We start from the raw sequence: 57,671 nt of genomic DNA, 5'->3' as shown, positions 1-57,671 counted from the left end.
TTCAGGGCGAGGTCAGCGGTCGTCAGAAACACCTCTACGGCATCTACAAGAAAATGCGCGGCAAGCGTCGGGCCTTCAACGAGATCATGGACGTGTATGCGTTCAGGATCATCGTCGACAAGGTCGATACCTGCTACCGCGTGCTGGGTGCCGTGCACAATTTGTACAAACCGTTGCCGGGTCGCTTCAAGGATTACATCGCGATCCCCAAGGCCAACGGCTATCAGTCGCTGCACACCACACTGTTCGGCATGCACGGTGTACCGATCGAAATCCAGATCCGCACCCGTGAAATGGAAGAGATGGCCAACAACGGCATCGCTGCCCATTGGCTGTACAAATCCAGCGGTGACGAGCAGCCCAAAGGCACTCACGCCCGCGCCCGCCAGTGGGTCAAAGGCGTGCTGGAAATGCAGCAACGGGCCGGCAACTCGCTGGAATTCATCGAGAGCGTGAAGATCGACCTGTTCCCGGACGAGGTCTACGTGTTCACGCCCAAAGGCCGGATCATGGAGCTGCCCAAAGGCTCCACGGCGGTCGACTTCGCTTACGCGGTGCACACCGACGTGGGCAACAGCTGCATTGCCTGTCGGATCAATCGTCGTCTTGCGCCGCTGTCCGAACCGCTGCAAAGCGGCTCCACGGTCGAGATTGTCAGCGCCCCGGGCGCGCGACCAAACCCGGCATGGCTCAACTTCGTGGTCACCGGCAAGGCGCGGACGCACATCCGCCATGCGCTGAAACTGCAACGCCGTTCCGAATCCATCAGCCTCGGCGAACGCCTGCTGAACAAGGTGCTCAACGGCTTCGACAGCTCCCTGGAAAAAGTCCCGGCCGAGCGCGTCCAGTTGATGCTCCACGAATACCGCCTCGAACTGATCGAAGACCTGCTCGAAGACATCGGCCTGGGCAATCGCATGGCTTACGTGGTCGCCCGTCGCCTGCTTGGCGAAGGCGAACAGCTGCCGAGCCCGGAAGGTCCGCTGGCGATTCGTGGCACCGAAGGTCTGGTGCTCAGTTACGCCAAGTGCTGCACGCCGATCCCGGGCGACCCGATTGTCGGGCACCTGTCCGCCGGCAAAGGGATGGTGGTGCACCTGGACAACTGCCGCAACATCAGCGAAATCCGCCACAACCCGGAAAAATGCATCCAGCTCTCATGGGCCAAGGATGTCACCGGCGAATTCAATGTCGAGCTGCGCGTCGAACTGGAACACCAGCGCGGCCTGATCGCCCTGCTGGCCAGCAGCGTCAACGCGGCCGACGGCAATATCGAAAAAATCAGCATGGACGAACGCGACGGTCGTATCAGCGTGGTCCAACTGGTGGTCAGCGTGCACGACCGCGTGCACCTGGCCCGCGTGATCAAGAAACTGCGCGCCCTGACCGGGGTCATTCGCATCACCCGCATGCGCGCGTAGCCCATCCATTACAAGGAGTCATACATGACCAAGACTGTTATCACCAGCGACAAGGCCCCGGCCGCCATCGGTACTTATTCCCAGGCGATCAAGGCCGGCAACACCGTTTACATGTCGGGTCAGATTCCTCTGGACCCAAAAACCATGGAACTGGTTGAAGGCTTCGAAGCCCAGACCGTCCAGGTGTTCGAGAACCTCAAAGCCGTGGCTGAAGCGGCCGGTGGTTCGTTCAAGGACATCGTCAAACTGAACATCTTCCTCACCGACCTGAGCCACTTCGCCAAGGTCAACGAGATCATGGGCAAGTACTTCGACCAGCCTTACCCAGCCCGCGCCGCCATCGGCGTAGCGGCCCTGCCAAAGGGTTCGCAGGTTGAGATGGATGCCATTCTGGTCATCGAGTAATACGTCCGGCGCAGCCCACTAAAGGCTGCGCCGCTGCCGTATGTATAAAAGCGTTCTGAAAGGATTCCACCATGCGCAAAGCGCTTGTTCTCTCGCTGCTCGCCCTACTTTTGGGCGGTTGTGCCAGCAACCCTGCCGACCGTGATATCAGCGGCACCTGGATCAATCAGTCGGCGATCGATGCTGCTTCCAAAGGCGGCCCCCTGCGGGAAGCGCTCCAGGCCTATGGTCCGAACCTGGAATGGGACGTCAACACCAGAGCCGGTCAGGCCCGCTACACCAACGGCTTTGAAAATGTCGAAGGCAAGCTGCTGGGCGAAGAGTCCGGCGCCTGGAAAGTCGACTTTTATGGCAGCTCCGCCAGCGAGCTGAAGCGTGATGGCAAGCGACTGAGCCAGGCCGCCAATGACAACGAACCGGAGCAAGTCTTCGACCGTGCATTGGCCCCGGCACCGGAAGGCGCACCGATTGGTGCAAGTTTCGAGCGAGCGCTGTATTCGGCTTATATGGGTGGCAGCTGGAAAATTCTCAGCGGCCCGGGCGAAGGCAATACCGTGCAATTCCAGGCCGACGGCCAAGTTGCCGGCCTGCCCGGTGCGGATCGTTATGCCCTCTGCCTGGCGGGCGATTGCGCGTCGATGAGCGGTGGCAACGACAACATCTGGCTGCAAGCGAACGGCCAGGGCAATACCTGGATCTTTGCGCGCAAGGGCAAAGAACTGGAGATTTTCCAGACCGTGAACACCGCACTGGCGGACGAAATGCCTTCGTTTACGCCGGGTGATCGCAAGTGGTTGCTGAAAAAGCAGTAACCCGGTTCTGAAACCACCAAAGACCCCATGTGGGAGCGAGCCTGCTCGCGATGAGGCCATAATATTCAACATCATCGCTGACTGTTAAGCCGCCATCGCGAGCAGGCTCGCTCCCACAGCTGTTTTGGAGTGTAGTCAGCAGCGACCTTCTAGGATCGCAGCGTAGCCTTCGCGGAAACTCGGATAGTTCGGCACCCAACCCAACGCCTTCGCCCGGGCATTGCTGCAGCGCTTGCTGCCGGCACGACGCACGCTCGCATCCTCGGCCCATTCGGTCACGCCCAGATACTCACGCAACCAGCCCACCACCTCCGCCAATGCCGCGGGCGCATCGTCGACGCCTATATAAACATCATCCAGCGTCACACCACGCCGATCCGCCTCAAGCAGAAACGCCAGCAACCCCGCCGCGTCATCGACATGAATGCGGTTGGCGTACAACGGTGGATCGATTGCCACGCGATAGCCGCGACGGACCTGAGTCAACAGCCACTCTCGACCCGGACCATAAATACCGGTCAAGCGCACGATGCTGGCCGGGATGCCGCTGTCACGCGCCACTTGTTCAGCCTCCAGCATCAAACGACCTGAGTAACCACCCGCCACCGTCGGCGACGTTTCATCAATCCACTCGCCGTTCTGCTGACCGTAAACACTGCTGCTGGACACAAACAGAATGCGCTTGGGCTGCTGACCGTGCTGCTTCAACCATCCCAGCACATGCTGCATACCCTCGATATAAGCAGCGCGATAGCCCGCCTCGTCGTGGTCGGTGGCGGCGGCGCTGTACACCAGATAATCCAGCGGCGCGGTCGGCCAGTCAGCCGGGCATTGCGCACTGAACAAGTCACCTGCAACGCCCACCACACCGGTAGGCAAGCGCGACACATTGCGGCGCAGACCATATACCTGCCAGTGCCCGGCCAACAATTGCGTGGCCAGACGACTGCCAACATCGCCGCAACCGGCGATCAGAACAGAAGGCGCGGACATCAGAAAACTCCCTCAAGAAAGGTACAGACTAGCGCCCGAAATGGATGAGCAGCTAGCAATGGAAGAAAAAAAGAGACGCTATTACTTTTGTTAACAAGAATTAATTGCAATAATGCCAGCCACTTTTGTTCTCGGCCTCACGAGGCCTGGAAGAGCATCTACTGTTTTTCTTTCTCAGGTCCGGCCAGCATGACACCCAATCAATTCCCCGCTTCGCCTACCAAACGACCTCGCGCCTGGAGTGCTCTGGCCGCCCTGCTGCTTACCCTGATGCTCGCACCGGTCGCCGCCTTCGCTGATGAAGCCCCGGTACCCGCCGCCCATGAGCCTTCGGCCCAGGCAACACCGAACGTACCGAGAAATCCTGACGGCAGTGTCGATACTTCGTCCCTGCCTCCGGAAGTACAAAAAGCATTAGCCGAGTTCGGTGAAGCGGCGAAGAAGATGAACGAGCCGCAGGAAGAAGACAACTCGCTGGGCATGGCCCACGACCTGTCGCCATGGGGCATGTACCAGAACGCCGACATCATCGTGAAAATCGTGATGATCGGCCTGGCCATCGCCTCGATCATCACCTGGACCATCTGGATCGCCAAGGGCTTCGAGCTGATGGGCGCCAAACGTCGTCTGCGCACTGAAATCGTCCACCTGAAAAAAGCCGCCACCCTTAAAGAAGCCAGCGCGACAGCGGCCAAGGAAGGCACCCTCGCCAACCTGCTGGTCCATGACGCGCTGGAAGAAATGCGCCTGTCGGCCAACAGCCGCGAGAAGGAAGGCATCAAGGAGCGCGTGAGCTTCCGCCTCGAGCGCCTCGTCGCAGCCTGCGGTCGCAACATGAGCAGCGGCACCGGCGTGCTCGCCACCATCGGTTCTACCGCGCCGTTCGTCGGCCTGTTCGGCACCGTGTGGGGCATCATGAACAGCTTCATCGGCATCGCCAAAACCCAGACCACCAACCTCGCCGTCGTAGCCCCCGGCATCGCCGAAGCCCTGCTGGCGACCGCGCTGGGCCTGGTTGCGGCGATTCCTGCGGTGGTCATCTACAACGTCTTCGCCCGCTCCATCGCCGGTTACAAGGCACAAGTGTCCGACGCCTCGGCAGAAGTCCTGCTGCTGGTCAGCCGTGACCTCGACCACCAGCCGACCGAGCGCAGCTCGCAACCGCACATGGTGAAAGTGGGGTAATCGGCCATGGGCCTGCATTTGAAAGAAGGCGCAGACGACGATCTGGCCGAGAACCACGAAATCAACGTCACGCCGTTCATCGACGTGATGCTGGTGCTGTTGATCATCTTCATGGTGGCGGCGCCACTGGCCACCGTGGACATCAAGGTCGACCTCCCCGCCTCCACCGCCAAACCGGCGCCGCGGCCAGAGAAGCCGGTGTTCCTCAGCGTCAAAGCCGATCAGCGCCTGTTCCTCGGCGAAGACGAAGTGACGGCCGCAGCACTCGGCGCCACACTCGACGCCAAGACCCAGGGCAAGAAAGACACGACGATCTTCTTCCAGGCCGACAAAGGCGTGGACTACGGCGACCTGATGAGCGTGATGGACGCCCTGCGCGCCGCCGGTTACCTGAAGGTAGGCCTGGTCGGACTCGAGACGGCAGTCAAGAAATGATCAACACGCGCCAAAAGCTGACGCGTTACAGCGCGAGCCTGGCCGTGGTGCTGGGCGTCCATGCGCTGGCCATTGCGCTGGCGCTGAACTGGACGTCGCGCCCGCCGATCGAACTGCCGCCGCAAGCGATGATGGTCGAGTTGGCGCCGCTTCCGGCCCCGCCACCGCCCGCCCCACCGAAAGTGATCACGCCGCCGCAGCCACCGGCGCCAGTGGAAGAGCTGCCGCTGCCGAAACTCGCTGAAGCGCCGAAGGCCGAGATTGCCGTGCCGAAACCGGTCAAACCCAAGCCCAAGCCTCAACCGCCCAAGCCTGTGGAGAAAAAGCCGGAGCCGCCGAAGGAGAAACCCTCCGAGGAAAAACCGAGCGACGCGCAACCGACCCAGGCACCGACGGAGAAATCCGCTCAGCCGGCACCGGGGCCATCACCGGCGCAGCAAGCGGCCAAGGCCAGCTGGCAAAGCGAATTGCTCGCTCATCTGGCCAAACACAAGAAATATCCGGCCGCTGCACGGATGCGCAACAAGGAAGGTTTAAACCGCCTGCGCTTCGTGGTGGATGCTGAAGGTAATGTGTTGTCATTCGAACTGGTGGACCGCTCCGGCAACGCCGATCTGGACCGGGCCACCTTGCAAATGATCCGTGATGCCCGACCGCTGCCCAAGCCACCGGCTGATATGCTGACCAACGGCTCCATCGAGATTACTGCACCGTTTGTTTACTCGCTGGAACGTCGCCGTTAAAACACCGCCGAACCAATGTGGGAGCGAGCCTGCTCGCGATGAGGCCATAATATTCAACATCTCCATTGACTGTTAAACCGCCATCGCGAGCAGGCTCGCTCCCACAGGGTTATGTAACAACCATAAAAGGCACCAAAAGGTGCCTTTTTGCATATCTGGAAACGCCAAACACGCATTGCCCTGTGTCACTCAGCACATTCAGTCTGATAACGTGCGTCTATCGATTGCAGCCGGTATGCTTGGCTCGCAACTTCATGGACGCTTGCTATGACTCTCACAGAATTACGCTACATCGTTACCCTCGCCCAAGAGCAGCACTTCGGTCACGCGGCCGAGCGTTGCCACGTCAGTCAGCCGACCCTGTCGGTGGGCGTGAAAAAGCTTGAAGACGAACTCGGTGTGCTGATTTTCGAGCGCAGCAAGAGCGCCGTGCGCCTGACCCCGGTCGGCGAAGGCATTGTCGCCCAGGCGCAGAAAGTCCTGGAACAGGCCCAAGGCATCCGCGAACTGGCCCAGGCCGGCAAGAACCAGCTGACCGCCCCGCTGAAAGTCGGCGCGATCTATACCGTCGGCCCCTACCTGTTCCCGCACCTGATTCCACAACTGCACCGGGTCGCCCCGCAGATGCCGTTGTACATCGAAGAAAACTTCACCCACGTGCTGCGCGACAAACTGCGCAACGGCGAGCTCGACGCGATCATCATCGCCCTGCCGTTCAACGAAGCCGACGTGCTGACCTTGCAGCTCTACGACGAGCCGTTCTACGTCTTGATGCCGGCCCAGCACCCGTGGACGCAAAAAGAAACCATCGACGCCGCCCTGCTCAACGACAAGAGCCTGCTGCTGCTCGGCGAAGGCCACTGCTTCCGCGATCAAGTGCTGGAAGCCTGCCCGACCCTGGCCAAAGGCAACGACGGCGCCAAACACACCACGGTGGAATCCAGCTCACTGGAAACCATTCGCCACATGGTCGCCTCCGGCCTGGGCATTTCGATCCTGCCGCTGTCGGCGGTGGACAGCCATCACTACGCGCCCGGCGTGATCGAAGTGCGACCACTGAGCGCGCCCGTGCCGTTCCGCACCGTGGCCATCGCCTGGCGCGCGAGCTTCCCGCGGCCGAAAGCGATTGAAATCCTCGCCGACTCCATTCGCCTGTGCTCGGTGGCCAAGCCGCCCGCGCCGGTGGTGGCCGGTTAAGTCGCTGTCATGACCGAGTTGTCGCAAGTGTCGGTGACGGCACTCAAGGGTGTCGGCGAAGCCATGGCCGAGAAACTGGCCAAGGTCGGCCTGGAGAATCTCCAGGACGTGCTGTTCCACCTGCCGCTGCGTTATCAGGATCGCACCCGTGTGGTCCCGATCGGCCATTTGCGACCGGGCCAGGACGCCGTGATCGAAGGCACCGTCAGCGGCGCCGACGTGGTCATGGGCCGGCGCCGCAGTCTGGTTGTTCGTCTGCAGGACGGCACCGGCGGGCTCAGCCTGCGTTTCTACCATTTCAGCAACGCCCAGAAAGAAGGCCTCAAACGCGGCACGCGCATTCGCTGCTACGGCGAGGCGCGGCCCGGTGCGTCGGGGCTGGAGATCTACCACCCGGAATACCGCGCCATCACCGGCGACGAGCCGCCGCCGGTGGATGAAACCCTGACCCCGGTCTACCCGCTCACCGAAGGCCTGACCCAGCAGCGTTTGCGCCAACTGTGCATGCAAACCCTGACCCTGCTCGGCCCCAGCAGCCTGCCCGACTGGCTGCCGACCGAACTGGCCCGGGACTATCAACTGGCGCCGCTGGCCGATGCGATCCGCTACCTGCATCACCCGCCCGCCGATGCCGATGTCGACGAACTCGCCCTCGGTCATCACTGGGCCCAACACCGTTTGGCCTTCGAAGAACTGCTGACCCATCAACTGTCTCAGCAGCGCCTGCGCGAGAGCATGCGTGCCCTGCGCGCGCCGGCCATGCCGAAAGCCACCAAGCTGCCCGCTCAGTATTTGGCCAACCTCGGCTTCACGCCGACCGGCGCCCAGCAACGGGTCGGCAACGAAATCGCTTACGACCTCAGTCAGCACGAGCCGATGCTGCGGTTGATTCAAGGCGACGTTGGCGCCGGCAAAACCGTGGTCGCCGCCCTCGCCGCGCTTCAGGCGCTGGAGGCCGGTTACCAAGTCGCATTGATGGCGCCCACTGAAATTCTCGCCGAGCAGCACTTCATCACCTTCAAGCGCTGGCTCGAACCGCTGGGCATTGAAGTCGCGTGGCTGGCCGGCAAGCTCAAGGGCAAAAACCGCGTCGCCGCGCTGGAGCAAATCGCCAACGGTACGCCCATGGTGGTCGGCACCCACGCGCTGTTCCAGGACGAAGTGCAGTTCAAGAACCTGGCGCTGGCGATCATCGACGAACAACACCGCTTCGGCGTGCAGCAGCGCCTGGCATTGCGGCAGAAAGGCGTCGGCGGGCGGATGTGTCCGCACCAGTTGATCATGACCGCCACGCCGATTCCCCGGACGCTGGCCATGAGCGCCTACGCCGACCTCGACACCTCGATCCTCGACGAGCTGCCGCCCGGCCGTACGCCTGTAAACACGGTGCTGGTCACCGACACCCGGCGCGTTGAAGTGATCGAACGGGTGCGCGGCGCTTGTGCCGAAGGGCGACAGGCCTATTGGGTGTGCACGCTGATCGAAGAGTCTGAAGAGCTGACCTGTCAGGCCGCCGAAACCACGTATGAAGACCTCACCGCCGCCCTCGGCGAGTTGAAAGTCGGCTTGATCCACGGCCGCATGAAGCCCGCCGAGAAAGCTGCGGTGATGGCCGAATTCAAGGCCGGCAACCTGCAACTACTGGTCGCCACCACGGTGATCGAAGTCGGCGTCGACGTGCCCAACGCCAGCCTGATGATCATCGAAAACCCCGAGCGCCTCGGGCTCGCGCAGCTGCACCAACTGCGTGGCCGTGTCGGTCGGGGCAGCGCCGTCAGCCATTGCGTGCTGCTTTACCATCCGCCGCTGTCGCAGATCGGCCGTCAGCGGCTGGGCATCATGCGCGAAACCAACGACGGTTTTGTCATCGCTGAAAAAGACCTCGAACTGCGCGGCCCCGGCGAAATGCTCGGCACGCGCCAGACCGGTCTGCTGCAATTCAAGGTCGCGGACCTGATGCGCGACGCCGATTTGCTGCCCGCCGTGCGCGATGCCGCCCAGGCGTTGCTCGAGCGCTGGCCGGATCACGTCAGCCCGCTGCTCGATCGCTGGCTACGCCATGGGCAGCAATACGGCCAAGTGTGAGCACTGTCGCAGTTTCTGGACCCTGCCTTTAAACAAGCTGGTTATACTCCTGCAATTGTTTGAAAACGGATACAGACCATGACAGAAGCTGCCCTCGCCCCCGAAACCCCGCACGCTCCGTCTGTTATTCGACTGCTGCTCGGCAAGCTGGGCATCGCCTATGAAGAAGTCCTCGACCATCACGGCCTGAACGCCGCGCGCAAAGTGCAGGCCGTTTTGCTGGACGATGCCGTCGGCGCACTCATGGTGCTGTTTCCCCAGAACCAATTGCTGGACCTCAACCGCCTCGCCGAACTCACTGGCCGCCGGTTGACGGCTGTACCCACCGAACGCCAGGTAAAGATGCTCGGCAAACACAGCCTGAGCCTGCTGCCCGGCCTGCCGGCACTCACCAGCTCACCGTGCCTGTATGAAGAAAGCCTGCTGCGCGAACCGAAGTTGCTGATCAACTCGGGCGAGCCGGGCGTGCTGCTGGAAATCACCAGCGACGATTTCAAAACCATGCTCACCAAGGCCAGCGCCGGCAATTTCGGCGAAGCCGTGACCCGCATCCGCCCGAACCTCGACCGCCCTCACGATGACCGCGAGGAAATCACCCAGGCCGTGCAAGCGTTCACCGCGCGGCGCATTCAGCAGCGCCTGGAAGAGACCATCGAGATTCCGCCGCTGGCCGAGACCGCGCAGAAAATCATCAAACTGCGGGTCGACCCCAACGCCACCATCGACGACATCACCGGCGTGGTCGAAACCGACCCGGCCCTGGCCGCACAAGTCGTCAGCTGGGCAGCGTCGCCGTACTACGCCTCGCCGGGCAAGATTCGTTCAGTGGAAGACGCGATCGTCCGGGTGCTGGGTTTCGACCTGGTGATCAACCTGGCGCTGGGCCTGGCCCTGGGCAAAACCCTGAGCCTGCCCAAAGACCACCCGCAACACACCACGCCGTACTGGCAGCAATCGATCTACACCGCCGCCGTCATCGAAGGCCTGACCCGCGCCATGCCCCGCGCCCAGCGCCCGGAAGCCGGCCTGACCTACCTCGCCGGCCTGCTGCACAACTTCGGCTACTTGTTGCTGGCCCACGTCTTCCCGCCGCACTTCTCGCTGATCTGCCGCCACCTGGAGGTCAACCCGCACCTGTGCCACAGCTACGTGGAACAACACCTGCTAGGCATCAGCCGCGAACAGATCGGCTCATGGCTGATGCGCTACTGGGACATGCCCGAAGAACTGGCCACCGCCCTGCGCTTCCAGCACGACCCGAGCTACGACGGCGACTACGCCGAGTATCCGAATCTTGTATGCCTGGCGGTGCGTTTGCTACGTAGTCGCGGGATTGGGTCTGGGCCGGATGAAGACATTCCGGATGCGTTGCTGGAGCGTGTTGGCTTGACTCGCGACAAAGCTAACGACGTCGTCAGCAAAGTGCTTGAAGCGGAAGTTCTGCTGCGCGAACTGGCTTCGCAATTCAGCCAACCCTGAAAAGCTTCGCGGGCAAGCCTCGCTCCCACAGGATTTAGTCGATCCCTGTGGGAGCGGGCTCGCCCGCGAAGAATCCACCTCGGTATAACTGACGACCTCAAGCCAGGTAGCGCACCACATACCCCGGAGGAGGCATAGGACCAAAGGCGACATAACCGCTAACAACCACCCGATTATCCGCCATAGCTGTGCCCCCCCTGAACAAATCGATACCGCTTTCATCGTTGATGACTGCCCATCCTTTACCCGCAAACTCCACATCCAGAGAGCCATCGGGAGCATAACGCGCAGTCACGACCGAACTATTTTCGTCAACATACACGCCTCCACCTTGGCCACTGACAACCAGCTTTCCATCAGTTTGCAGAACACAACACTGCCAGGAAACACCGTGCTCCGTGAGATTGGAGAACAGTGGTTTGCCGTTGTTAAAAACAAGATTGAAACTTCCGCTGGGGTTTAGCGAGGCAATCAGTCCCTCGCGGCGGCGATCGCTTTCTGCGCTCCCCATTGCTACAACCCCACCGTCAGACTTCAAGGCCATTGAGCCAAGATTAAGCCATCGACTGCTGTCAATGATGGTCACAACGCCGTTCTTATTGTCGCCATAACCCGCATCGACGTAACCGTCCTGGTCATAGCGAATTACATAAGCACCAGGCCGTTCACCTGAGCGCTCTCTGCTGAAATCACCACATACCAGAACTTTGCCGTCCTGCTGGACGGCCACACCGGAAGCTTGGTTCCAAACATGCTCGATGCCCGGTAACTTAACCAGTAAGAAGCCTTTGAGGTTGAAGCTCGTGTCCAGCGAGCCATCCTTGTTCAGTCGAATCACAATCCCTTTCAGATTGTTGAACTCAAAAAGAACGGTACTGACCAGAACAATCTTTCCGTCCTGTTTAGCGATGGCGGTCGCACCGACACCACCTGCGCTTTCAGCTAACTTGTCGTCACCTTTTTTGTCATGGCGGTGGGTCAGGATACGCGCACCAGAAGACGGGCCGATAAGGTCATTGATGTTGAGGGTGACTTTACCGTCCTTACCGAAGGTGGTGTCCAGCGTGCCGTCCTTGAGCTGGCGCACGACCGCCATATCCACACGGTCTGGCTCCGTTTCGCGCTCGGCAGTACCCGTGATCAGCCATCCTTCATTCGTCAGCGGATGCAGGTGACGGGGCGAAAACCACGTTCCGTTATCAAAAGGGATTTCAACGATGCCCTGAATACCGAACGTATGGTCGAGGCTGCCGTCTTCTTCCAGCCGTGCAATCTTGGCGGGGGCGTTCTGTGGCTTAGTGGTGGCTACCGCGACGAGTAATTTGTTATCGGGCAGGGCGAGAACGGCAGCGGGAATGCTGCCAACTACGTCGCCGAACGGCAGTGTGACCACGCCATTCATATCAAAGGCCGGATCAAGAGTGCCCGCTGCTTGCTGTGCCTGAGTCATGACCGCGCTCCATCGTGTTGAGAAAATTGTCCATCAAGGACCATCAACCACAGTGAAGCACGGCGACTAAACGGATATCACCTGACATAAATGACAGTTTAATAGTCATCCTGAGCCACATTACCGACTAATCGAGCCACGAACTTCTAACCCTCACCAGATCACCAACGCCGGATTACCCTTGATCTAAATCGACTTGTCCTGAATCCCCCGACCGAAGGACAAGCTGAAAATCGGGTCAGGTGGTGCCAAGAGAAACGGCTTCATCACGACTATAAACAGACTTCAAACATCGCCGGGGTGGGTCAGTTTTCAACCGGTGTTGACACCTCACAATTCAGCCAAGCCTAAAAGCTTCGCGGGCAAGCCTCGCTCCTACGGGCCACCAAAACCCTGTAGGAGCGAGGCTTGCCCGCGAAGAATTCACCTCAGCCTACCTGAAGAAGCTCAAGCCTTAGACTTGGCCTTCCCGCCGATGCTATCGAACTGACTCTCCTCCCAGATAACGTGCCACATACCCCGAAGCAGCACCCATAAAAAAACCGCACACAACCAAGCGCTCATCCGGCATCAGCGCAGAATCCCGGTATATAGCATGGCTGAGCTCCTTATCGATCAAAGTCCAGCCTTGCCCCGCAAAGGTTTCATCCAGCTTGCCGTGAGCATCAAAACGCGCAGTAACCGTTGCAGCATTGGTGGGGAACTGTGCCGAATTACTTACCCCAACGGTTATGATTTTTCCGTCTTGCTGCAAGATGGACCGAAACCAAGAAAGGTTCCTCAAAAAGCCAGAGAACAAAGGCTGCCCCTGATTGAACGCAAGATTGAAGCTACCGTTGGCGTCAAGGGCGATAATTAACGCCTTATCCATGGCAGAGTGACCTGCAGCGACGACTCCGCCATCTGGCTTGAGTGCTATCGAATAAAGTTCAAGCCATTTTTTGCTATCGGAGATAATCACCACTCCATTCTTAGCGGCCCCAAACGTAGTGTCGACAGTACCGTCTCGGTTATAGCGCATTAAATAAGCGTCTGGATACTCGCCTTCGCTCCTGAAAACATTGCCACAAACCAGTACTTTGAGATCAGGCTGAACTTTCACGCCGTGAGCATAATTAGTAGCAGCGGGATGATCAGGGACTTCGATGAACACAAAACCAGTCTTGTTGAAACTCGTATCGAACTTGCCATTTGAATGAAGACGTAGCACCAGCCCTCTCAAATTGTCGAATCCAAAAAAAACAGTACTGACCAATACAATCTTGTCGTCTTGCAACCGAATATCAGCCCCACCGATAGTACCTGCCACCATAGCGTCGTCACTCGCTTTCTCGGCATCCCTACGAGGCTTAAATTTGACGCCACTTGCTGCTTCAAGTCCGAGATCAGCAATAGTGATGATGAGCCTACCTCTTGTTCCGAAGGCGTCATCTAATTGACCATCATCCTTGAGCTTTATAACAGCCAGATCGGGATTATCCTCTCCCTCTTCCGTTGCGCGAATGGCAGTGCCAGTAATGATCCACCCACCGCTTTGCGCCGGATACAGCGCGCTCGGTACTAACCATAAGTCATCCTCTAAAGGCACGTTAGCCGCACCCTCGATGCCGAACGTTGTATCTATTGTTCCATTCTCATTCACCCGAACTACTTTGGCTGGAACCTTCTCTGAAACGTTTGCTCGCAACGCAATAAGTAATTTCTTATCAGGCGAAGCATGAAAAGCGCTTGGTATGTAGCCGCTGATTCCTGGTAGCGGCAGGAGCACCATTCCGTTATCCCCGAAAGTAGGATCCAACGTACCCGCTTCTTTTGTTGATTGTGCATAATCCATGTTCTTGCTCCATCAAGGCGATTGACAGTCCGTTAGAGACTATGAACACCCAGTGGAGCATGCATAGACGCCGCAAAGCACCTATCAGTAATGACAGTTCTATTGTCCTCACTGGACATATCCATGGCTTACCGAGCCAACTCTACGATGACCCGCGTTTGAATCAACGGATGGCGACAGGCTTCTTTCTCGGTTTCAAATACTTGGTCAACCCCTGAAACCACATCACCAACGCCGCGTTGCCCTTGATCTGAATCGACTTGTCCTGAATCCCCGTCATAAACGCCAACTGCTTGTTCTTCGCCTGCATCGTGGCAAAACCATACGCCGCGTCTTTAAAGGCAATCGCAAACGCCGGCTCGGCATACACGCCCGACTTGCTGGTAATGCGCTGATCCTTCACAAAGAAATGCCGCGCCACTTTCCCGTCCAGGGTCTGTAGTTGGAATACAAGCGCCTTGTCACCCAACTGCTGCTGAAACGCAGGATTAGTCCGACTGGCCTTACCCATCAACAAACCCAGCATCCACAAAAGAAAACGAAATTTCATACGCATAGCCTCAAAAGAAAAATGAACGGCTGGCGCAGTGTAGCCGCTTCAAGCCGGAACGCCACCATGGGGTTGCGTTAGAAGAAGATGAACCGCTTTTCCCGCATGATGACCGCCAAGTCACGCTTTCCCCGCCTCCACCTTGATCGTACCCACGCTCCCGTGTGGTAATACATCCCATGACGCTCCGCGTCACACCCCAACACCCGCCCTACACCTGAAGAAACACATTTCTGTAGGAGCTGCCGAAGGCTGCGATCTTTTGATCTTGATGCCCTCAAACCTCTGGGAAATTTCCTTCAAAACGCCGGGCTGTTCATGAACTAGGCAGCCATCACCTTCACCGATAACCTCTGTTCGTCACCGCAAAATCGGTGACTCGGACGTGCAAGTCCGGCGGGATACACAATGGTTATGGCAATTCATCGAGCATTTTCCTATGCTCGCGAACCGTTATGGCAGTTGTGTATGGGAGACCTTCGGGTCTGCCGGGTAATCCCGCCGGTCTTGCACACCTATGCACAGCTGCCACCTCTTTCGAAGTGCAAGCGAAATGGTGTCGGCTCCATAATTACGGGATAACACCTATGATCAAGCCAACACCCAATCCACCAGAAAACGAAGCCACATCCCCCTACGAATCCCTCGATTCGAAGAAACTCCACGAAGCCGCCGAACGCGCCCTCGACCACCATTTCGCCCCACCACCCAACGAAAAACCCAAACGCAAAGGCAAACTCTTCACCGTCTCCCCCGACATCGACACCGAAGCCCTCCTGGCCAACGCCTCGGAAGACCTGCTGTCCATCAGCGCCATCGCTGCCAACCTGGCCAACGATGTTGATGGAGAACGGCGCTCCTTAGCCTTGGCGCTAAGCAGATTGGCAGATGGGGTTCGGTTGTTGGTGGAGCGAGCGCTGGATCACATTGATTCGCCGAATCCGGCGGAGTATCGGGCTAAGGCGTAGCAAAAATACGAAGGGGACTTAACGTCCCCTTCTTTCATTCAAATGCATTGGTCACGTCTGCACTCGAAGCTTTAAATGCAGTGACTGGCCTTGATCGATTCTGTGCCTTGCGATCCCAAGCGCCCCACGTTGTTGATACCCACCTGATTACCTTTGTTAGCTGACAATTGATAACAGGCCAACGCCCGGGACATATCCTTCGTTCCTAAGTCGCCACTCTCAAAATAGGAAGCCAGAGAGTTCATCGCATCTGTAGACCCCATGGAAACCGCACGAATGATCTCCCTTTCTGCCTGCTCGGGGTGCTGGCAGGGGCCGTCATAGTCGGTGGAGTTACCGTTACAATAAAAAAGGGAGAGACCCAATGCCCCAGTCGGCAATGTCGTCGCCGCCGCTTTAAACAGAGCCTCAAGCTTGCTCGTTTCCAACTGAGGTGCCATCTGCGAAAGACTCAAGCTTGCCGCCGACAGACTCGCCTGTGGATCACCCGACTCTGCAGCACATACATAATTTTCCAAGGACGCTTCATGCAATTCTTTAGTCAGCCGGTATTGTTCAAGCGCACCTAAACCACCCAAACCCTCTGCACGTTGATAACAGAAGTTCTCAGTACGGCTCATTCCGGGCTTACTGGATACTACAAGCTCTTTCTCGCTGATCGACCAGTCTTCAACACCCACAAGCGCCCAGCACGCCTTTCGAGAAAAGTTAAAAATCTTGATGTTGCTGTTGCCTGCCCGTTTATCCACAACGTTAACGTGACGGTTGTCGACTGGTTCGATCTCAACCCCTTCAGCCTTACCTTCCCCCATCGCAGCCATCAACGGAAACGCTAAACCGGAGCCCGTCTCCGCAGTAATAAGAGGTTCAAATCGGCCCGGGTCTTCTGTTCGCTTCAACACCAGTATCTTCACCGCCAGCGCAGTGAGGCGCTTCTGAGACTCAGCACTGGCGGAGAACGCCGGCAGAAACTGAGCAAAGTTCTGGGATGGACACGAGACGTCTGCCCCTCGCCCAACAGCTGAACCACTCAAGATGTCGGGCGCAATATTGTCCAGAAAGACTGTGCGCTCGCGGCTCATTCTTGCGATGCAATTGTTCACCGTCGCTACATAGGCGGACGTGCCAGGCTTAATCTCAAACGCTTCGAGCGGACAATTCGCATCGCGCAGTTTTATCCACACACGCTGTGCTTCTTTGACCTTCGCCGTATACGCCGTCCCTGTGTCGGGCTCGACTCGAAACTGTGTTTCGAGTCGAGCCATCAGCTGGTGGTAACTCGTATTCAACTGTGAATCGGCAGCGTTCTTCGCGACATCAGAACATCTATCAATTTGCTCGCTTACGGTGATCTCGTTGCAATCATCCTGCGCAAACGCAGTGGGCAAACCTAGCAGGCCACTAAACACTGCTCCAACAATGAGCCTGACAAACTGATTCATCCCAATCATCCTTGTAGTTTTTTAATACACCCTTCGTAAGGGGTTATGGCGTATTAAGGTGCTTCTTTACATATGCCTTTATTGAGGCCGCATCTTTATAAGCAAACGTTTGTGGCACACCCTCACTAAAGCCATCGATTCCGCTCAAGTACCTATTAGCCTGAATCAATTGATTTGAGATCAACCTACCATTACTACTTCGTGCATAAGCATAGACCTGATACAGAGTACCGTAGGTACCAATGCCTCTGTGGTTAAGTTCCCAAGAAACCAAAACAAAGACATTATTTACATCCTGAACCGGATAAAAAAATATCGATTCGACCTTAGGTGGCGAACCAGCAATATCATATTTATCAACTAACCGCCTATCAGATACTCCATTGTTGTTTTTCACATCGAGGACTAAAGACACGGGATACTCCGCATCTCCCGTTTCCAAAACCGATAACTCCGCATTTTCGACAACAGTCGTTTTATAGGGTCCATCTACTACCGTCCCTCGCAGATAGAGGCTATCATCCTGAGCCACGGAGACCCTACAAAGCATAAATACCAATAACAAAAAATAAAATTTACGCATTATAACAACCTACTCAAACAAAAAACTGTTGAAAAAAACAATGAAAATCAAACACTGAGTATATATTTTATATATCGATGGTTAAACCTACCTCATAAATAAACTCGCCCCATTTACGTCTTTTTCCAAGGTGCCTCCGGGTAGAATACTTCGCTTTGGGAAGCTATCAACGCTAGAGAAATAGGGACGTTCGATATGGCGTACTTGACGAAACCACCTGGCTATTTTTTCTGACTTGGTCGTAAAGGCTCTAAATCAGAACTTTAGTGGACAGTTCGAAGCAATAGCTCTCAGCAATTACTGCACAGTTAGCCACAGAGGAAAACAAACTTATCGACACCAGAAAAATTTTTTCATACTTTTTGTTCATTTTTGAAACACACTAAAACGAGGATTTACCTTAGATAATCTGCAATTACGATCGCAAGACAGGCAACCAAAAAAGTAACGAGTAGGTGTGAATGGATTGAGACAATACATCCACCCCCTTTCACGTTCTTCACCCCAAATAAAATAAAGCACAGGGCAAAGTACGACTTTTTAGTATTATCAAGCATCTAAACATAATAGATGATTGAGACTTTTACCAAACCATTAGCAACCATCGACATTTTCACATGGCACCCACCCTCGAATTTCTTTCTTCTTAGCCGTTGTATACAAAATTGAAACCCAGCCAGCTGAAATAGCCTCCTGCTTCACTTTATCCCCCTTAATCAAATACATTTTTGTGACGCTCGCCGGAGACATCAACGAATATATAAATGTCTTCCTATTTACAACCAGATCAAGCAAGCCACCACTCGCCCAGCTACGGTAGTTTTTAGATGACAACTGACTAACAATTACATCTCGAGTCTTAAATGGATAGGTATAAATGCGCTTATCTTCATTCTCATCTGGAGACAAAACGTCGGCTCCACTTCCAAAGTAGCCTGTTAACTCCTTATCAGCAGAGTAACCCTCACCCACTTTATGGAAAACCATAACACTGAAGTAGTCACTTCCGTAACTTACTCCGGTAAACGCATGAATCGGCGCACTATGAATGACGAATAGTTCATTCTCACCACTCGCTACTTTTTCAGTAAAAATATCTCGAACTTCGCCTGGATCCGCAACATAAGGCAACCGCGCGACAAGTTTCAGCGTACCGGTGGAACAGTTCAGAAAACTTATGCCAAGCCCCATCTCCGGATTCTGCTTACCCTCATCCTCAAGCACTGGAATCGGGCTAACAACAATAAAGCCTCCATCTACCGAAAACGGCGGATAAGTCAAATCTTTAGGGGCATCGCACGCGAAAGCGTAAGGAGCAACCAAAAGAACAACGGCAAAAAATACGCGCATAACGTTCTGAGATATCATCCAGCACACCCACCAAAATCGCTATTTATTAAGACCATGATCTCTTTGCTATAGGTATTCCTAAGAGCAAGCTGATCAAGCCCGGTATTAATTACTTTTGTCACTTTCTTAATTTTCAAATCAATATCTAACGAAGCATTATCTGCAATAGTTCCAATATTATTCTGCTTCCAGAACCAGCTACCCGACGCAACGATCGCATAGACATCGGTTTCAGCTAATAATGGTGTCGCATCGATTCTTACGCCAATAGCATTGGCACATCTCCTGTAGGTTTCATAATGTGTTAAATGCAGAAGACCACGGCCTCGATAGTCGTTATCTGGATAATCGCTACTACCAAAACTGTGTTTTCCATATGCAGGATCATTACCCAACAAATGATCATCTATATATTGCAATTTCTGCTGATTAGTAAGATTTAACCCTTTACGGACAAATCCATTGTTGATTGCCGTTGGCGCTAAGGCAAACAAAATAGCAGGAGTAAAAGTCGCACGAGAATAGTTCAAGCTCTCTCTAAATTTTGTGAATCTACCAGTCTCGACTTTTCCCTGCCCTAATATTAGCGCGACCTGCGTGCAAGTAGTAACTTCATATTTCGCAAATTGCGCATTAGCCGTTTCGACAAAACTGCTAATAAAGGCATCCGATACCGATGGAGCCACAACCTTCCTCATAAACTGCGGTGTCAAAGCGATATTTTTCCCGCATTTCTTACAAACACTAGGTGATGCTATTGTCAGAAAATTTGAGACTAGCCCAACTGGATGAACATGTTGAATATTAATATCACTGGTTATTCCATGCTTTCCAATCAGTTTATCCCACCAACTCAAACGTTCAATCCGCGCCTTCTCTTCAACCCACCCCTTATGTGGATCCGAGTCGCTGTGCCCCATTAGCTCATCCAGGGCATCCCACTTCTCTTGTTTGTATTGCCACTCGCTCTCGTAGCGCGTAACCATCTGAGAGATAGGCTGAGAGAACCAAGGCTTACCTATGGCTTCTTTTATTTCCAAAGGGGTCAGCTTTTTATCGCCATTTTTGTCCAGTATTTTATACAACTGCTGCTTCGCAGGACCGTCGTTAGCGTTTCCGACATTAGGCAAATAAGTTGCTCGCTCCTCTTCATTAAGGTTTTCCTGTGCATGAAGAAAGGCAGCCAAGTGGTCCACATTGCTGACGGTTTCTTCAATAAAACTGAAGCTTTCCCACTCAAAGGGCGAGTGGCGTGACAAAGTAGTATCCGGCTCCGCAAACCAACCGTTGATTTCATTCCCGTCGGCATCACCAAGCAACCCGTCCAAACGCCACCAAAGCGTGTAGGTGGTAGCTCCCCCCATGACGACAGGCACCTTAATTCTTTTCTCCGCAGGCAACGCTTCAAGTACTCCGACAGGCACCAAAAAATCGTATCCAACTATCTTGTGAGGGTCCGTCACTTTAGGTGGGTTTGTCGCGCTCATTCCTTGTACATGAGTGACCAAAACGCTGCCTTTGGAAATCTTGAGCAGTGTTTTTTCGGCTGCTAGCAAACCTGTAGCCTTCTCCTTGCTCAGATTGGTGAATGCCTTGACGTCCTCACAACTGAAAACTTCCAGATGCAGCAGGTTTTTGGGGGCGGGGTCAGAGTGGTTCTGATATTTCCCTACATGACCAATCAGGCTCCCAGCCTTTAACGGAAATGGGCGCTCCAGCACATGGACAGTATTTTTTTCGGCCGGCTCACTCTTCATTTCAAGCATTGCGGTCGAAACATAGCCGAGCACGCCATTGGTTGCGGTCAGCGCAGGGACAGCACTACCGCCAACAATTTCTAGCAACTTTTGATACCTACCACTTGTCCCGTCACTCCCGATTTTCACCTGAGTTCCAATCGGTAGAATTGCTTTTATAGCGCTTGTCCGGTTATTCGTTACATGAACGGCAAGGCCTTTTTGAGGCGGGTTCATTTCATCTTTCGCAGCGTCACCGATAACGTAGCTATTGGGTGTTGTACCAGCCGTCATTTGTCTCTTGAACACCCAACCGGTTCCCGGAAGAAGACTGGCATCAACAGGAGTAACACTCACCACCTTTAGCCATCCGTGATCTTCTTCGCCTGTTTCAACGACCGTGCCGCGGGGTAATACGGTTAACACAGTGCCGTAACCAGGCTTTCCCCGTGGCTCCTGCCGAACCCTCAACCCCAGAAGCTTGTCATTAGCCGTTGCCTTGACCTTCCACGTACCACCGCTCCAGAAGGCCGGCCGGCCTAGCGCGGGGGTCGCGGGGGGAGAATTGTAGGTATTCCAGTCCAGCAAATGCATGTACAGACTGAAAAACGTCAGACTTGGCCCAGGTACCGCAGGTGGCGTACCGGAGGCAGGTGCTGGTGCCGGAGGCATGGGAACTTCCAGACGGTGTTTGACCAGGACGAATCCTGTTGAAAAAACAGAATGCGTCGAACCGAAGTCTGATTTGGGGTATGCCTCGTCAATCCGATAAGCCACTACTTCACCGTCTGCGATGCACCTGACCTCCGTCAGATTACTCACCAAACCGGTGTCTTCATCAAAGTGAACACCGCCATGCCAAAGACCGTTGGCACCTAATGGATAGTAACCATCCTTCGCCTTCGCCAGCGCCTTATAAAACTGCTGTGGATCCGTCGCTTCTGCTGTCCCTACTTTCAGGGGATACGACCATTTCTCTACTTTGCTTGTTGTTTCAGTCATTACCAATTACCTAAATCCTGATCCCTGGTGGCTTGGATTGCCGTCTATGTCGATTAACCAGAAAAATTGAGCATTCGTTTTGGTTTGCGTTTGATCTGCTCTTCGGGCGAATTCCCCAACGCCTGATCCATCAAACTCCCCGCCTTATCCTTATCTGCAGCCCCCGGTAGCACCGGCGGCTTAATCCCAATCCCGGTCCCACTCCCCGCCGACCCACCAGCATTAATCTTCACCACCGGCCCAACCACGGTAACCCCACCCGCATCGAGCTTGATAAAACTCCCCCCAGCCTTAATCGTGAGCTCCATCCCGGCTTCGATGACGATTTTGTCCCCAGCCTTGAGATGTATTTCCTTCCCGGCACTGGTCAGCTGCGCAGTCCCCAACTTCACATGCTGGTTCTGCCCAATCGTCAGGTGATCATCCATCCGCGCTTCAGTCTTGCGATCAGCAATCGTGGTCCGATGTTCTTCAGCCTTCAGCTCGGTGTAGGTGTTCTTCTCCACGGTATCGTGGCGTTCATTCCCCACCCGAATCTTCTGATCATGCTCAATGTTTTCATCCCAATCCCGCTGGGCATGAATAAAGATCTGCTCCGCCCCTTTCTTGTCTTCAATCCGCAATTCATTGAACCCACCGCCCCCCGGTGAGCTGAGGGTTTTGAATACGGTGCGGGTTTTGTTCGCGGGCAGGTCGTAGGGAACGAGGTTTTCCTTGTGGTACAGGCAACCGGTTACCAGCGGTTGGTCGGGATCGCCTTCGAGGAAGGTGACGAGCACTTCCATGCCAATACGCGGAATGGCGATCGCGCCATATCGATCCCCAGCCCAACTCGAAGAAACGCGCATCCAGCAGCTGGTTTTGTCATCCGCCAGGCCTTCGCGGTCCCAGTGGAATTGCACTTTGATGCGGCCGTATTGGTCGCAGTGGATTTCTTCGCCTTTGGGGCCGGTGACCATGGCGGTCTGGCTGCCGAGGACGCGGGGTTTGGGGTGTTCCAGGGCCGGGCGGTAGAACACGGCCCATGGGGTGGCGAGGAAGCGGTTGCGGTAGCCCTGGTGGAAGTCGTCTTTGTTGTCGGTGGTGTCGCTGGTCACGGACTCTTCGAGCACTTGCGGCTGCTTGCCTTCGTGGACGATTTCGGTGAGCAGCCAGAGGTCGTTCCACTCGGTGCGCGGGTGGTCGGACATTTCCACGAAGTGGCCGCTGACGAGGGTGGTCTGGTCGCCGTGGCCTTCGGCTTGCTGGTAGTCGGCGCGGTGGCGTTCGAGGGCGCGTTGGCTGAGGAATTTGCCGCGCGCGCGGTCGAGGAAGCGGCCGGGGTAGTCGTAGTCTTCCAGGTCCGGTTCGGTGCTTTCGCCGTCGGGTTTGTACGCCGCTTCAAGTCGCAGGTTGGGCTTTTCGAAGTCGTAGTCGCGGCGGGTGACGCGGCCGGTGCGGGTTTCCAGGCGCAGTTTGAAGCCTTTGATCACTGGCTCGTCGGCGACCATGCCGCTGCCTTGGACGTAGGCGGTGGGCTGGCCGAGTTTCGGGAACACGGTCTGGTCGTCGCCGAACACCAGCAGGTGGGCTTTTTCGCTGTGCTGGAAGTGGTAGTGAATGCCTTCTTCTTCGCACAGGCGCTGGACGAAGTGCAGGTCGGTTTCGTCGTATTGCACGCAGTAGTCGCGGTCCGGGCACGGCTGGCTCAACTGGAATTTGTAGGCGTTGCCCTTGATGCCGTGTTCTTCGAGGATCAGCGCGATGATTTTCGGCGCCGACATCTGCTGATAGATGCGCTGGTTGGTGCGGTGATGCAGGTATTGCAGGTGCGGCACCAGGGAGACTTTGTAGCGGGTCAGGCGTTTGCCGGCATCACCTTGGGCGACGCGGTAGATCTGGCCGTGGATGCCGGAACCCTTTGGGTCGAATGCGAGGAACGCCTGCTTGTGCAGGAGCTTTTCCAGGTCCAGGTCCGGGTTTTCGCTGACCAGTTCCAGGTCGAAGCGATACGGCTGGCTGATGCCTTCGGTGCCGGTGAACGACAACACTTGCAGGTCGCCGACGTAGTCTTCAACGGTCAGGCTGAAATGCGTTTCGTTAGCTGGGTTAAACATTGTTTGCTCCCTGTTCGGTAGTCATCCGTTACGCCCGCAGTCGAAGGCGTTGCAGCAAAGACGAAGTGGCGCCCATGGCGTCACGCAATTGGGCGGCGGTGATGGTGCGCTTGGCCGCATCAAAAGCCAGCGCCGTTCGCAGGGCTGGCCAGCAGTGTTTCGGTAGATTTCGAGGGGCGTGCAGCTCGCGCTCGAGTTGGCCGTCGCGGGCCTCGGTCGAGGGCAAGCGGCGGAACGGGTGTTTGCCGCCCGCCAGTTCGTAGAGCACGCAGGCCACGCCGTACACGTCCGCGCTGGCCGACAGCGGCTGGCCTTCGAGCAGTTCGGGGGCGGCGTAGCCGGGGGTCCAGGCGTTGAAGCGGTTGCGGCTCAGGTGCGGCAGGCCGGGCAAGATGCCCTCTTGCGCCTGGCCGAGGCCGAAGTCGAACAGGCGCACGCCTTCTTCGCTGAGCATGACGTTGCTCGGCTTCATGTCGCCGTGCAGCACGCCGCGAGCGTGGGCGTAGGCCAGCGCGTCGAGCAGCGGCAGCGCGATGTCACGCAGTTCTTTCCACGGCAGGCCCAGGGGCCGCTCGCAGAGTAATTTGTCCAGGGTCAGCCCACGCATGAGTTCCATGGTGATGAAGGCACGCTGGCAGTCGGTGTCCACTTCAAAGGTGTGAAAACGCAGCACGTTATCGTGGCGCAGTCGTCGGGTCAGGGCGAACTCGCTGTAGAGCAAGGCGCTGGCGTCCGGCGATTCGGCAAATTCTTCGCTGAGGATTTTCAGCGCGATGTAAGGGTCGGGGTCGCCGAACTGTTCGCTCAGCAAGTCCCGTGCACGGTAAACCGCGCCCATGCCACCGGCACCGAGCAGGCGCTCGATGCGGTAACGCCCCCCCAGCACGTCGGGCAGCTCACCAACGCTGGCCCTGGTCGGCGTCAGCGCAGGCTCGGCCTGATGCGGCTTTCCGTTTAGAGGCTTGGCGAACGCAAAGTAAGTCAGGTTATTGGCTTCTTCCTCGGTCACCAGCAGGTCGTCGATCGGTGGCATGAGTTCAGTCATTGGCGGATCACCACGGCAGTCAGATTGTCCCGGGCCGAGCCACGCAAGGCGCCGTCGAACAGACGCTCCAGCGCAACGTGCGGCGCGGTCAGGCTGAGCGCGTTGCCCAGGGCATCGCTCGTCAGCCCTTGATACAAACCGTCGCTGCACAACAGAAACGCATCGCCGGGATAGACCTCGAGTTCGAGCACGTCCAGGGTCAGTTGCTCGGCAGCACCGACCGCACGGGTCAGGGCATGGGCGGCAGGATGAGCCTTGGCTTGCTCGACGCTCATGTTCTGTTCGTCGATGAGTTGCTGTTGCAGCGAATGGTCCTTGGACAGCTGATACAAACGCTGGCCGCGCCACAGGTAGCAGCGGCTGTCGCCGGCCCAGATGCAGGCCGCGCGATTGCCTTCCACCAGCAGCGCCACCACGGTGCTGCCCATGATGCTGTCATGGCGCCCGGCGGTGACGGTCAACTCCTGACCCAAGCGGCGGTTGAGCCAGTGCAGGCACTGGCGAATACCTTTGAGTCGTTCGTCGAAGTCGTCCTGCACCGGCAGTTCCGCCAGGCTGGCGACGATCAACTGGCTGGCGATGTCGCCACCCTGATGACCGCCCATGCCGTCCGCGACCACCCACAGCCCCTGCTGTGGACAGTCGAGGAAAGCATCTTCGTTGCGCGCCCGAACCTTGCCCGGATCGGTACGCGCAGCGCTGCGCCAGGGACTGGCAACCAGCATCAGAGCTGCACCGGCATACGGAAGGTACGCAGTACGCCCATGTCGAACGGGTTCGGCGTGCGCTGGCTCGACAGCAAGTAGTTGGCGCGCAGGCCACCCACGTCAGCTTTAAGCACCAGCACGTCGCGACCGGTCAGGTACTCGGTTTGCATCAGGTCGAACAGACGGAACAGCGACCACGGGCCAGTGTTCTTCTCGATGCCGATCGGGCGGCCGGCCATTTTGTCGAGGACCAGGCTGGTGCGACCGTCTTCAGCGTCGGTCGGCCATTTGAACGACACCGGCACGATCGGGCCATGACGGTATTCAATGGTCTTGTCGCCAAACTTGAACTCGGAACGGCTGACGGCCGGGTCGAGGGTGTACGGCTCCAGTTTGAATTGCACTTGCGGCTCGGCCGGGTTGATCGAGAAGAAGCTCTGGCGGATCACTTGTGCCGCGGCCATCTGGTCGAGGTAGACCTTGGAGATCGGCATGCTGTGACCGTCAATGCTGCGCAGGCGGTAGTTGCCTGGATCACCACTGACGAACGGACGCATGTAGGTATCAAAGAACCGATCGGCGATGCCCTGGGCCTTGAAGAACTCGCGGAAGTCGCTGATCGCAACGTCGCTGGTGCTGTGGGCACTGAACGGGTAACGCTTGTTGATCGCCTTGCCGTAGAAGCTGTAGAGCTCGCTCTGATAACGCTGGTTCAGGTACTGGTAGGAATCGTTGAGCACCAGACGCCAGGTGTCTTCAGCCAGCACGTTGAACCACACGCTCACCGGACGCGGCAGACGGTTCGACGCGTTGCGCAAGTTGCTCAGCGCATCACGCTGGCCGCTCATGCGGGTCTTGGCCATTTCGAACGCAGCCTGCTCTGGCGCGCTGGCACGGGCCAGGCTCGACAGTTGCAGTTGCAGGTCGTTGAGTGCTTGCAGGGCCGGGGTCAAATCAGCGGCCGGGCCGTTGTTGTCATCCAGCAAACGGTGCAGCGGTTCGAAGCGACGCTGCAGGGATTTCTTCGCGGTGTCCGGCAAATTCTTGGCCATGTCCGACGCTTTGTCCGCGGCAGCCGCAGCGAGTTTGCCCAACTTGCCGCCCTTCTCGCCCAGCTTGTCAGCCGCATCGGCGGCTTGATCCGCGCTGTCTGCGATGACCGGGAAACGGGTGTTCTCGCGCACTTCCACCAGCAGTTGCAGCACGGGGGAGTTGGCGGAAGTCAGAGCCGCCAGTTGCTCGGCGCCTTCACCGGCGTCGTTGATCGGTGGCAATGCCACCTGGCCGACCGCTTCGCTCCAGAAGTTGGCGTAGTCGCGGAAGTACAGCTGCTCCAGTTCGACCATCAGGCGACGCAAGTCCATGCCGCTGATGCCCGAGCCTTCGCCCAGCACCCAGTTGTCACGCAGGATATCGGTAACCAGCGCAGTGCCCTGCACCGAGAAGTACTGCTGATAGCCTTGCTGGGTGTAGAACCCCGGGATCACGTAATCGGTGCCGACAAACAACGAACCCTGCGGGCCGATGTGTTGGCTCAGGCGGTATTCCGGCAGATTACGGGCCTGCTCGCGCAGCATCCGGTAAACCACGTTGGCCAGCGACTCGCTGCGTAGCACCTGACGGGCCTGAGCTACCAGTTGATCGTTCAGCGGGTAGATAAACGGCTGCTTGAGCAAGCGCTCGAAGTGGGTGTTCAAGCCGTTCTGCACCGCGGTGTTGCCGGCGTAACGCAGGGACCAGTCAGTGGCGACCCAATCCTTGAGCCACGCGGCGTCGCGGCGATCTTTCATGTTCAGCATCAGGTACGCACGCAGGCTGTTGAGCAGGCGTTCGCGGTCATTCATGTTGGCGCGGATCTGCCCTTCCAGCAGGGTCGCAACCCGTGGCAGCAGTTGCGCTTCAAGCTCACGCTCGTAGGCGCTCTTGACCACTGGGTTGGCGTCTTCGCCTTGGTAAAGGCCGCCGCGCTCGTGGTACGACACGTCACCTTTGTTCGGGAAGACCTGGGTCGCCGCGTAGCTGGTGTCGAGGGTCTTGAGCACCGCCATGGAGTCATCACGCGCGGTCAGGGCCGAGCGTTGCTGATTCCAGTTTTGCGCCAGGGAACGCAGGTTTTCCAGACGCTCATAGTTGGCCGAGAAACCGCCCGCCCACAGCATGCCGAACAGCGCCAGTGCCGCCAGTGCGCCCACGTACAGGGCACGTTGGCCCCAATGGATGCGGCTGCGCTCGCGCTTGTCCAGACCGGCCAGATCGGCCTCGGGGAAAATCACCCGGCTGAGCAAATGGTGGATGAATCGCGAACGGCCGCTGCGCAGGGTCGGCAGCACGCCAGCGTTCATGCCCAGGTTCGCGCCGATGCCAGCGGTGGTCTGGTCCATCTCTTGAGTCAGGTGCGGTGCGCTGGTCAGGTAGAAACCGCGCAACTGGCTGACACGCTGATAGCGGTTGCCGGTGAATGCCATGTCGACGAACAGGCACAGGCGCTCGCCGATCTGCCCCAGTTGATGCGGGAAGTCGAGGATGCGACCACGGCGCTGGGTGTCGCGCTCCTGGTGCATGCGCATGATCACCTGGCTGTTCAGACGACGCAGCAGCTCTTCGAACTCGGCGCGCAACACGGCCACGTCCGTACCGCTCTGCTCTTTGCGGAAGCTGGTGCCGAGTACCTGATCGCTTTCTTCGCGAGTCAGCTGATCGAAGAACTCGTCGAAACCGAGCAGCTTGTCAGCCTTGCTCAGGACCAGATAAACCGGCACATCGACGTGCAGTTTCTGATGCACGTCTTGCAGGCGCGCACGCACCTGACGGGCCAGGGTGTCGAGGTCTTTCTCGTCGGGGCACAGCAGGGTTTCCACCGGAATGGTCACCAGCACGCCGTTCAACGGACGGTTGCGACGACGCTTGCGCAACAGCTCGAGCAAGGTGCTCCAGGCGCTGCCATCGACTTCGACATCCGGCTGGGTCAGGTAGCGCCCGGCGGTGTCGATCAGCACGCCGTGGTCGGCGAAATACCAGTCGCAATGACGCGTGCCGAGGGTGTCGCGGGTCAGCTTGCGGTCGATCTTGTTGATCGGAAACTCAAGGCCCGAGAAGTCCAGCAGGCTGGTCTTGCCGCTGCCCTGCGGGCCGATCAGCAAGTACCACGGCAAATCACTGCGCCAGCGCTCGCTGCGGCCGCGATACAGGCTCGAGGTCTTCAGGGTTTTCAACGCATCCTTGAAGCGCACGCGAAGCTCTTTCTGCTCTTCGTCGATCAGCTCTTCACGGCGGATACGGTCCTGGCCGTCTTCGGTGTCTTCGATGGCCTTCTTGCGCACACCGGCGCGCCAGCTGACGAAGACCATGGTCAGGCCCCAGATCAGGAACAGCACACTGATGGTCAGCAGGCGGGAGGTCGAACCTTCCCAGAACTTGTAGTCATTGACCGCCAGCAGCGGCCCGACGAACCACACCAGCAGCGCGACGAACAGCACCAGCAGCAGGGTCCAGACCCAGGTCTGGCGCAGGAATGCGCCGACTTTCTTGAAAAACTTTTTCATCACACGTCCCTGTTTACGGCTGCGACTGCGGCTTAACCGCGGCCGGATCAAGCTGCTGATAAGGTTGCAGAACGGTTTCGCGTTGCTCGCCCAGCACCCAGGCGAAACCCGAATACATCACCACCAGGCAGACCACGGTGAACAGCACCACCATCCACGCCGGCACAATGCGCACCAGGCTGCGGCGCTGATCGTTCAAGCCTTCCCAATGCGGCGACAACTCCCGAGGCACGTCGCCGCGCAGTTGACGAATCTGCCGATACAACGCATCGCGGATGCCTTCGAGTTCGAGCATGCCGCGAGCTTGCACCCGGTACTTGCCTTCGAAACCGAGGGACAGGCACAGGTACATCAGCTCCAGCATCGGCAGGTGCTTGACCGGGTTTTTCGACAGGCGATCCAGCAGCTGGAAGAACTTCTCGCCACCGAACGTTTCGTTGTGGAAGCTGCTGAGCAGGCTCATCTGCGACCACTCGCTCTCGTTGCCCCACGGCGTGGTGACGACGGCTTCGTCGACCACGGTGCACAGCACGTAACGCGCGGCCATCACCTGGCTGCTTTCGGCGCCGTTGTGCAGCGCCCGCACTTCAAACAGCTTCAGCCCGGCGGTCAGTCGCTCGTTGAGCGCGTACAGGTCTTCGCGGGTGTCGCTGTGCTTGAGCCGCACCACTTCCGACAGCAAGTCGGACGCTGCGGCCACCAGCGAATTGAGGCTGATATTGAACGCTTCGGCCGGGCGCAAACGCGCGGCGTAGATCATCCGTTCTTCCAGCTGTTCGAAACGCGGCGGTGCAGCGAAGTCAGTCAGCGGACTCGACGCCGGGCCGTGGCCCTGGCGGTCGAGCAGGACGGTTTTGTCGTCCTGGTTGTGTTCCATGTCCTTGATCATGTCGGTCAGTTCCTGATGGCCCAGAATTTCAGTTCAAGCTCGGCGAATTCGCCGGACACGTGGAACGCGAAGCCGCCGGAGCGCTCGAGTTGCGCCAGGTCTTCGGAACTGAGTTCGAGGATGAAATAGGTTTTGTTGGAGTGGAACGCGATCTGCCGTGGGGCCACCGGCAACGGTTTGACCTTGATGCCCGGCAGATGCAGGTTGACCAGTTGGCGGATGCGCTCCACCGGGCCGACCTTGAGGTGCGCCGGCAAGCGGTGGCGCAGTTCTTCGGAGTCGCAGTTGGCACTGGCCGCGAGCACGAACGACGCCGAGCCCAGCAGTTTGTGGTCGTGCAACGGCGACACGATGATCCCGTACTGACGCGCTTGCAGCACCAGTTCGATGGCGTGTTGCTCGAGCACCATCGACAGCACCTGACGAATTGCTTCCATCAATTTGCGGAAGCTCGCGCCCTGGTCGCTGTGCTGGTAACGGCTGTCCAGACGCGGGCGTTTGCTGTCGCTGGAAAACGTCGCCAGATCGCCGAGCATGGTCAGCAGCGTGCGGTACAGCTCTTCCGGGTGAACCTGTTCCAGGCCGAGGTAATGGCGCAGCAGCAGTTCAGTGCGGTTGATCAGTTGCAGCATCATGAAGTCGCCGACTTCCGCGCCACCGACCTTGCCGTTGGAGCGGATCCGGTCGGCGATGGTGTCGCCCCGGTGGCCGAGCATGCTGATGACTTCCTTGAGGCACGACAGCAGGTAACTGGACGAATGCGCCTGAATGTAGGTCGGCACGAAGTCCGGGTCGAGGCTGATCACGCCGTCGGGCGTGGTGTCGAGCACTTCGCAGACCTTCAGCTTCACGTAGGCCTGGTCGCTTTGCTGCTCGCCGAGCAGCAATTTGAAGTCCGGACGACCGCAGCTGACCTGGCTGGCGGAGTCATCGCCGGCGTTGGAGTCGGCCACTTCCGCTTCGTACGCGGTGTAGCGCGCCAGCACGTCGGATTGCTCCGGGCGGCGAGACTCGATGTGGTTACCGGTCACCAGTGGCAGCGCCAGATAGATCGGCGTGTTGCCCGTGTTCGGCGGCACGTCCAGGGCCAACGGCTCGGTGTTGCCGCCCAGTTGGAACAGGCTGCCGTCCGGCAGAATCCCCGAGGCCTGGCTGATCACCAGTTTGCCCATGTTGAGGAACTGCAAGTCGATTTCCAGGTTGAGGAAGCCCCAGGTGTAACTGCCCAGCAACTGGGTGCGGGTCTTCATCTGGTGGTCGTAGTAACGATCGTTGTGCTGGAAGTGCTGCGGTCGCAGCAGCATGCCTTCCTGCCAAATGACTTTATGAGCATTCATGTTCAGTCATCCGCCTTGGCGAGCGTTTCGTGGGTATTGCGGATGCCGGTCTGATCGAGGGTCAGGTCAGCTTCGGTGACTTTCAGCGGAGTGATTTGCACCGTGTAGCGCCACTTGGTTTCCGGCAGGTCGCGGTAAGCCGCGAGCACGCCGACATAACGGCTACCCTCTTCCACGCTGAGCTTGAGCTCGATGGTTTCACCCGGGCGCAGTTCGAGTTCTTCGCTGGCCACCAGGTCCGGGGCCAGGGATTCCTTGGCGCGTTCGTAGAGGCTGAAGAAATCAGCGTTCTCGAACGTCACCGGGTGCTTGAGCTCCAACAGGCGTACGACAATCGGCGACGGGCGACCGTTGAGGTCCGGGTTCAACTGATCGCTGGCGGTCAGCTTCAGGTTGAGTTTGGTGACGGTGGAATACGGCGACAGCGACGAGCAACCGGCCAGCAGCACGAGGGCAGCGAGCGCAGTCAGCGTCTTGAAAAAAGCGGTCGAGCAGCGAGACATGCGCATCATCCTTGGTGGTCGGTGTGTAGGGTGGAAATCAGGCGGATCTGTTCTTCGTAGGCCTGGGCGAAGTCGCGGGCCAGCAGGCGTTCGCTCCAGTCATCGTCCTGACGCAGGGCCTGGTGATAACGCCCGTAAGCTCTCCAGCGACTGCCGGAGGTGGCGAGCAACGGCTTGTTGTCGCGCTCGAAACGCAGGGTCAGCTGTTGCGGCGAGAAGTGTTCCAGCGTGCCGCGAACGGCGGCGCGGCTGGCGGTCAGCAACGCGACCTGATGCGCCTGCAAATCACGGAACGCACGGGAGATCGCCTGCTCCGCCGGCAACTGGCCCGGCTTGTTGCCCTGCAACAGAATGCCCAGCGCTTCGCCGGCATCGACGGCGAACTTCAGCGGGTTCTTGTGGGTGCCTTGCACGGTGGTCTGGGCCAGGCGCAGTTCGTTTTTCAGTTCGCTGCGGGTGCGCAGGCTCTGTTGCAAACCGCCGACGCTCTGCTTGAGCAGGCGCGCGGCGTTCAACGCCAGGGCTTCGCGCGCGTCGTGGTCGAGGCCCTTGAGGTCCACGCCCAACGCCGCGCCGAAATGCTCCCAGAAACCTTCGCTCTGACGCTCGACCGCTTTTGGCGGCGGCGCCGGTGCTGGCTCTGCCGGCGCATTGATCAGTTCCGGCACCATCAGGCTTTCCATGTCGATGCGCGCGTAGTCGGCGCGCTGACGGGTGTCTGCGATGGTGGTGCTCGGGGAGATCAGTTCGTCGATTTCCGAGTACACGCGCTCTTGCTGGTCGAGGGCATTGAGCGGGTCGAGGTCGAGGAACGCATCGTCCGGAATGATGCTGCCCGCCGCCTGCGGACGGCCGACTTCGACGTCGAACGTCGCCGGGTCGCGTACCAGCCGCGCACGGATCTCAAAGTCACCCAGCACGTACACGCTGCCGTGCTCGATGCGCATCGGCTCGCCCTTGCGCAGGCGTGCGCCGCTTTCGCTGTCCTGGATACCGTTGCTGCTGGTATCGGTCAGGAAAAACGTGCCTTCGCGGTAGCTGATCAACGCGTGGTGGTTGGACAGGTGACGCTTGCGGTCGGGGATGATCCAATCGCAATCCTCGCCCCGGCCAATCACGCCACCAGCCTGTTTGAAGGTCTTCTGGCACAAATCCGTGGGCACGAACTGCTTGGTGTTCAGCATTTCGAAAACCAGTTCCATGATGATGCTCCTTGCGGTCACTTGCCGCGATTGACCGCCTGCGGATCACCCAATGGGCGATAGGTGTTGTCGTTGAATTTGTAATTGCCGCTACAGCCGCCGAGGCCGCATAGAACGACGAGGGTCAGCAGGACGGCTTGCCAGTGACGAACAGGCATCAGAGGGTCTCCAGGGGTAGACAAAGCACAAAGCGCCGACCCGTTTGGGCGGCGCTATCAGAAGCGAATGAGGTGAAATCGACGGTTTTTTGCCTACCCATCGAAATCACCCAAGTTGATATTCAGGCGCCCGAGGCGATACAGCAGCGTGCGGCGCGGCAGGCCTAATTCGCGGGCGGCGAGGGTCTGGTTGCCGTCGTTTTTGCGCAGGCAGTCGAGCAGCAGACTGCGTTCGACCTGCTCCAGGCGTTCGCGCAGGTTCAAGCCGCTGTTGTCCTCCGGCATGGCTTCCATGCGCAGGGAAAAATGCTCGGCCAGCAACTCGCCGCCTTCGCACAACAGCACCGCGCGCTCGACCAAACCTTTGAGTTCGCGAACGTTACCGGGGAAGGCGTAACCGGACAGGTAATCCAGCGCCGCGTCGGACCAACGCACCGCATCCCGTTGCAGAAACGCGCAAGCCTTGTCGGCGAAGTGCCGGGCCAGGTCGAGGATGTCGCCTTCGCGCTGACGCAGGGCCGGCAGCTCGATCGGGAATTGCGCGAGGCGGTAGTACAAGTCCTCGCGGAATTTGCCTTCGTTGACCAGCACCGCCAAATCCCGGTGCGTCGCGGCGATGATGCGCACGTCGATCTTGTGGGTGTCGTTGGAACCCAACGGGCGGATCTCGCCTTCTTGCAGTACGCGCAGCAATTTGGCTTGCAGGGACAACGGCATGTCGCCGATTTCATCGAGCAACAAGGTGCCGCCATTGGCCGCGTCGAACAGCCCGGCACGGTCGCGATCGGCGCCGGTGAAGGCGCCTTTGCGGTAGCCGAACAGCTCGCTTTCCAGCAGGTTCTCGGGGAACGCCGCGCAGTTCTGCACGATGAACGCCTGGGAGCGTCGTGGGCCGCAGTCGTGAATCGCCCGCGCGACCACTTCCTTGCCGGTGCCGGTCTCGCCGCGCAGCAGCACGGTGTAAGGGCTGTGCAGGACTTTGCTGATCAGCGAATAGGTCTGGCGCATCGCCGAACTCTTGCCGATCAGGCCATAACCGCTGGCGCTCGGGACGCTGACCGGTGCCGGCCGTGCCGCATCGCTCGGCTGACGCAAACGCTGCAGCAAATGCAATTGGCCGAGCACGAACGAGCCCAGTTGACCGAGGGAATCGGCAAAGCCTTGCAGGTCGATGTGCCGGCGACTGGCGCACAACAACAAACCTTCGACAGCCTTCTGCCGATTGACCAACGGCACGCACAGCAGCGACTGCCAGGGCATGGCCTGGAGCGGCAGGAAACTGGTTTCGTGCAGGCTGCCGCTCAAATCGCTGAGGCATACCACGCGGTTCTGGCACAGGGCGAATTGCAGCAGTTGTTCACCGTTGTAATCCGCCGGCAGGCTCGCCGCTTCCCGGGGTTGCAGAATGCCGTTCAGGCACTCGGCGTTCATCCCCAGGCAGGTATGGGTCGCGTCCAGCAGGTACAACTGCGTCAGCTCGCAACCGCTGAGCTCGGCCAATCCGCGCACGAAGTCACCCAGCAGCGCAGCACTGTCCGCCGCCCGCGACAGGCTGGCGAACTGCGCCAGCAAGGCTTCGGCATAAACCAGCGGTTGCGGCACTTGAGTGAACATCACCCCCACCTCAGGCGAACTCGCACGTCACGCTGGCATCGCCGTCGAGCGTTGCGTGGACACGCTTGAGGCTTTCGCCGGTGGCCATTGCGTCGAGCAAACGGTCAGCCACCAAAGGCAGCACGTGCAGGTCGAGCAAGTGGTCGATCAGGCGCGCGCCGCTGTCGCTTTGGGTGCAGCGCTCGGCCAGGTGATCGACGAGGTTCTGGCAGTAAGTGAAATCCAGCTGACGACGGTTCAGGCGCTCGCCCAAACGACCCAGTTTGATTTCGATCAGCTCGCGCAGCACCGGGCCACCGACCGGGTAGTAAGGCACCACGCGCATGCGCGCCAGCAGCGCCGGTTTGAAGTGCTTGCTGAGCACCGGGCGAATGGTTTCTTCGAGCACTTCGGCGGTCGGCCGTGCGCCGTTTTCGCAGAGTTCGCTGATGCGGTCGCTGCCCAGGTTCGAGGTCATCAGGATCAACGTATTGCGGAAGTCGATCTCGCGCCCTTCCCCGTCGTTGGCCACGCCTTTATCGAAGATTTGGTAGAACAGGTTGAGCACGTCCGGGTCGGCCTTTTCGACTTCATCGAGCAACACCACGGAGTACGGTTTCTGGCGCACAGCTTCGGTGAGCATGCCGCCCTCGCCGTAACCGACGTAGCCCGGCGGCGCACCGATCAGACGCGAGACGGTGTGCTTCTCCTGGAACTCGGACATGTTAATGGTGGTGATGAAGCGATCACCGCCGTACAGCAAATCGGCGAGGGCCAGGGCGGTTTCGGTCTTGCCGACGCCGCTCGGGCCGACCAGCAGGAACACGCCGACCGGTGCATCCGGTTTGTTCAGGCCAGCGGCAGTGGCACGCATCGAACGGTCAAGGGCATGAACCGCTTGTTCCTGACCACGAATACGGGTGCGCAGGTCGGTGGCGAAACTCGCGACCTTGGCGTTGTGCTCGCGGGCCAATTGCGCCAATGGCACGCCGGTCCAGGCGCTGATCACTTCGGCCACCAGACGCGGGCAGACTTCGAAGCTCACCAGACGCTCTTTGACTTGCAGCTCTGTCAGGGCTTTGTGAGCTTCGTTGAGCGCGCTCTCCAGCGTTTCGACGCTTTGCGCTTCGTCCACTGGCACTTCAAGGGTTTCGATCACGGTGCCTTCGGCGTCTTCTTCAACCGTGATGGTCGGTTCGACGGCAGCGGCTTCGCGAGCCTTGGCCAGTTGCTGACGCAGGTCCAGCAGGCGCTCGGCCAGTGCTTTCTGTTCGGTCCAGAGGGCTTCCAGGGCGACCCTTTCGTCTTCGGCGTCGGCCAGGCGATCTTCCAAAGCGTCCAGCGCTTCATGATCGATCAGCAGACCGGCCTCGGCATCACGACGCAGGGCCTGACGCTGACGGCCACCTTCGGCCAGTTCGCCACGCAGGCGCTCCAGGCTTTCCGGGGCGGCGGCAAGGCTGATGCGCACACGGGCGCAAGCGGTGTCGAGCACGTCGACGGCTTTGTCCGGCAGCTGACGACCCGCCAGGTAACGAGCCGACAACTCGGCCGCTGCAACCACCGCGTCATCGCGCAGGTAGATGCCGTGGCTCTTCTCGTAGACCTGAGCCAGGCCACGCAGGATGGTCACCGCTTCGCTGACGGTCGGTTCGTGCAGTTGCACCGGTTGGAAGCGACGAGCCAGGGCCGGGTCTTTCTCGAAGTATTTCTTGTACTCCGCCCAGGTGGTGGCGGCGATGGTGCGCAACTCGCCACGGGCCAGGGCCGGTTTCAGCAAGTTGGCCGCGTCGGAACCGCCGGCATTGCCGCCCGCGCCGATCAGAGTGTGGGCTTCGTCGATGAACAGGATGATCGGTTTCGGCGAGGCTTTGACTTCGTCGATCACGCCTTTGAGGCGACGTTCGAATTCACCTTTGACGCTGGCGCCAGCCTGCAACAGGCCCATGTCCAGGGACAGCAACTCGACGCCTTTGAGTACCTGCGGCACTTCACCGGCCGCGATGCGCGAGGCCAGGCCTTCGACGATGGCGGTTTTGCCGACGCCGGCTTCACCGACCACGATCGGGTTGTTCTTGCGGCGACGGGCGAGGATGTCGACCATCTGCCGGATCGCGCCATCGCGGCACAGCACCGGGTCGAGTTTGCCGTCGCGGGCCTGTTGGGTCAGGTTGTGGGTGAAGCGCTCCAGCAGCGATTCGCCAGGCACGGCGGGTTTGCCGGTGGCCGGTTGCTCTTTCTGCGACAGGGCGAATTCTTTCAGGCGCTCGATGTTCAGCTTGGCCAACAACGACTGGTAGCGACTGCCGGCGTAACGCATCGGGTTGCGCAGCAGGGCGAGGATCAACGCGGCTTGCTCGACCTGGCTCTGGCCCAGTTCGAGGTTGGCCACCAGCAAGGCGTCTTGCAGCCACTGCACCAGTTCCGGGGCGAACACCGGATTGCGCGAGGCGCTGTGCTCGACCCGCGATTGCAGCGCGGCGCTCAGTTCACCGGCGTCGACTTCAGCATCTTGCAGCGCACGTGCGAGCAGGCCTTGCGGGCGCTCCAGCAGGCCCAGCAGCAGGTCTTCGACGAGGATCTTGCTGCCGCCACGGGCGACGCAGCGTTCGGCAGAACTTTCCAGGTCACGACGGGTTTCGGCGTCCAGCGCCTGGATAAGTTGTTGCAGGTCTACGTTGATCATGTGTCATCTGTCCTTAATGAATTTTGCTGCCCAGGGTCACCACGCCGTCCGCTTTTTCGCGGCCGAGCCAACTGGTCCATCCCAGGCGACAGGCGTTCTGCTCACCGATGCGCAGTTCGCGGATTTCTTCCTGGCGCAACACCAGGCGAATGTCGTAATCGAGCGGGTCACGCAGGGTGAACCGCACCAGCGCGCACAGTGGCTGGTAGCCGAAACCGATCGGCAGGAATTCGTGGAAGCGTTGCCAGTCGAGCTCGCGGATATGAATGCGGAATTTGCCGCTGCGGTCGCGCACGTGTTCGCCCAGCACCAGGTCTTCGCCGAGCATGCTGTTGGCGCGACCCAGGCGATTGCGCTGCTCGTCGAGGATTTCGACGCGGCGCTCGATGCACTGCTCGATGGTCAGTTCGGCGTGCTTGAAGTAGTAACGCAGCACCGCTTCGATCAACGCCGCCGAGTGGGCCCGCAAGCTGAGCAGGCCGAGGTACGGCAGCAGGCGTTTCCAGTTCAGCTCCTGAGCCTTGCGGATGTCTTCGCCACCGAGGCCGATCAGGGCAAACAGCTGCTCCGAAAACGGGTCGAGGGCGCCGCTCTGGAAGCTGGCGCGGTAGCGATATTTACGCCAGATCGGCAGCATCAGCCGTTGCAGGCGATGGTGGAACAGGTCGAGGAAATTGCGGGTCGGGTTGCCGTCTTCGCTGTCGCCCAGGGCCTGCTCGCCGTAGAACGCCGGCAGCGGCGAACCGGAACCGACCAGGCCGATCAGGTTGAAACGCAGGCGCGCGCGCATCTTTCCGTGCTCATGGAAAAACTCCACGCGATCGACATCGCTGCCAGGGAAACCCAGGCTCGGGTTGGCCTGGAATTCCAACTGGTCGTACAGATCATCCTGACTCAGGTGCGGGTGGGCCTCGCGCAGCCGGTCAACCACCAGCAGCACGGCCTGAAACAGCGAGTACTCGCGTATTCCTCGGGTCAGACCGCTTAAAGCAGCGGCTGAAGGCCCATACGTGGTGTCCATTGGTACACCTCTCCCTGTGTGCTTTTTACCCGCAGCTCGTGGTACGAATTGAGACTGGCGTAAAGCGCGAAAAACTCGTTAAGAACCGAAGCGAACACGAACAAGTCGCCCTCGCCGATATACCCTTCCGGGTCGATGGTCAGCTCGGTGCGCAACCCGCGTACCGGCAACCCTCGGTGCAATCTGTCGACATGCTGGTGCTTGATCGACTTGAGCCCGCCCAGCAGGCGTTTGCTGACTTTTTCCGCGTGTTGGTCGTAGTAACGCGGCAGGTCGTAGGTTTCGAGAATCACCTTCAACGCATTGACGTCGGCCAGCGACAGATAGTTAAGCGACATGTTGCTGATCAGCTTCCAGAGGAAGTCGCGGTTCAGCGGCGGCGCATAACTGGGGGTGGCCGGGGTGATGTTGCGGAAGCTCAAGAACTCCGGCGTCTCTTCACAGGCCATGCAGATGTCGCCGAGCTTGAGCTTGCGCGGCAAGTTCTGGTTGGTGCACATCAGCTCGATCGACAGGGTTTCGTGGGCTTCGGTGTGGCGGATGCCGAAGCTCAGGTAGGTGTCGAGGCCGTCGTGCAGCAAGGACGAACGCTGGCGGATGCTGTAATGCGGACGGCTGGTGGGCACGTCGAAACTCGGGTCGTGCTCGAAGGATTCGAACGGCACGTACTCCTGATAACCGAGGCCGCCGGGCTTCCAGCCAGTGACGGTTTCCACCGAAAACACGCCGCAGTTTTCCAGGTCGTATTCGGCCGGCAGCAGCAGGTATTCGTCCTGTTTGCCATCGAGGCGAATCGGCAACGCATCGTGCTCGAACAGGTTCACGATCGGCGTGCAGTAGAGCTTCACGTTGTCCAGGGTCGGACGCAGACGCTGGATGCCGCTCTTGCGAATATCGAAGCGCAGCTCCAGGCCACGCATCTGTTTGAGGGTGTCTTCCGGCAGCGCCTTGAGCAGGTCCAGCCCGTTGATATCGACGAAGAGGAATTTGTCCTGGAAGGCGAAATATTCCTGCAGGTAGCGGTAGCCGCGGAAGGTGTTCAGCGGGTACGGGATCAACGCTTCTTCTTCGGCAAAACCCACCGGCTGCACGCGGTCGCCGGGCATCTTGAACGCCATCGGCTGGCCGCTCACCCCATTGATAGCCTTGCCGGCGCCGTCCAGCGGGATCAATTCGATGCCTTCAAGATTGCGCAACAGGCTCAGGTAAAGCATCTGGCTGATGTAGCGCTCACCGGCAAAGTGCAGGCGCAGACGACTCAACTCCAGCTCGCCGAGGTGACCATCAGCGCTCATCTCCAGGCGCAGGCTCAACAGCGAACCGTCGCCCTTCACCGAGTAATTCAGCGCGGCCAGATCCAGCGGCAACACCTCGGTCGGGTAGCACGTGCGGAAACGGCAACGCACATCATCGACCGGCACACTCTCCACTGGCGTGTCACGCTCGACCATCAACGCAGGCCCGGAACGCTTCAACGGGTCGAACTGCAAAATGCTGAACGCCGGCAGCGGCCGCATATAGTTGGGCCATAGCAAGTGCATCAGCGAGTGGCTGAGCTCCGGCAACTCGTCGTCGAGCTTCTGGCGCAGGCGACCGGTCAGGAACGCAAAGCCTTCCAGCAACCGCTCCACGTCCGGATCCCGCCCGGCCTGACCGAGGAAAGGCGCCAACGCTGGACTACGTTCGGCGAAACGGCGGCCTAACTGGCGCAGTGCGGTGAGTTCGCTTTGGTAGTAGTGGTTAAAGGACACGGGGTACCTTCCTGGTGTTGGATCTCATGGAAAAAACGTCCTGTAGAGCGCGACCGACAAACCGGCAACCACGTAGCCGGCGACCAGTAAATAAGGCAAAAGCGCCACCCACATCACCATCAATCCGAGCCCGGCAAGTTGCCCGAAGAGCAAAAAGCCCAACCCGCCGACCACCCATGGTGTTGCGTAAAAAGGGATGAACATCAGCGGCGCGCGCCAGATTTTCTTAACGATCTGTTCTTCGGTTGTTCTGCTCAGCGCTCGGGTTGCCCACGCGGCAAAAGCGATATAGGCCGGGACGCCAAATGCGAGGACGTGAAACATCAGGAACTGCTTCCAGTCCAACACTCCCGAGTTCCCCGAAGCCCAGTCGAGAATCATGAGAACCACGAACACGACAACGGGTGTCCACAGGGCAACCTTCAAGAATCTGAAACTACTTAGGCTGATCAATGGCGATCCCACCTAGAAAGATTTCTTGATTTACGAGCTTCAACGACATTCGGGAACCATCCAACTTTCCCAGCCGTCTGCGCCGGGGTACAACACCATTTCTCCTTGAAACTCAGGAGCAACTCCGGCGTTGCCCTCCCTCATCCACAGATACCACTCGGAAGTCTTGAGAAGTTCTCCATCCTTGGTATACACACGATAAAAATACTGACTGCTAAACATTTCCAGAATACGACCTGCCACACCAACAACCTGATAGCTCGGAACATATTTTGCGATATAGCACTCAGCCGAAGGACTCCAATATTTTTTTACTGGCTGCGCAACCCATGAGCTTTGTAGCTTCAATCCAAAAAGGACTAAAACCGGCAGCAGAACGACAAACAAACAAACCAGAGTCGACGTACTAAACTTAGGCTTCATGGTGGTGATACCGCTGGGCGATTAGTTTTTTGCATAAACTCAGCAAAATCCGCAGCTGATAAATAGATAAGAATTGAGGTCGGGATTTTTTTCACGTTGGAGTAGACGAATAAGTCCCCTCCTTTGCCATGCTGTGCCCGGTAGCAGTTAAAGCTATCATTAGTAACCTTGAAGTACTTTTTCCCCTCGCGCTCGACGGTATCAGGCCCGCTGAGGTACTCGTAATAGCTAGGTTTGACGACACCTTCCGAGTTCCAGTAACCCAGCAACTGATCCTTGCCGTCCTCATTCAGGAAATCGTATGTATCACGGATATAGCAACCGACCTCATGAATACGCAGAGAAGCAGCGCTAATCTTGGTTTTAGGTGCTGTGGAAAATTTAGTAACAGCAATTTTTACTATAAAACCACCGAGGGCCCCGTAGATGTCGTCCATCGGGTTATCTTTTTTCTCGGTGACAGACAAACCGATGGGTCTAAAGTTTGCCTGTGTAGTTGTTTCTAAACCTATTGCGTCAAGCCCACTGAAATCATGAACCCCCATGGTGAGATCTTGATTTTGTTCATCAAGGATTCCGAGCTTTCGCATGCGAGTCATAAACTGCAAAAGACCTGGTGTTAGCTGACTTGGAAAACCATTCTTTCGACCAATAACTTCGTTGTACTGACTTGTACTTGTTAGTGTTGCACTCAACGCATCAATAATCACGCCAGTGTGCGGAGATTCACTGCTTAACCAATCAAAGTTCAGGTCCGCAAACAGTTTTTCCTGAGTGATCTTGTCAACTGCAAGACGCCCCTCTTTCTCGTCTGAACTCATGACAAATCCATCACCGTCGAACCAGCGCTGCATGATTCGAGCTGATTCCTTCCAGCCAAGCTTCAACATCACACCGGGAATGTCGGTAATCTTGAAATCTTCAACTGTCGCATCCACGCACTTCGTATCGGACGAAGGAGTGAGTTGAGCCGTGACAGGGGCTGGAGCTGTCATTTGAGAATCCCTTATGCAATCACGAGAGAGGACTGTGGGTCGAACGTAAGCGTGACGCTTTCCGCCAAGTGAGAAGCCATCGCTGCCGTCTTGCCTTGTGCATCCGTGACACCTTTGATTTCCTTTCCTGAAGCTGTGCGCAAGGTATAAGCACGCTCAGCTATGGGAGCTCCAGTTTTGGGATCTCGCACTATAAATTGCTGGGTGAAAGGCCATTGCAGCACTACCGGTAGCGGCGCCACAAACGGCACCGGAGAATGCGAATTCCCGATAATCACCGTCGAAGACCCAGCCGTTACCTTGTTGCCATGAGTACCGACGGAGCCCACGGTCGCCGCCGGTTTACCGTTAATCAAAACAGTCGTCGCAAGATCGCCAACCAGCGCACCACCACACGCCGAGGCATCGCCTTGGCGGGCGGCCGCGAGGCCGTCGAAGAACACGTCGCCGGAACCGGCGGCGATCGGGTTGGTGCCGTGGCCGGGGAGCGGGCAAGCGGTGGGGTCGGTGACGCGTGCTGCGGGTTTGCCGGACATCGGAGTCTCCTTAGTTGACCTTTACTTGACCGCTGCCATCCAGGCGCGCGGCGAAACTGACCTGGCGCTTGAAACCATCAACTTCCAGCAGGCCTTCGATGCTGAAGGACAGGCGAAGCTGATCGTTGTCACGCGGCAGGGAGATGACACGCACGTTGCTCAGGCGCGGTTCGTAGGCTTCGATGAAGCTTTCGATGGCCAGGCGGGCCTGACTCAGGGAGTCGTGCAGGCTCAGGCGCATGTCATTGAGATCGGGTAGCCCGTAATCGGACAGCGTTTGCACGCTGCCCGCACGGGTGCTGAGCATCTTGGCCAGATGGGCAGCCACGGACGCCATGGCGGAAACCTCGCGGCTCCAGCCGACGCGTTTGTCCGCGTCGCCACCCAGGCGTTCGAAAAGGCTGCCGTATCCAGTCATGAGTCGCTCCGCTTACTCTTTGTCCAGCTTGCCAACCAGCGACAGGGTGAAATCGGCACCCATGTACTTGAAGTGCGGGCGCACGTTCAGGCTGACGCGGTACCAGCCCGGCTCACCGTCGACATCGCTGACGATGATCTGGGCAGCGCGCAGTGGACGACGGCCACGGACTTCGGCACTTGGGTTTTCCTGGTCGGCCACGTACTGGCGGATCCACTTGTTGAGTTCCAGCTCGAGGTCGGTACGTTCTTTCCACGAACCGAGTTGCTCGCGCTGCAGCACTTTCAAGTAGTGAGCCAGGCGGTTGACGATCATCATGTACGGCAGTTGGGTGCCGAGCTTGTAGTTCAGCTCTGCAGCCTTGCCTTCAGCGCTGATGCCGAAGGACTTCGGCTTCTGCACCGAGCTGGCGGAGAAGAACGCCGCGTTGTCGGAGCCTTTACGCATGGTCAGGGAGATGAAACCTTCCTCGGCCAGTTCGTATTCACGACGGTCGCTAACCAGGACTTCCGTAGGAATCTTGGTTTCGATTTCGCCCATGCTTTCGAAGTGGTGCAACGGCAGGTCTTCAACCGCGCCACCGCTTTGTGGGCCGATGATGTTCGGGCACCAGCGGAATTTGGCGAAGCTGTCGGTCAGCTTGGTGCCGAACGCGTAGGCGGTGTTGCCCCACAGGTAGTGCTCGTGGCTGTTGGCGACGGTTTCTTTGTACACGAACGATTTGACCGGGTTTTCTTCCGGATCGTACGGGTTACGCAGCAGGAAACGCGGCACGGTCAGGCCCACGTAACGGGAGTCTTCCGACTGACGGAAGCTCTGCCATTTGGCGAATTGCGGGCCTTCGAAGTGATCTTTCAGATCTTTCAGGTCCGGCAGGCCGGTGAAGCTTTCCAGACCGAAGAATTTCGGGCCGGCCGCAGCAATGAACGGCGCGTGGGACATGCAGGCTACGCTGGACACGTACTGCATCAGTTTCACGTCCGGCGAGCTTGGGGACATGTAGTAGTTGGCGATGATCGCGCCAACCGGCTGACCACCGAACTGACCGTATTCAGCGGTGTAGATGTGCTTGTACAGGCCCGACTGCATCACTTCCGGCGAATCTTCGAAGTCGTCCAGCAGGTCGTCCTTGGAGACGTTGAGGATTTCGATCTTGATGTTTTCGCGGAAATTGGTGCGGTCGACCAGCAACTGCAGGCCACGCCACGACGATTCCAGGGACTGGAAGTCCGGGTGGTGCAGGATTTCGTCCATCTGACGGCTGAGCTTGGCATCGATCTCGGCGATCATGCGGTCGACCATGGCCTTCTTGACCGGCTCACCGTTGTTCTGCGGCTTGAGCAGCTCTTCGATGAATGCCGACACACCGCGTTTGGCGATGTCGTAGGCTTCGTCGTCCGGGGTCAGGCGGGTTTCGGCGATGATGCTGTCGAGAATGCTGTACTCGCCGTTCTCGTTGCTCTTTTGCTGTGCTGCGCTAGTGCTCATGGTGTTGGCTTCCTTGGCTGATAGAGACTCAGGCGTCCTGGGCTGCGGCGTTCAAGCCCAGCTCACCCAGTACGCGACCGCGGGATTCATCGTCGGCGAGCACGCCTTCGATGGCTTTGCGGAACGCAGGCGCGTTACCCAGCGGGCCTTTGAGGGCCACCAGCGCGTCGCGCAGTTCCATCAGTTTTTTCAGCTCAGGCACTTGCTCGACCAGCGAGGCCGGGTTGAAGTCCTTCATCGAGTTGACGCGCAGTTTCACGGCCAGCTCTTCAGTGTCGCCTTCTTCCTGAAGACGGTTCGGCACGCTCAGCGTCAGGCTCAGCTCTTGCTTGGCCAGCACTTCGTCGAAAGTCATTTTGTCGATGCTGATCGGCTTGCGATCTTCGACTTTGCGTTCGTCCTTGCGGTGGGTGTAGTCACCGATTGCCAGTAGTTTCAGCGGCAGTTCAATCTCTTCCTGAGCACCGCCGGTGGCGGGTTTGAAGGTGACGTTGATGCGTTCCTTGGGGGCTACCGAGCCTTCTTTGGCCATGGCTTTTCTCCTTGCGGTTGTGGCCCTGGGGCCTATTCGAGTACCACTTCGAGATCGAGGTGGCACAGCCTGCGATAAATCTCTTCCTTGCGTTCACGCACTGCATGGTTCTGCGGTAACAACTCGCAGCAGCTATGCAGCAAATGCAGCACTTCCAGCGCAAGATCGGGCTCCCAGGCGTGCAGGCCTGAGTCCTGTAATGTTTGGTCGAGGGTCTCGAGTTGGGTCTTGGCCAGTTCGTATTTCTTGGCCATGAAACACAGCCGCGCGAGGGCGAACTGCCAGAAGAATCGAACCCGCCCGCCGTGGGCACTTTGCAAGCCTTGCTTGAGAATCTGCACGGCGGCCTTGAGGCCGTCCTTGCGCAGAATCGGCAAGACTTCTTCCAGGGCCACTTCCCAGGCCGGCTGGGTATCGGCGACTTCGACCTTGCGCGGCGCACTGGCGCTTTGCAGGTGCGGCATGACGTGGGCGCCGATCCAGGCGCGGGTGGCCGGATCGGCGAACGGCGCGCCGTCATGGAAACGCAATTCGATGATGCCGGGCAGGCGCTGAACCAAAAGCGCGAAGTGGATTTCCACTTCGCGCATTGCCATCTCGGCGTTCAGCCCCTGAAGGCATTCCCAGACCATTCGCTGGCCATCGAACCAGAACGGCGCCTTCGCCAGGCTCGCCTCCAGTTCTACCAGCAGATCAGCGTATTTCCCTTGGTCGTAACGGTCCTGATAGGCCTTGAGCTTGTCCGCCGGCAAGCCACGCAGAACGGTGATCTGCTCGGCATTGCGCTCAGGCACCGCGTCGATGGGCAACCACAACAGCGTGCGATTGAGGCGCAAGGCGCGCAGGTCGGTGGCTTTCTGCTTGAGCCACCAGGCACACAACGGACGAGCATTTTCCTGCTGGGCGCGCAGGGCCTTGTGGGCTTCTTTCTCGTTGTCGATCGGTGCGCCGGGGGTGAACAGCTGCGTGGCGGCTTGTTTGACCTGGGCCACCGCGGCGCCCACCACGCCGGGTTCCGGCTGGTTGTCGGCGGCGCGCTGGACCATGTTTTTCAAGCGACGGGAGATCGGCAGCAGCAACGGCGCGTCATCGCCCAGATGCTTGGTGCACGCGGTGTCGAGGCCTTCCAGGTGCTCGACCATACGGCGAAACAGCGGCAGCTGCTCTTTGATTGCGACGTTTTCGTTCAGCACCTGCTCAAGACGCGGCACCAACCAACTGATGGCAGCAGCGCGAGTGCGGGCCTTGTTCGGATAAACTTCAGCCCAGTGGTTTTCACAGAGGTGGTGCAACAAACCGAGGCCGGCCAGCAGCCCCTGGAAGGATTCACGCTGGTACAGCGCCCAGGTCAGCCAGGCGCCGACACGCAAATCCTTGGACTGAGTGCGCAGCAGGTTTTCACTGTTTTCGCGGATTTTCAGCCAGTCGATCTGACCGCTTTCGTGCATGGACGAGGCTTTACCAAGCTCGCTTTCCAATGCCTCATATTCGCTCGAAAAGCGAACATCCTCGCCCGCGAAATTCTCTGCTGAAACAGAGGCTTTTGCGAGTTCAAGGTAATGAGCGGAAAGTTTGCTTGAGTAGGACATCCATGGCCTTTAATTAGGATTACGGTCATACGGCCATTGGAGTTGCAATGGTGCCGGACAGTATCAAAGAGCTGCGATGAGTCTCATCCAATTGAGGTTCGTGCTCTTTCAAGTGCGCGCATCCTAATCACAATGATGGCCACTAGCAAGCATCCGATTAAACAACAAGACGAAGTGTTCTCTGTTTCTCGTAGGAGATTACCCTATATGTGACAGGGGAATCCCTGACGCCTGGCTGGCCTTCCCGTCTTCGACGCATCGCCCCGCAACCGTTGAGCCAGAGCGGTTCGTCAAACCTGCCTGTAATCACTGAACACTCAGACGCTGAAGCAGGACCAAGCATGACAAAAATAAGAAATGATAAATGTAGGAGTTTTCCGAAAAGTTACAGTCATCCACGGACAAATCGATGATTGACAATAATCAATCAAGAGGAGCCATCAAAATGATAGCGCCTTATATTCCACCACCCACCCGAATGCAGCCATGCACCACAGAGTTGCGTGAGCTTCACCACCCAATTGCTTAAATTGCCCCAAACTTCATTGCCTCTGAACACATGTATCGAATGCCCTTAACGTATTACTGACGCCAATATTCTGAAATTCGGATATTTCGGACCGTGTTTCGAGCTCCTTCCTACATAAATCCCTTTGATGCCTTGTTGCGCGCTCGGCAGTTTGCGCTGCTTACACCGGGCATGCCTGGGCACTGCGATTTGTTTCCTCGTTCAGCTTAAGGGCGAGCTAAAAAAGCAAGAAGGTAAATCCGGCAGTCAGTATCGGCCCTAGTCCGAATCATCCAAAACTCCGGTCGGTAACTTGATTCCCGTCACTGATCATCAGTGGCCAGGTTTAGTCGCCTGCCGGTAATTGAAGTTGCACAAGCTTCCGTCAGACAGGTATCTCATACCTGCATTTGATGGTGGCTGTGCGCAGGGCACCTCCGGGTGCGCCGACCTCGCCGACGATGTGGACGGCCCACACCGCTCCGTTGCCCTGGCGCTCAGCCGCATGACCGACGGGGTACGTTTGTTGGTGGAACGAGCGCTGGATCATCTGGATGAGCCGGAGATAGCGGCGATTCTCGCCAGCAAAAAAACCGAGTCAGTTGATCGACCAAGAAAAAAAGTACTCCGCCACCCATAAAAAAATGGTTCTTCCCCGGAAAACCGTGAAGAACCTTTTTATTGGAGCGCCAGACATGGCGAATAGCGCCGTGACTGGCGCTGTTTGGCTCACCGTGGTGGTGAGTTGGATGACTTGGAGGTAGAAGCCCTTTACACACCCGGCAAGAGCAAGTGCTCGCCAGAAGCAAGGGTGTCGCGGGTGACTGCGATTCTGAAGGAAACGCGAGACAAAATGCTGGCCTGACGAACAGGAGGCGGCAGCGGAGGGAAGATATTCGTTACTGGCTGCATCCTTGCAGCCAGTAACGAAGGGTTGTTACTACACATTATTCAATGGGGCTTGCGATCAACGTCGCAGTGAATCAGGCGGGATATCTCGATCATACCCACAACGGTTTTTTCATCGACCTCAAACCCGCTGCCTGAAAGCCCTGTATCGCTATTACTTGAGCGTGACGTCCAGCATCGGCGGGATATAGCCGTAGTCGTACTCGGCCACCACGAACGTCTGCTGCCCTTTTATCTTCATGCCCACCGTCGGTGCCTCAGTGCCGCCGATACGAATCTGCGTGCCGGTTGCGTCAGTCGGTACGCTGTCGATAAAGGAGGTCACCAGGCCGTTGGGCATCACGTAGTGCGAGTAGGTCTGGAACGGCTGAGAGGACGGGTTGCCCAGCACCAGGCCGGAACCGTTCAACGGCACGTAAGGGCCGAACAGCGAATCCGCGACAAAACCGTACACCCCGTCCGGCCCGGTCACACCGTCGGCATAGGTGAACGTATGGCTGATGGTGAACAGGTAGTACTTGCCGTCCTGGAACACGAAGTGCGGGCGTTCCGTCTGGTCGTTGACCCCCACGGCGGTCAGCAGCGGCGGTAGCATTTCCCAGTCGTCGCCGTCCGCGTCACGGGCCACGGCGATGCCGACACAGGCAGTCTGAAAGCGCGAGTTGCCAACGTTCTCATAACCCGGCGGCACATCGCCAATTTCCGCTTCGCCCACCTTGTGCGAGCCGCGCTCGCCGGCCACGTTGCCCTCGAACAGCATATACAGCTTGCCGTCCTTCGGGTCGCGGAATGGCCATGGATCACGGAAGCCCCAAAAGGCGTTCTGTGCTTCGGTCTGGTACATCTTGCCGTCGGCCTCGAACAGCGGCTTGACCTTCTCGAAGCCGACCATGCTGACGCCATGTTCGGTGGTCACCACCCGGCCCCGCACCTTGACGATGGTCGCGCCCGGGGTGACGGCGGTGTAATACAGGTCCACCTCACCCTGGTCGTTCAACAGGATTGGCGTACCGGCCCATTCGCGAGCGGTCGGCGAAACCCCTTCAGCCATCACACGGCCGCCGAGTTTCCAGTCCTTGCCGGTACGAGAAAACCAGTAGTACATCTTTGCCCGACCGTGGCGGTCGTTCCAGTCGCGGGTGATGTCGTAGTTGCCGTTCTCGTCGATGTACTCCGGGTCGTTTGGATGACGATCGGCAGTCAGGGTGAAGATCACCGACCAGCCATCGACGGACGTCACGTTACCGTCCAGGTCGCGCAGCGGCATGGTGTCCCAGATGAACACTTCGTTGTTCAATACCGGGAAATCCGCGCTGACCAGCGGCTGAGTGGTGGTGGGATCGTCTGCACGGACTTTCAGTGCATCAGCGCGGGTCCAGAGGCTGGATTGATGGGGCGTTTTGCCGAATTTATCAGTGTTGCTTTGCATAGGGTAATACCTCGTCCATGAATGAATTCGAATAAATATTCGATCAAAAAAATACTGTATATGCATACAGCAAATTAACTTTAAGAGACTCGACCTTGCGGGTCAAGAAAAAAATGCATTTATGCATAATTTGATATTTTGCTGAAGCTGATACGTTTCAGCTTGCGAGGTTTCCAGAAGTTTATTCTCGACCAGTTCGGCGACGTTGCTTGCAAAAGAGGTGTTTTGAACCGCTGGTCGGTCGAGGGGGGCGCGTCACCTGATGCAACGGGCGGAAGCAGGCCTGGGTGGATCAGTCAACTGAGTCAGCGCATCCTGCGCAAAGCCCGGCACAAGGCCGTGAAGAACCCAAAAAAAATGGGCACCCAACCTCGTTGGCGTGCCCATTTTTTATCCCGCTCACCCGCCAGGCGGGTAGTCGGTGCGTGTTACGGATTAACGCTGTCTTTCAATGACTTGCCTGGCTTGAAGGCGACGGTGTTGCTGGCTTTGATTTTGACGGGCTCACCGGTCTGCGGGTTTTTGCCCGTACGTGCACCGCGATGGCGTTGCAGGAAGGTCCCGAAGCCCACCAGCGTGACGCTGTCTTTGCGGTGCAGAGCGCCGGTGATTTCTTCGAGAACGGCGTTGAGAACGCGGTTGGCCTGCTCTTTGGTGAGGTCTGCTTTTTCAGCGATTGCAGCGGCGAGTTCTGGTTTACGCATTAGTGAAGCCCCTTTGACGGTTTTTTGTTGTTATGTCCGTGCCGTTCTCGTTGGAACAGCGCCTAAGGCGCCGCAGGCTCTACTCTGCGGCAGACGGGAATGAGGATGGCACGCGCGCAAGAGTGGCGCCAGTCTCCTCGCGACCTTTGTAGGGGCAAAAGCGGGGTGATTCCGACAGAACGACCGGCATTTACGCCAGCAGAGCGGGAAGCTCCTTGTTCAAGGCGAGTTTTTCCATCACCGCCGCGCCGGTCAGGGCATAGCCCAGCAGTTTCCCGGCGTTATCACGGCACAACACCTTGATGTCCGCGCCCTGCCCTTCGACCGTCCAGACGCCCTCCGCGCCCCGTGGCGGCGGCGAAACCACCAGTGGGCAGACCGGGGTTTTCACGGTGATCGGCATCGGGCCATAACTCACTGCCGTAGGGTTTCCGGCGAGGGTCTGGGCCAGCGCTCTCGCACAGCTCATGAGGGGCATCACGTACAGCAGATTCAGCCCATCGACCTCGGCGCAGTCACCCAAGGCGTAGATGTTGGCGTGAGAGGTTTTCAGGTGACGGTCCACCACCACGCCGCGGTTGACCTGCACCCCGGCAGCCGCAGCCAGATCGATGCGCGGACGCAGACCGATGGCCGACACCACCACATCGCAAGCAATGACCTGGCCGTCGGACAGATGCGCTTCCAGGCCATCAGCCACTCGTTGCAGGCGATTGAGCACCGGCCCGAGGTGGAAGCGCGCGCCCAGGCTTTCCAGGCCGGCCTGGACCGCAGCGGCCGCCGCCGGGTGCAGCAAGGTCGGCATGACCTGTTCACACGGTGCAACCAGTTGCACCTCGTAACCACCGAGGATGAGGTCATTGGCGAATTCGCAGCCGATCAAACCGGCGCCGAGCAACAACACCCGACGCTTGCCGGCCGCGGCCGCGCGAAAGCGTGCGTAATCTTCAAGGTCGTTGATCGGGAAAACAGCGTCCGCCCCATCGCCTTCGATCGGCACTCGCACGGTTTCCGCGCCCCAGGCCAGGATCAGATCGCGGTAGATCACCGCTTCCTCACCAATCCACAGGCGCTTGTGGCCTGGATCGATACCGCTGATGCGGGTGTGGGTGCGCACTTCGGCCTTCAATTGCTCGGCCATGGCGCCCGGTTCGGCCATGCTCAGGCCATCGGCGTCTTTATTCTTGCCGAAGCCGGTGGAGAGCATCGGCTTGGAGTAGGAGCGTCCGTCATCTGCGGTAATCAACAGCAGCGGGGTTTCGCCATCGAGTTTGCGAAACTCCCGGGCCAGGTTGTAGCCAGCCAGCCCAGTGCCGACGATCACGACAGGTGCGTTCATTCCTTACTCCTTGGATTCTTAGTTGATTTCGATCATTTCGAAATCCATCTTGCCCACGCCGCAGTCCGGGCACAGCCAATCTTCCGGCACGTCCTGCCACGGCGTGCCCGCCGCAATACCGTCGTCCGGCCAGCCGTCGGCTTCGTTATAGATCAGGCCGCAGACCACACATTGCCACTTTTTCATTCAGGTACTTCCTCAGGATTCAGGCTTTTGCCGGCGCGAACGGTAGATAGGTGAAGTGTTGCCGTCCGGCTCAGGGGCGTTTTGTACTGATCGGGCCCGGCAGATGCAAGCCTGTTCGGCGCAACGGCAGGCCGGTCAATCAAAGTCTTCGCCTGACATGGTAAGCTCGCCGCCTCATTTGCTGCCAATAATGACTCACTGTGCCGCACTCAAAAGCCCCCTCCCCGACGCTGGCCTGGCGCTCTCGAAGCCAACTGATACCCCTTCCCGACACGTCTACGCTCGACTGGTTGTTCGACGAAGGATCGCTGACCCGCCGCTTGATCCGCCTGTCGAATAACGGTTTCAGCGTCACGCCGCTGTTCGAGGGCTGGCAATCGCTGCGCGCCGACGAATGTGCTGCGCTGCAGCTGACCGAAGGCAGTGAAGGCTGGGTGCGCGAGGTGTATCTGCGCGGGCACGGCGAGCCTTGGGTGTTTGCTCGCAGCGTGGCGGCGCGTAGCGCATTGCAGGGCGATGGGTTGCACATGGACGAACTGGGCAGCCGCTCCCTGGGCGAATTGCTGTTTTGTGATCAGGCGTTTCAGCGCCGGGCCATTGAGGTTTGTCACTATCCTCAAGCATGGTTGCCGGTGGATGCTCAGGCGCCTGAACTGTGGGGCCGGCGCTCGCGTTTCGATCGCGGCCACTTGAGCGTGCTGGTGGCCGAGATCTTCCTGCCGACATTGTGGAACGCCACCCGCGCCCATCCGGAGAATTGCTGATGTACCAGAGCCTGCTCAAGTCCCTGAATCGCTTGAATCCACGGGCCTGGGACTTCATTCAGCTGACCCGCATGGACAAGCCGATCGGCATTTACCTGCTGCTGTGGCCAACGTTGTGGGCGCTCTGGATTGCCGGTAAAGGTTCGCCTTCATTGGCCAATATCGTGATTTTCGTGCTCGGCGTGGTACTGACCCGTGCCGGCGGTTGCGTGATCAACGATTGGGCCGACCGCAAGGTCGATGGCCATGTGAAACGCACCGAGCAGCGGCCGCTGGTGAGCGGCAAGATCAGCTCTAAAGAAGCCCTGGTGTTCTTCGCGGTGCTGATGGGCGTGAGTTTCCTGCTGGTGCTGTGTACTAACGCGAAAACAGTTTGGCTGTCGCTGGGCGGCTTGGCCCTGGCCTTCACTTACCCGTTCATGAAGCGCTACACCTATTACCCGCAAGTGGTGCTGGGCGCGGCGTTCTCCTGGGGCATGCCGATGGCGTTTACCGCCGAAACCGGTGAACTGCCGGCGGTGGCCTGGTTGCTGTGGATCGCCAACCTGTTGTGGACCGTGGGCTACGACACCTATTACGCCATGACCGACCGCGATGACGACTTGAAGATCGGCGTGAAATCCACGGCGATTCTGTTTGGCGACGCCGACAGAGTGATCATTCTGACCCTGCAAGGGCTGGCGTTGGGGTGCCTGCTGCTGGCGGGCTCGAAATTCCAGCTCGGCGGCTGGTTCCACCTCGGGTTGCTGGCGGCGGCGGGTTGTTTTGCGTGGGAATTCTGGTACACCCGCAGCAAGGACCGGATGCGCTGCTTCCAGGCGTTTTTGCACAATCACTGGGCCGGGTTGGCGATTTTTGTCGGGATTGTGCTGGATTACGCGCTGCGCTGAAGGCAATGAGGGCAGATCCGCTCCCCGTGACCCAGTCCGAGGAGCGGATTACACGGGTCAGTGCTTCGGCATGTGCCACATATCTTTGTAACCTTCGCCCTTCATATCGCCAGGCTTCATGTCCATTTTGTAGGTGTACATCGGCTTGCCGTCATAAGCCCACTGCATCTTGCCGTCATCACGCTTGATGATCGTCCATTCACCTTCGGCCTTGGCACCCGCCGGAGCCATCATCGGTGGCCACATCTCGGCGCAACCGGCATTACACATCGACTTACCGCCAGTGTCCTTGTCGAACGTGTAAACGGTCATACCCTTGTGGTCGACCATCACGCCGTTTTTCATCATGGCCGGTTCGGCGGCAAAGGCCAGGGACGGCAACGTTAGCGCAGCCGCGACCAGCAGGGCTTTCCAGGATTGAGCAATGTGATTCATGAAAACCTTCCTTTTGTGGTTGTCAGGGTTCGGACTTAGAGCTTAGTTCAGGATCACGGCAATCGCAGGACGGCTAAAATACTGTCACACGACTGCAATAATTCCGTTATCTAATGCGGCGCAAGACAGTTAAATGACAAGAGGATAAAGGCATGGTTGGCAGGAGCATTCTGATCGTCGACGACGAAGCGCCCATTCGCGAAATGATCGCCGTTGCGTTGGAGATGGCCGGCTATGACTGCCTGGAGGCTGAAAATTCCCAGCAGGCCCATGCCATCATCGTCGACCGTAAACCGGACCTGATTCTGCTCGACTGGATGCTGCCCGGTACCTCCGGCATCGAATTGGCCCGCCGTCTCAAGCGCGATGAACTGACCGGGGACATCCCGATCATCATGCTTACCGCCAAGGGCGAAGAGGACAACAAGATCCAGGGCCTGGAAGTCGGCGCTGATGACTACATCACCAAACCGTTTTCCCCGCGCGAGCTGGTGGCGCGCCTGAAAGCCGTGCTGCGTCGCGCCGGCCCGACCGATGGCGAAGCGCCGATCGAAGTCGGTGGCCTGCTGCTGGACCCGATCAGCCACCGCGTGACCATTGACGGCAGGCCCGCCGAGATGGGCCCGACCGAGTACCGCTTGCTGCAATTTTTCATGACCCACCAGGAACGCGCCTACACCCGTGGCCAGTTGCTGGATCAGGTCTGGGGCGGCAATGTCTACGTTGAAGAGCGCACCGTCGACGTGCATATCCGGCGTCTGCGCAAGGCCCTCGGCGATGCCTATGAAAATCTGGTACAAACCGTGCGCGGCACCGGCTACCGGTTTTCCACCAAGGCCTGAGCCGACCGCCAGGCTCGCTGACAAGGACGCATTTTTCCGTGAACCAAAACTGGCATGGCACCCTGATTCGCCACATGCTGTTGCTGGTCACCGCCTGCCTGGTGATCGGCCTGATTTCCGGCTATTACGGCTGGAGCCTCGCCGTGGGCCTGGGCCTGTATCTGACCTGGACGCTCAAGCAACTGCTGCGTCTGCACGAGTGGCTGCGCCTGCACAAACCCGATGAAGCACCACCCGATGGCTACGGCCTGTGGGGCGAGGTGTTCGACAGCATCTACCACCTGCAACGCCGCGACCAACGGGTACGCGGGCGCCTGCAAGCAGTGATCGATCGGGTCCAGGAATCCACCGCCGCGCTCAAAGACGCGGTGATCATGCTCGACAGTGACGGCAACCTGGAATGGTGGAACCGTGCCGCCGAAACCCTGCTCGGCCTCAAAACCCCTCAGGACAGCGGCCAGCCCGTGACCAACCTGGTGCGCCATCCGCGCTTCAAGGAGTACTTCGAGCAGGAGAGCTACGCCGAGCCGTTGGAAATTCCTTCTCCGATCAATGATCGCCTGCGCCTCCAGCTGTACATCACCCGCTACGGCAATAACGAACACTTGATGCTGGTGCGCGACGTGACGCGTATTCATCAGCTGGAACAGATGCGCAAAGACTTCATCGCCAACGTGTCCCACGAGCTGCGCACGCCGCTGACGGTGATCTGCGGCTACCTGGAAACCCTGCTCGATAACGTCGAGGAAGTGAATCCGCGCTGGACCCGCGCCTTGCAGCAGATGCAGCAACAAGGCGGACGCATGCAGACGTTACTCAACGATTTGCTGCTGTTGGCCAAACTGGAAGCCACCGATTACCCGTCGGACAACCAGCCCGTATCCATCGACAGCCTGTTGAAATCGATCAAGAGTGACGCTCAGCAGTTGTCCGGACAACGCAATCAGCACATCACCCTGGAAGCCGACCCGACGATTCTGCTCAAGGGCAGCGAAGCCGAATTACGCAGCGCGTTTTCCAACCTGGTGTTCAACGCCGTGAAATACACCCCGGCCGAAGGCAATATCCGCATTCGCTGGTGGGGCGATGAACAAGGTGCGCACTTGAGCGTGCAGGATTCGGGCATCGGCATCGACAGCAAACACCTGCCGCGCCTGACTGAACGTTTCTACAGGGTCGATTCCAGCCGCAACTCCAACACCGGCGGCACCGGGTTGGGGCTGGCAATCGTCAAACACGTACTGCTGCGCCATCGGGCGCGTATGGAAATCAGCAGTGTGCCGGGGCACGGCAGCACGTTTACCTGCCATTTTGCGCCGGCCCAGGTGACCAAATCCCGGGTTATCAGCGCCGCCGATTGATACCGGCCAGCACTAGCCACTAGGCAAGCCCCCAGTCAGCCGCTACATTGGCTGACTTGTGCCTGCCCTTCAGGCACCGCATTTCCTCCTTTTTTGAATACACGGAACCCGCAAAACTCCATCATGGACCCTTCCCCTGGCTTGACCCTCGCGACACTCTTCGCCGATTTCGGCATGATTCTTTTTGCTCTGATCCTGGTTTTGCTCAACGGTTTTTTCGTTGCGGCGGAATTTGCCATGGTCAAATTGCGCTCGACCCGGGTCGAGGCCATCGCTGATAAAAACGGCTGGCGCGGACACATTCTGCGCACCGTGCACAGCCAGCTCGATGCCTACCTCTCGGCCTGCCAACTGGGTATCACCCTCGCCTCGCTGGGCCTGGGCTGGGTCGGTGAACCGGCGTTCGCGCACATCCTCGAACCGGTGCTGAGTGCCGTTGGCGTAGAGTCCGCCGAAGTGGTCAAGGGCGTGTCGTTCTTCACCGCGTTCTTTATCATTTCGTACCTGCACATCGTGGTCGGTGAGTTGGCCCCCAAATCCTGGGCCATCCGCAAACCCGAGCTGCTGTCGCTCTGGACCGCCGTGCCGCTGTACCTGTTCTACTGGACCATGTACCCGGCCATTTACCTGCTCAACGCCAGCGCCAACACGATTCTGCGAATCGCCGGCCAGGGCGAGCCCGGCCCGCACCACGAGCACCATTACAGCCGTGAAGAACTGAAACTGATCCTGCACTCCAGCCGTGGCCAGGACCCGAGCGACCAAGGCATGCGCGTTTTGGCTTCGGCGGTGGAAATGGGCGAGCTGGAAGTGGTCGACTGGGCCAACTCCCGGGAGGACCTGGTGACGCTTGAGTTCAACGCGCCACTCAAGGAAATCCTGGCGATGTTCCGTCGCCACAAGTTCAGCCGCTACCCGGTGTACGACAGCGAGCGCCAGGAGTTCGTCGGCCTGCTGCACATCAAGGATTTGCTGCTGGAACTCGCCGCCCTGGATCACATTCCCGAGTCGTTCAACCTCGCCGAACTGACCCGGCCGCTGGAGCGCGTGTCGCGCCACATGCCGCTGTCGCAGTTGCTGGAGCAGTTCCGCAAGGGCGGTTCGCACTTCGCCCTGGTCGAAGAAGCCGATGGCAACATCATCGGTTACCTGACCATGGAAGACGTGCTGGAAGTGCTGGTAGGCGACATCCAGGACGAACACCGCAAGGCTGAGCGCGGGATCCTCGCGTATCAGCCGGGCAAGCTGCTGGTGCGGGGTGATACGCCGCTGTTCAAGGTCGAGCGCCTGCTGGGCATCGACCTGGACCACGTCGAAGCGGAAACCCTCGCCGGGCTGGTCTACGAAACCCTGAAACGGGTGCCGGAAGAGGAAGAAGTGCTGGAAGTCGAAGGCTTGCGGATCATCATCAAGAAGATGAAAGGGCCGAAGATTATTTTGGCGAAGGTGTTGATGCTCGATTAAGTGCAATGCGGGAAACCGCATTGCTCCCAAAAGATCGCAGCCTTCGGCGGCGCCCTAAGGCGCGTAGGAGCTGCCGAAGCAGACTGTGTGAAAACGCAATATTAGCGGATCAAGCAAACGCCCCGACTTGTTCGGGGCGTTTGCTTTTGTGCGGGAAGCAGACGAAAAAAGGCTTTTCAGCCCATTAACGCCATCATTTTGGGGAC

The 57,671-nt window shown here is 58.4% G+C and carries 49 protein-coding genes and 1 pseudogene (1 of these 50 running past the window's edge); 16 read left to right on the top strand and 34 right to left on the bottom strand.

The genetic code is table 11. The features are described from left to right. The 3 genes from spoT to KGB14_RS26740 form a co-directional block, all read left to right on the top strand. Positions 1 to 1,421 carry the 3' portion of a bifunctional GTP diphosphokinase/guanosine-3',5'-bis pyrophosphate 3'-pyrophosphohydrolase gene (gene spoT, locus KGB14_RS26750; RefSeq protein WP_007934594.1) on the top strand. The gene continues 685 nt to the left of window position 1, outside the view, so the window shows 1,421 of its 2,106 coding nt (coding positions 686–2,106); the start codon falls outside the window, past its left edge; the stop codon is at positions 1,419 to 1,421. 24 nt (positions 1,422 to 1,445) lie between these two features. Further along, the gene (locus KGB14_RS26745; RefSeq protein WP_003229509.1) at positions 1,446 to 1,826 is read left to right on the top strand and encodes a RidA family protein; all 381 of its coding nucleotides are present in this window, start codon (positions 1,446 to 1,448) and stop codon (positions 1,824 to 1,826) included. A gap of 71 nt (positions 1,827 to 1,897) precedes the next feature. Further along, positions 1,898 to 2,638: a hypothetical protein gene (locus tag KGB14_RS26740; RefSeq protein ID WP_223490369.1), complete on the top strand. Its 741-nt coding sequence runs from the start codon at positions 1,898 to 1,900 to the stop codon at positions 2,636 to 2,638. Between the two features lie 135 nt (positions 2,639 to 2,773). Here the strand turns inward: KGB14_RS26740 and KGB14_RS26735 are convergent, their stop codons facing one another. After that, entirely contained in the window at positions 2,774 to 3,631 is an 858-nt protein-coding gene (locus tag KGB14_RS26735; protein WP_223490367.1) for an SDR family oxidoreductase, read from the bottom strand. A 189-nt stretch (positions 3,632 to 3,820) separates the two neighbouring features. Between KGB14_RS26735 and exbB the strand changes: the two genes are divergently transcribed. The 6 genes from exbB (at position 3,821) to KGB14_RS26705 (ending at position 10,755) form a co-directional block, all read left to right on the top strand. After that, positions 3,821 to 4,816, top strand: coding sequence for a tonB-system energizer ExbB (gene exbB / locus KGB14_RS26730; protein WP_223490365.1), 996 nt, complete (start codon positions 3,821 to 3,823; stop codon positions 4,814 to 4,816). A 6-nt stretch (positions 4,817 to 4,822) separates the two neighbouring features. Beyond that, on the top strand, positions 4,823 to 5,251 hold the full coding sequence (gene exbD / locus KGB14_RS26725; protein WP_223490363.1) for a TonB system transport protein ExbD: 429 nt from the start codon (positions 4,823 to 4,825) through the stop codon (positions 5,249 to 5,251). Continuing rightward, entirely contained in the window at positions 5,248 to 5,994 is a 747-nt protein-coding gene (locus tag KGB14_RS26720) for an energy transducer TonB (protein ID WP_223490361.1), read from the top strand. The genes exbD and KGB14_RS26720 overlap by 4 nt, the downstream gene beginning before the upstream one ends. 267 nt (positions 5,995 to 6,261) lie before the next feature. Beyond that, the gene (locus KGB14_RS26715; protein ID WP_223490359.1) at positions 6,262 to 7,191 is read left to right on the top strand and encodes a hydrogen peroxide-inducible genes activator; all 930 of its coding nucleotides are present in this window, start codon (positions 6,262 to 6,264) and stop codon (positions 7,189 to 7,191) included. A gap of 9 nt (positions 7,192 to 7,200) precedes the next feature. Further along, on the top strand, positions 7,201 to 9,276 hold the full coding sequence (gene recG, locus KGB14_RS26710) for an ATP-dependent DNA helicase RecG (RefSeq protein ID WP_223490357.1): 2,076 nt from the start codon (positions 7,201 to 7,203) through the stop codon (positions 9,274 to 9,276). 78 nt (positions 9,277 to 9,354) lie between these two features. Beyond that, positions 9,355 to 10,755 carry an aminoacyl-tRNA deacylase and HDOD domain-containing protein gene (locus KGB14_RS26705; protein ID WP_223490348.1) on the top strand — a complete coding sequence of 467 codons (1,401 nt, stop codon included), beginning with the start codon at positions 9,355 to 9,357 and terminating at the stop codon, positions 10,753 to 10,755. Positions 10,756 to 10,852: 97 nt separating this feature from the next. On the opposite strand, the gene KGB14_RS26700 is transcribed toward KGB14_RS26705, so the two are convergent. From KGB14_RS26700 to KGB14_RS26690, 3 genes are all read right to left on the bottom strand, one after another. Then, a complete protein-coding gene (locus KGB14_RS26700) occupies positions 10,853 to 12,205 on the bottom strand; it encodes a hypothetical protein (protein WP_223490346.1) in 1,353 nt (450 codons plus the stop codon). 478 nt (positions 12,206 to 12,683) lie between these two features. After that, a complete protein-coding gene (locus tag KGB14_RS26695) occupies positions 12,684 to 14,039 on the bottom strand; it encodes a hypothetical protein (protein WP_223490344.1) in 1,356 nt (451 codons plus the stop codon). A 163-nt stretch (positions 14,040 to 14,202) separates the two neighbouring features. Continuing rightward, positions 14,203 to 14,589, bottom strand: a complete 387-nt coding sequence (locus tag KGB14_RS26690) for an SCP2 sterol-binding domain-containing protein (protein ID WP_223490342.1) — start codon at positions 14,587 to 14,589, stop codon at positions 14,203 to 14,205. Positions 14,590 to 15,176: 587 nt separating this feature from the next. Here KGB14_RS26690 and KGB14_RS26685 point away from each other — a divergent pair. Further along, positions 15,177 to 15,557: a DUF6124 family protein gene (locus KGB14_RS26685; protein ID WP_223490340.1), complete on the top strand. Its 381-nt coding sequence runs from the start codon at positions 15,177 to 15,179 to the stop codon at positions 15,555 to 15,557. A gap of 71 nt (positions 15,558 to 15,628) precedes the next feature. On the opposite strand, the gene KGB14_RS26680 is transcribed toward KGB14_RS26685, so the two are convergent. The 25 genes from KGB14_RS26680 to tssA form a co-directional block, all read right to left on the bottom strand. Next, positions 15,629 to 16,999 carry a lysozyme inhibitor LprI family protein gene (locus tag KGB14_RS26680; RefSeq protein WP_223490338.1) on the bottom strand — a complete coding sequence of 457 codons (1,371 nt, stop codon included), beginning with the start codon at positions 16,997 to 16,999 and terminating at the stop codon, positions 15,629 to 15,631. A 43-nt stretch (positions 17,000 to 17,042) separates the two neighbouring features. Beyond that, a complete protein-coding gene (locus KGB14_RS26675; protein ID WP_223490336.1) occupies positions 17,043 to 17,582 on the bottom strand; it encodes a hypothetical protein in 540 nt (179 codons plus the stop codon). A gap of 594 nt (positions 17,583 to 18,176) precedes the next feature. Continuing rightward, positions 18,177 to 18,950, bottom strand: a complete 774-nt coding sequence (locus KGB14_RS26670) for a hypothetical protein (protein WP_223490334.1) — start codon at positions 18,948 to 18,950, stop codon at positions 18,177 to 18,179. Continuing rightward, the gene (locus KGB14_RS26665; RefSeq protein WP_223490332.1) at positions 18,947 to 21,670 is read right to left on the bottom strand and encodes a hypothetical protein; all 2,724 of its coding nucleotides are present in this window, start codon (positions 21,668 to 21,670) and stop codon (positions 18,947 to 18,949) included. The genes KGB14_RS26670 and KGB14_RS26665 overlap by 4 nt, the downstream gene beginning before the upstream one ends. Before the next feature lie 53 nt (positions 21,671 to 21,723). Continuing rightward, a complete protein-coding gene (locus tag KGB14_RS26660; RefSeq protein ID WP_223490329.1) occupies positions 21,724 to 23,766 on the bottom strand; it encodes a type VI secretion system tip protein VgrG in 2,043 nt (680 codons plus the stop codon). A gap of 28 nt (positions 23,767 to 23,794) precedes the next feature. Further along, the gene (locus KGB14_RS26655) at positions 23,795 to 24,811 is read right to left on the bottom strand and encodes a serine/threonine-protein kinase (protein ID WP_223490327.1); all 1,017 of its coding nucleotides are present in this window, start codon (positions 24,809 to 24,811) and stop codon (positions 23,795 to 23,797) included. After that, the gene (locus tag KGB14_RS26650; RefSeq protein ID WP_223490325.1) at positions 24,808 to 25,536 is read right to left on the bottom strand and encodes a PP2C family protein-serine/threonine phosphatase; all 729 of its coding nucleotides are present in this window, start codon (positions 25,534 to 25,536) and stop codon (positions 24,808 to 24,810) included. The genes KGB14_RS26655 and KGB14_RS26650 overlap by 4 nt, the downstream gene beginning before the upstream one ends. Next, the gene (gene tssM, locus KGB14_RS26645; protein ID WP_223490323.1) at positions 25,536 to 29,060 is read right to left on the bottom strand and encodes a type VI secretion system membrane subunit TssM; all 3,525 of its coding nucleotides are present in this window, start codon (positions 29,058 to 29,060) and stop codon (positions 25,536 to 25,538) included. Before tssM ends, KGB14_RS26650 begins: the two co-directional genes overlap by 1 nt. 13 nt (positions 29,061 to 29,073) lie before the next feature. Further along, positions 29,074 to 29,949: a type IVB secretion system protein IcmH/DotU gene (icmH, locus tag KGB14_RS26640; RefSeq protein WP_223490316.1), complete on the bottom strand. Its 876-nt coding sequence runs from the start codon at positions 29,947 to 29,949 to the stop codon at positions 29,074 to 29,076. Positions 29,950 to 29,954: 5 nt separating this feature from the next. Continuing rightward, positions 29,955 to 31,286 carry a type VI secretion system baseplate subunit TssK gene (gene tssK / locus KGB14_RS26635; RefSeq protein ID WP_223490305.1) on the bottom strand — a complete coding sequence of 444 codons (1,332 nt, stop codon included), beginning with the start codon at positions 31,284 to 31,286 and terminating at the stop codon, positions 29,955 to 29,957. Positions 31,287 to 31,288: 2 nt separating this feature from the next. Continuing rightward, a complete protein-coding gene (tssJ, locus tag KGB14_RS26630; RefSeq protein ID WP_223490297.1) occupies positions 31,289 to 31,789 on the bottom strand; it encodes a type VI secretion system lipoprotein TssJ in 501 nt (166 codons plus the stop codon). A 5-nt stretch (positions 31,790 to 31,794) separates the two neighbouring features. Next, positions 31,795 to 32,991, bottom strand: coding sequence for a type VI secretion system-associated FHA domain protein TagH (gene tagH, locus KGB14_RS26625; RefSeq protein WP_223490287.1), 1,197 nt, complete (start codon positions 32,989 to 32,991; stop codon positions 31,795 to 31,797). Positions 32,992 to 33,008: 17 nt separating this feature from the next. Next, positions 33,009 to 33,149, bottom strand: a complete 141-nt coding sequence (locus KGB14_RS26620; protein WP_092276060.1) for a type VI secretion protein — start codon at positions 33,147 to 33,149, stop codon at positions 33,009 to 33,011. Between the two features lie 93 nt (positions 33,150 to 33,242). Beyond that, positions 33,243 to 34,763, bottom strand: coding sequence for a sigma-54 interaction domain-containing protein (locus KGB14_RS26615; RefSeq protein ID WP_223490279.1), 1,521 nt, complete (start codon positions 34,761 to 34,763; stop codon positions 33,243 to 33,245). A gap of 10 nt (positions 34,764 to 34,773) precedes the next feature. Beyond that, positions 34,774 to 37,428, bottom strand: coding sequence for a type VI secretion system ATPase TssH (gene tssH / locus KGB14_RS26610; RefSeq protein WP_223490271.1), 2,655 nt, complete (start codon positions 37,426 to 37,428; stop codon positions 34,774 to 34,776). Positions 37,429 to 37,441: 13 nt separating this feature from the next. After that, positions 37,442 to 38,449, bottom strand: coding sequence for a type VI secretion system baseplate subunit TssG (gene tssG / locus KGB14_RS26605; RefSeq protein ID WP_223490263.1), 1,008 nt, complete (start codon positions 38,447 to 38,449; stop codon positions 37,442 to 37,444). Further along, positions 38,413 to 40,200 (bottom strand): type VI secretion system baseplate subunit TssF, encoded by a 1,788-nt coding sequence (gene tssF, locus KGB14_RS26600; protein WP_223490255.1) that lies wholly within the window; start codon positions 40,198 to 40,200, stop codon positions 38,413 to 38,415. The genes tssG and tssF overlap by 37 nt, the downstream gene beginning before the upstream one ends. A gap of 24 nt (positions 40,201 to 40,224) precedes the next feature. Continuing rightward, the gene (locus KGB14_RS26595; protein WP_223490247.1) at positions 40,225 to 40,626 is read right to left on the bottom strand and encodes a hypothetical protein; all 402 of its coding nucleotides are present in this window, start codon (positions 40,624 to 40,626) and stop codon (positions 40,225 to 40,227) included. A gap of 66 nt (positions 40,627 to 40,692) precedes the next feature. After that, positions 40,693 to 41,076, bottom strand: a complete 384-nt coding sequence (locus KGB14_RS26590; protein ID WP_223490245.1) for a hypothetical protein — start codon at positions 41,074 to 41,076, stop codon at positions 40,693 to 40,695. Further along, a complete protein-coding gene (locus KGB14_RS26585; RefSeq protein WP_223490243.1) occupies positions 41,073 to 42,071 on the bottom strand; it encodes a DUF6402 family protein in 999 nt (332 codons plus the stop codon). Before KGB14_RS26585 ends, KGB14_RS26590 begins: the two co-directional genes overlap by 4 nt. An 11-nt stretch (positions 42,072 to 42,082) precedes the next feature. Next, entirely contained in the window at positions 42,083 to 42,607 is a 525-nt protein-coding gene (locus KGB14_RS26580) for a PAAR domain-containing protein (protein WP_223490241.1), read from the bottom strand. Positions 42,608 to 42,617: 10 nt separating this feature from the next. Next, positions 42,618 to 43,025, bottom strand: a complete 408-nt coding sequence (gene tssE, locus KGB14_RS26575; protein ID WP_007934529.1) for a type VI secretion system baseplate subunit TssE — start codon at positions 43,023 to 43,025, stop codon at positions 42,618 to 42,620. A 12-nt stretch (positions 43,026 to 43,037) separates the two neighbouring features. Next, complete coding sequence (tssC, locus tag KGB14_RS26570) at positions 43,038 to 44,513, bottom strand: type VI secretion system contractile sheath large subunit (RefSeq protein WP_223490239.1); 1,476 nt, start codon at positions 44,511 to 44,513, stop codon at positions 43,038 to 43,040. A gap of 28 nt (positions 44,514 to 44,541) precedes the next feature. Beyond that, positions 44,542 to 45,045, bottom strand: a complete 504-nt coding sequence (gene tssB, locus KGB14_RS26565; protein ID WP_010465292.1) for a type VI secretion system contractile sheath small subunit — start codon at positions 45,043 to 45,045, stop codon at positions 44,542 to 44,544. Between the two features lie 32 nt (positions 45,046 to 45,077). Then, positions 45,078 to 46,634, bottom strand: a complete 1,557-nt coding sequence (tssA, locus tag KGB14_RS26560; RefSeq protein ID WP_223490230.1) for a type VI secretion system protein TssA — start codon at positions 46,632 to 46,634, stop codon at positions 45,078 to 45,080. 953 nt (positions 46,635 to 47,587) lie between these two features. Here tssA and KGB14_RS26555 point away from each other — a divergent pair. After that, a pseudogene (locus KGB14_RS26555) lies at positions 47,588 to 47,782 on the top strand (DUF6124 family protein); the annotation flags it as partial. Between the two features lie 423 nt (positions 47,783 to 48,205). Here the strand turns inward: KGB14_RS26555 and KGB14_RS26550 are convergent. From KGB14_RS26550 to KGB14_RS26535, 4 genes are all read right to left on the bottom strand, one after another. After that, complete coding sequence (locus KGB14_RS26550; RefSeq protein ID WP_223490220.1) at positions 48,206 to 49,480, bottom strand: glycoside hydrolase family 68 protein; 1,275 nt, start codon at positions 49,478 to 49,480, stop codon at positions 48,206 to 48,208. Between the two features lie 428 nt (positions 49,481 to 49,908). Continuing rightward, complete coding sequence (locus KGB14_RS26545) at positions 49,909 to 50,184, bottom strand: HU family DNA-binding protein (RefSeq protein WP_003213368.1); 276 nt, start codon at positions 50,182 to 50,184, stop codon at positions 49,909 to 49,911. Between the two features lie 190 nt (positions 50,185 to 50,374). Further along, positions 50,375 to 51,523, bottom strand: coding sequence for an NAD(P)/FAD-dependent oxidoreductase (locus KGB14_RS26540; protein WP_223490218.1), 1,149 nt, complete (start codon positions 51,521 to 51,523; stop codon positions 50,375 to 50,377). Between the two features lie 18 nt (positions 51,524 to 51,541). Then, positions 51,542 to 51,709 carry a rubredoxin gene (locus tag KGB14_RS26535; protein WP_027926308.1) on the bottom strand — a complete coding sequence of 56 codons (168 nt, stop codon included), beginning with the start codon at positions 51,707 to 51,709 and terminating at the stop codon, positions 51,542 to 51,544. A gap of 200 nt (positions 51,710 to 51,909) precedes the next feature. Between KGB14_RS26535 and KGB14_RS26530 the strand changes: the two genes are divergently transcribed. Together KGB14_RS26530 and ubiA are read left to right on the top strand one after the other, a co-directional pair. Continuing rightward, positions 51,910 to 52,473 (top strand): chorismate--pyruvate lyase family protein, encoded by a 564-nt coding sequence (locus KGB14_RS26530; protein WP_223490216.1) that lies wholly within the window; start codon positions 51,910 to 51,912, stop codon positions 52,471 to 52,473. Beyond that, positions 52,473 to 53,363, top strand: a complete 891-nt coding sequence (gene ubiA, locus KGB14_RS26525; protein WP_223490214.1) for a 4-hydroxybenzoate octaprenyltransferase — start codon at positions 52,473 to 52,475, stop codon at positions 53,361 to 53,363. Before KGB14_RS26530 ends, ubiA begins: the two co-directional genes overlap by 1 nt. A 57-nt stretch (positions 53,364 to 53,420) precedes the next feature. Here the strand turns inward: ubiA and KGB14_RS26520 are convergent, their stop codons facing one another. Then, a complete protein-coding gene (locus KGB14_RS26520) occupies positions 53,421 to 53,798 on the bottom strand; it encodes a hypothetical protein (protein ID WP_223490213.1) in 378 nt (125 codons plus the stop codon). Between the two features lie 152 nt (positions 53,799 to 53,950). Between KGB14_RS26520 and phoB the strand changes: the two genes are divergently transcribed. The 3 genes from phoB to KGB14_RS26505 all read left to right on the top strand — a co-directional run bounded on the left by phoB (position 53,951) and on the right by KGB14_RS26505 (position 57,465). After that, positions 53,951 to 54,640: a phosphate regulon transcriptional regulator PhoB gene (gene phoB, locus KGB14_RS26515; RefSeq protein WP_003229608.1), complete on the top strand. Its 690-nt coding sequence runs from the start codon at positions 53,951 to 53,953 to the stop codon at positions 54,638 to 54,640. Positions 54,641 to 54,714: 74 nt separating this feature from the next. Beyond that, complete coding sequence (gene phoR / locus KGB14_RS26510; protein WP_263294769.1) at positions 54,715 to 56,001, top strand: phosphate regulon sensor histidine kinase PhoR; 1,287 nt, start codon at positions 54,715 to 54,717, stop codon at positions 55,999 to 56,001. Positions 56,002 to 56,124: 123 nt separating this feature from the next. Then, complete coding sequence (locus tag KGB14_RS26505) at positions 56,125 to 57,465, top strand: hemolysin family protein (protein ID WP_223490208.1); 1,341 nt, start codon at positions 56,125 to 56,127, stop codon at positions 57,463 to 57,465. The last annotated feature ends 206 nt before the right edge of the window (positions 57,466 to 57,671 follow it).

The organism is Pseudomonas sp. A-RE-19 (genome assembly GCF_019956555.1).
Lineage (GTDB): Bacteria > Pseudomonadota > Gammaproteobacteria > Pseudomonadales > Pseudomonadaceae > Aquipseudomonas.
Note: the sequence above shows the minus strand (reverse complement) of the source record. Positions and strands in the feature narration are given on the sequence as shown.

Excerpts from the sequence above, each read along its gene's own strand:
- KGB14_RS26695 (WP_223490344.1), bottom strand. The coding sequence starts at position 14,039 with ATGGATTATGCACAATCAACAAAAGAAGCGGGTACGTTGGATCCTACT.
- phoB (WP_003229608.1), top strand. The coding sequence starts at position 53,951 with ATGGTTGGCAGGAGCATTCTGATCGTCGACGACGAAGCGCCCATTCGC.
- ubiA (WP_223490214.1), top strand. The coding sequence starts at position 52,473 with ATGTACCAGAGCCTGCTCAAGTCCCTGAATCGCTTGAATCCACGGGCC.
- KGB14_RS26675 (WP_223490336.1), bottom strand. The coding sequence starts at position 17,582 with ATGCGTAAATTTTATTTTTTGTTATTGGTATTTATGCTTTGTAGGGTC.
- KGB14_RS26715 (WP_223490359.1), top strand. The coding sequence starts at position 6,262 with ATGACTCTCACAGAATTACGCTACATCGTTACCCTCGCCCAAGAGCAG.
- tssJ (WP_223490297.1), bottom strand. The coding sequence starts at position 31,789 with ATGTCTCGCTGCTCGACCGCTTTTTTCAAGACGCTGACTGCGCTCGCT.
- KGB14_RS26550 (WP_223490220.1), bottom strand. The coding sequence starts at position 49,480 with ATGCAAAGCAACACTGATAAATTCGGCAAAACGCCCCATCAATCCAGC.
- tssG (WP_223490263.1), bottom strand. The coding sequence starts at position 38,449 with ATGGACACCACGTATGGGCCTTCAGCCGCTGCTTTAAGCGGTCTGACC.
- KGB14_RS26670 (WP_223490334.1), bottom strand. The coding sequence starts at position 18,950 with ATGATATCTCAGAACGTTATGCGCGTATTTTTTGCCGTTGTTCTTTTG.
- tssM (WP_223490323.1), bottom strand. The coding sequence starts at position 29,060 with ATGAAAAAGTTTTTCAAGAAAGTCGGCGCATTCCTGCGCCAGACCTGG.
- KGB14_RS26580 (WP_223490241.1), bottom strand. The coding sequence starts at position 42,607 with ATGTCCGGCAAACCCGCAGCACGCGTCACCGACCCCACCGCTTGCCCG.
- KGB14_RS26535 (WP_027926308.1), bottom strand. The coding sequence starts at position 51,709 with ATGAAAAAGTGGCAATGTGTGGTCTGCGGCCTGATCTATAACGAAGCC.
- KGB14_RS26660 (WP_223490329.1), bottom strand. The coding sequence starts at position 23,766 with ATGTTTAACCCAGCTAACGAAACGCATTTCAGCCTGACCGTTGAAGAC.
- recG (WP_223490357.1), top strand. The coding sequence starts at position 7,201 with ATGACCGAGTTGTCGCAAGTGTCGGTGACGGCACTCAAGGGTGTCGGC.
- phoR (WP_263294769.1), top strand. The coding sequence starts at position 54,715 with ATGCTGTTGCTGGTCACCGCCTGCCTGGTGATCGGCCTGATTTCCGGC.
- KGB14_RS26700 (WP_223490346.1), bottom strand. The coding sequence starts at position 12,205 with ATGACTCAGGCACAGCAAGCAGCGGGCACTCTTGATCCGGCCTTTGAT.
- KGB14_RS26540 (WP_223490218.1), bottom strand. The coding sequence starts at position 51,523 with ATGAACGCACCTGTCGTGATCGTCGGCACTGGGCTGGCTGGCTACAAC.
- KGB14_RS26545 (WP_003213368.1), bottom strand. The coding sequence starts at position 50,184 with ATGCGTAAACCAGAACTCGCCGCTGCAATCGCTGAAAAAGCAGACCTC.
- exbD (WP_223490363.1), top strand. The coding sequence starts at position 4,823 with ATGGGCCTGCATTTGAAAGAAGGCGCAGACGACGATCTGGCCGAGAAC.
- KGB14_RS26585 (WP_223490243.1), bottom strand. The coding sequence starts at position 42,071 with ATGACAGCTCCAGCCCCTGTCACGGCTCAACTCACTCCTTCGTCCGAT.
- KGB14_RS26505 (WP_223490208.1), top strand. The coding sequence starts at position 56,125 with ATGGACCCTTCCCCTGGCTTGACCCTCGCGACACTCTTCGCCGATTTC.
- KGB14_RS26615 (WP_223490279.1), bottom strand. The coding sequence starts at position 34,763 with ATGTTCACTCAAGTGCCGCAACCGCTGGTTTATGCCGAAGCCTTGCTG.
- exbB (WP_223490365.1), top strand. The coding sequence starts at position 3,821 with ATGACACCCAATCAATTCCCCGCTTCGCCTACCAAACGACCTCGCGCC.
- tssC (WP_223490239.1), bottom strand. The coding sequence starts at position 44,513 with ATGAGCACTAGCGCAGCACAGCAAAAGAGCAACGAGAACGGCGAGTAC.
- KGB14_RS26685 (WP_223490340.1), top strand. The coding sequence starts at position 15,177 with ATGATCAAGCCAACACCCAATCCACCAGAAAACGAAGCCACATCCCCC.
- KGB14_RS26665 (WP_223490332.1), bottom strand. The coding sequence starts at position 21,670 with ATGACTGAAACAACAAGCAAAGTAGAGAAATGGTCGTATCCCCTGAAA.
- icmH (WP_223490316.1), bottom strand. The coding sequence starts at position 29,949 with ATGATCAAGGACATGGAACACAACCAGGACGACAAAACCGTCCTGCTC.
- KGB14_RS26705 (WP_223490348.1), top strand. The coding sequence starts at position 9,355 with ATGACAGAAGCTGCCCTCGCCCCCGAAACCCCGCACGCTCCGTCTGTT.
- tssA (WP_223490230.1), bottom strand. The coding sequence starts at position 46,634 with ATGTCCTACTCAAGCAAACTTTCCGCTCATTACCTTGAACTCGCAAAA.
- tssK (WP_223490305.1), bottom strand. The coding sequence starts at position 31,286 with ATGAATGCTCATAAAGTCATTTGGCAGGAAGGCATGCTGCTGCGACCG.
- tssH (WP_223490271.1), bottom strand. The coding sequence starts at position 37,428 with ATGATCAACGTAGACCTGCAACAACTTATCCAGGCGCTGGACGCCGAA.
- KGB14_RS26620 (WP_092276060.1), bottom strand. The coding sequence starts at position 33,149 with ATGCCTGTTCGTCACTGGCAAGCCGTCCTGCTGACCCTCGTCGTTCTA.
- KGB14_RS26590 (WP_223490245.1), bottom strand. The coding sequence starts at position 41,076 with ATGAAGCCTAAGTTTAGTACGTCGACTCTGGTTTGTTTGTTTGTCGTT.
- tssB (WP_010465292.1), bottom strand. The coding sequence starts at position 45,045 with ATGGCCAAAGAAGGCTCGGTAGCCCCCAAGGAACGCATCAACGTCACC.
- KGB14_RS26720 (WP_223490361.1), top strand. The coding sequence starts at position 5,248 with ATGATCAACACGCGCCAAAAGCTGACGCGTTACAGCGCGAGCCTGGCC.
- KGB14_RS26740 (WP_223490369.1), top strand. The coding sequence starts at position 1,898 with ATGCGCAAAGCGCTTGTTCTCTCGCTGCTCGCCCTACTTTTGGGCGGT.
- KGB14_RS26520 (WP_223490213.1), bottom strand. The coding sequence starts at position 53,798 with ATGAATCACATTGCTCAATCCTGGAAAGCCCTGCTGGTCGCGGCTGCG.
- KGB14_RS26655 (WP_223490327.1), bottom strand. The coding sequence starts at position 24,811 with ATGACTGAACTCATGCCACCGATCGACGACCTGCTGGTGACCGAGGAA.
- KGB14_RS26745 (WP_003229509.1), top strand. The coding sequence starts at position 1,446 with ATGACCAAGACTGTTATCACCAGCGACAAGGCCCCGGCCGCCATCGGT.
- tssE (WP_007934529.1), bottom strand. The coding sequence starts at position 43,025 with ATGACTGGATACGGCAGCCTTTTCGAACGCCTGGGTGGCGACGCGGAC.
- KGB14_RS26735 (WP_223490367.1), bottom strand. The coding sequence starts at position 3,631 with ATGTCCGCGCCTTCTGTTCTGATCGCCGGTTGCGGCGATGTTGGCAGT.
- tagH (WP_223490287.1), bottom strand. The coding sequence starts at position 32,991 with ATGGAACTGGTTTTCGAAATGCTGAACACCAAGCAGTTCGTGCCCACG.
- KGB14_RS26690 (WP_223490342.1), bottom strand. The coding sequence starts at position 14,589 with ATGAAATTTCGTTTTCTTTTGTGGATGCTGGGTTTGTTGATGGGTAAG.
- KGB14_RS26680 (WP_223490338.1), bottom strand. The coding sequence starts at position 16,999 with ATGAATCAGTTTGTCAGGCTCATTGTTGGAGCAGTGTTTAGTGGCCTG.
- KGB14_RS26650 (WP_223490325.1), bottom strand. The coding sequence starts at position 25,536 with ATGCTGGTTGCCAGTCCCTGGCGCAGCGCTGCGCGTACCGATCCGGGC.